Raw genomic sequence first — 56996 nt, forward strand, 5'->3', positions numbered from 1 at the left:
CCTCGAGGCGAATCGAGGAGACGTCCTTGCTGGCGTACTTGGCCAGGTAGCCGGCCACCTGTCCCGGCGTGAGAGCTGAATCGGGATCGTCGGTGCGGTCACCATCGCGGACGACCCGGATGTCCACCTGGCTACCCCAGGAAAGGACCCGAGTGACGCCGGTGTGGTCGACCGGGGGCGCTTCAAATGTGACCTTGACGATGGTCTCGGCCAGGAGGCCGGCGAGGTCGATCCCATCCAGGGGTGCCGGTGAGCCGGGGCCGTCGTTGCCGTCGAGACGCAGCAGAGCATGGAAGTGGACAAGGCCCCGGGTCTGGTATTCGGCGACCTTGACGAACTGGACGGATGCGACTTTGCCGAGCCGTGACTCCGGGACGTCGAGCTTCTTGGCCAGGGCGCGTTTGAGCTCGATGGTCGTACGCCGCCACAGCTCCGGTGCCCACCACTGCCACACGATCGCGGTAGTCCAGTCGTGACACTCGGGGCAGAACGGTGCGCCAACGATCGCGGCGTCTGCGTCATGGATCTTGTGGCACGAGGTCGGCCGGCCGTGCGGGCAGCGAGCGCCTTTGTCACGGGCGCGGGGGCGGCAGCGTTTGCCGGTCTTGTCGTGGCGGTGGACATGTGTCCCGAACGATGGTGCGGTCAGGGTGGCGAAGAGCAGCGGGTTGTCTGCCACGGTGGCGGAGACGGTCTTGCCACCGGAGAGGCCGGCGTCGATCATCGCGAACGTGTCCCGGGCATAGGTGCGGGAGCAGGACGGGCACACGTCGGCTCGGCGGTTGCCGCAGGGCCGGTAGAGCACACCCAGGGGTGCCTCGTCGGAGGAGAACGACCCCACCGGCTCCCCCAGAGCAACCTCGGCGGGGCCGTAGTTCTTGTAGAGCGCGGCGCGCAGCTCGGAGACCTGGGAGCGCTCGAAGGTGCGGGATCGGCCGGTGAGGCGGACGGGGTGGGCGCAGTTCTTCACCGCGGCTGCGGTCTCGGCGAAGGCGTCGAAGGTCTTGTCGCGGAGTCGGGTGGTGACGGCTTGGAAGCCGGTGGGGGTGAGTCCGGACAGATCCAGCGGCGCATCCTCCCCGAACCCAGGGAACGAGCCCGAGGTCGAGGACGATGCGTCACTGTGGATGCCCGGCGCATCCATGGTCGAACCGGTCGTGATGGTCACGCGGCACGCTCCAGGCTGATCTGGTCGAGCAGCTGGGCCCCGAGGAACTCGGTGTAGGCCGGTGGGATGGACTGGGCCAGCCCGTGCAGGGTCATCCAGTCCGCACCGATCAGAGTCTCGGCAACCGGCTTGGCAGGGGTGTAGCCGCCGTGGCGTACGTGCTTGGCGTGCTGGAGATCAGCAGAGCCACCGGAGTAGACCCCGCCGACCTGGATCCGGCGGTCGTGGCGGCACGGCAGGCCGGGGGCGAGGAGGAACGAGCTGGACTCGAAGAGCCTGTGTCGCTGCAACCGAAGGGGCCGGCCGTCGACGTCGGCGGCGGTGAGGTTGAACATCGAGCCGCACAGCAGCAGCGGGTCGACCAGGGGCGCGCCGGGGACGTTCTCAATGACGTAGGGAACGCCGGAGGCGGTCAGGGCTGCGCGGACGTCGGCGACGAGGTCGGGGTGCTCCACGGTGTGGGTGTGGCGGGTGATCGAGTAGGCCTGGCACGGCGGGGAGGCGTGGACCGCGTCGAAGCCTTTCAGGAACCCGGGTTGGGTGATGACGTCGAGGACGTCGGCGTGGATCGACTCGAAGGGGTAGCGGCGCAGCGCGCGGGGGTCGTTGTCGACGCCGACGACCTCGAACCCGGCACGGTGGTAGCCCATCGCCGCCCCGCCCTCGCCGCAGAAGAGATCGAGGATCCGCGGGGCGCTCATGCTGCACCCCCGAAGACCTCATCGATCGCATCCGCGAGGACGAGCGGGAGCTCGAGCTGTTCTGCGAGCACGACCCGCGACCCGGCAGAGGACCCAGCAATCACGCTCAGGGCACGGTCACGGTCGGTGCCGGCCCACATGCCACCAGAAACCCGCTCTTCGAGGGCGTACGAGTTGCAGGCGGAACGGACGGCGCAGCCGTCGCATGTGGCCCTCATGACATCGACCACGACCGGCGGGAGGTCGACGGTGTCGGTGGTCCAGGGCATGTCCCGGTTCTCCGGGGTCGCACAGGCCGCGTCGCGCATCCATGCCGGCGTACTCATCGCACACCGCCGTCGGCCAGGGAGAGCGGCATCCCGGGAAGTTGGCCGGGGGCAGCGTCCGAGATCGTGACCAGGTCCGGGGTCGCCGGATAGAGCGAGGCCAACTGGCGAATGAGTTCATCGGGCCAGTAGTCGGCCCGTACCCGGTCGGTGGAGCCGTCCTCGTCGATGATCCAGGCGGTGCCCTGGGCAGCCTTGAGGATGCGGTGTGCCGAGGCCTGGGCAGCCATGCCGTCACCGAGGACCATGTTGGTCTCCATCGCCGAGCGGACCCGCAGCGCGATGGTCTGGGTGAACAGCCCGCGCATGTCGATGACCTCCTTACGGGGGTCCTGCACGAACGCGACCACCACGACACCGACAGCACGGCCGATGGACAGAAGCCGCTTGAGAAGCCGCTCAGCCTCTTTCCTGATCTCGGGGTCGGCGTAAGCCGTGAGCGAGGCCAACTCATCGATCAGGAGCAAGTAGAGCGGGTCACCCGGACCGGGCTTGTGGTTGCGCGAGACGCCGCGCAGTTCCTCCGTGCGAGCGTCAGCGATCGCTACGAACTCCTGCAGCATCTCGACGGCCTGCTCACCCTTGACGGCGATCTTGGTGAACAGCGGGGCACCCATGGTCAACTCCATGCCGCCTTTGAGGTCGATGCCGTAGGCCCGCACTGCGTCGACCGCGATAGCCGGGGACAGCGAGCCGACGATGCCCCACAGAAACGAGCCCTTACCGGCACCGGAGGCACCGACAACCAAGGTGTGACGCTGCTCGATCTGCAGGTGGAACGGCTTGCCGCTCTGACGACGCCCCAGCAGCACCGATGAGGTTTGCATCCGAGGCTCCGGCATCGAGGCCGTAGCGGGCTTGGTGATCAGGTCCCGCATCACCAGCTCGAACATCACCGTCGACCCCGCGCGACGCTTGGCGGGATAGACCCGGTAGGAGTCAGCGCTGTAGGTCGCGGCCAACTTGGGGGCGAAGGCTTCGAGGTCGGCCAGGGCTTGCCCGCGCCGGGTGCGGACCTTGAGCGTGACCGAGTGTGACGAGGTGATCACCCTCTTGAGGCGAGGGTCGCGCCATTTCTCGATGGACTCTTCCCCGACGCCCATTCGCTTGACGCGCTTGGTGCGGCGCTTCGAGAGTCCGGATTCACGGGCGAGGCCCTTCCAGGTGATCCGGAAGCGCAGCCACCACCAGGCACGGCGGACCAGCATGCAGGCCCACACCAGGGCGGCCAGGGTGGGTTTGCGGGTGGCGGGGAGCGCGACCAGGACCGCGACCAGGAGCGCGACGAGACCGCCGACACTGTAGACGAGTGTTTCGTTCATGACGTGCTGCCTTTCCAGAGAGTGCTGGGGGTGGAGTCCCGCCAGCCGCCACGCGCTTCCCTTCACGCGACGGCCAGCGGGAGCCTTCGGGGTGCCACGCCGTGCCCTGAGTCGTGCTCAGTCGAAGAGCACGCGGGCCAGCAGGTAGAGCAGGCCGAGGACCATCACGGTGCCGAGCGCGGTGCCCATCAGGCCTTCACCTCGGTGGTCTCGTCGGTGGTCTGGTCGGTGGGCTCGTAGGCGACGACGCTCACGTCGATGGGACGGCCGGTGGTGTTGTCGACCAGGCCGACCCAGTCGTGCATGACCTGGCCGTCGATGACCGGGCCGCGGTAGTGCCCCGTCAGGCCGAGGGCGTCAGCCAGGGTCTGAGCCTCGGTGATGGTGCGCATGGTCACCCGCACATCAGCGAGCAGTCGACGACCGTCGAAGGTGCTGCCGTCCTCGAGGATCTCCAGCGAGACCAGCCCCGGGGACCGGACATCGATCTGCGGCAGGCACTCCATCACACTGCCCAGGAACTCCAGTTCGGCCCACATCACGCAGCCGCCTTCGACCCAGCAGCACCCGCAGCGGGCTTACGCGCAGAGGGAGCGTCCATCCCGGTAGCGGTCAGGGACCACTGCAGCTTGGGGCGGTTGCCGGAGTCGTCGATCCACGGAACACCGACCAGGCCGGTGAACTCGACCGGGACGAACGGCAGACCCGTGTCGTTGGCCGGGGGTACCGGCTGGTGCTTAGCAACGATCTTGACGTTGACCGTCTTCTCGTTCTTCCCCGCCTCCGGGTCCGCATCGAGGACCGGAACCGTCCAGGTCGGCAGACCGGTCTCCTTGTCGATCTTCTGCGGCCGGGTCCCATCCGGGAGCGCCGCCTGGTCCCAGTCCTGAACCGGCTCGACCGCGCCCACGATGAACGCGCCTGCCGGGAAGACCTGCTCGATGGTGAGGTTCATCCTCCGCTGAATCGCCATTGCTCTTGCTCCTTGGTTGCGTGTCCGGACCTCTTCCGGATTGCATCCATTGACCCGCGAAACCAGGGGACACATTCACCCCAATCACTGGACATTTGGGGACATTTGCCCCACCATGGAGGCATGGCAGCAAACCAGCGCATCCGCTCAGCACTCACGTCATCCGGCATGACCGCTTCCGCACTCGCCGGGGCGGTTGGTGTGGATCCGAAGAGCGTCGAGCGGTGGATCAGCCAGGGGCGCGTACCTCACCCGGGCACCCGCGCGCGTGTTGCCGAGGCACTCGGACACGACGAGACCTACCTCTGGCCGCAGCTGCTCCTGGACTCCCGCGCGGCATCCTCGGCTCAGTCCGAGTTGGTCCAGCTGTGGCCGACCCGTGAGAGCGTGCCCGGCGACGTGTGGCGCTCTCTGCTGACTCGCACGACCGAGCGCCTGGACGTGCTCGCCTACGCCGGCGGATTCCTCGTCGAGGCCTACGGCCTGGCCAGCGAGATCGAGCGCATCTCGGCCGCAGGCGGACAGGTTCGCGTGCTCCTCGGAGACCCGGAGAGCGAAGCCGTACGCCTTCGCGGCCTCAACGAGGGACTACCCGCACTCCCCGAGCGCGCACGCTCAACGCTGGAGTACCTGGCACACGTCAAGGGCCTGCCTGGTGTCGACGTACGCCAGCATGACGCACCGCTCTACGCCTCGATCTACCGCTTCGACGACGAGGTTCTCGCGAACCCTCACACCCATGGCGCACCTGCCAAGGACTCCCCCGTGTTCCACTACCAGCGTGCCGCAGAGGCCTATCTCTTCAATTACTACGCCGCCGCCTTTGACCGGGTGTGGAAGGACGCCACGCCCGCCTGAGCCGTAGCCTGTTGGCATGGGCCGCAGGATCGATTGGTACGACGACCCGGCAGCGCCGGACGTCAACAGCATCAAGCCGAGCGCTGGCGCGTTCGTACGCGACGACGCGGGGCGCATCCTGCTTATCCGTCGCGATGACAACGGCAACTGGTCCATGCCTGGGGGCGCGATGGACCCCGGCGAATCGCTCACAGACTGCGCTATCCGCGAGACGCTCGAAGAGACCGGCATCGAAGTTGCAGTGACCGATCTCGTCGGAATCTGGACCGACCCACTGCACCGCATCGAGTACACGTCGGATGGCGAGGTCCGCCAGGAGTTCACGATCATCTACGCCGCGCGTTATGTCGCTGGCGAACCGACACCGAGCAAGGAGAGTCTCAGCGTCGAGTGGGTCGATCCCGACAAGGTGTCAGGGCTCCAGATGGACCGCAGCCAGCGGGTTCGGATCGATTGGGCGCTCAGCGGACGGTGGCCGCACATCGACCAGACCTCAGCGGCGAGTTAGTCAGGCCGTCCGAGCTGCGCCCGACCGCCTGCCCTCCACCCGCGAAACAGCGGCGAGAATCTGAGGCCGCGCACGGCGAATAAATCGCGTCACGAGGTGATCCGGGCCGTATCGAAACTCGATCTCGTCGAGACGATCAGGGGCGGCGATGTCAGCCCCGACCGGACCGGTCGTCATGTCACAGAAGCACACCGCATCCTCGTACTCCGCTGGGGGCCGCTCGAACTCGGCCAGCTCCGCGCTGAGGCCCCGCTCTTCGGCCTCCAGCACAGCGCAGGAGTGGTGGGCGACCATCGAGACGATGCGCTCATCCCAACCGGTACGGCGCAGGTATCGCGCCCCATCGATGGCGTGCATCCCCGTCTCGACCAGCTCGGGCGCGTACCCGATGTCATGCAGCCAACACGCCGCTCCAAGACGTTCCGCATCTAGTCCCAGTTCAACACCGAGCACCTCCGCCTTCTTTCCGACAGCAGCTAGATGCTGCCACCGTCGTCCCAACGGCTCGACCAACTGGCGAGCTTCCTGTTGTGCTGCTTTCAACGCTCCAGACACCTTCCCAACGCTAGCGCTCTCCCGGTTGGTCCGCGTATCCCCCATCCACTGACGCGAACGTGGCCTCGGAACCAAGCACGGCACTCGGGCACCTGCAGCCTCCAGAGCGTTCCTACCCAAAAATGGTTACGGCAGGCCGGCTCAACGCCCGCGCATCCCGAGCGTTCTCAGATGATCTGAGCCTCGCGCCGGCTTTACGCGGCTACAGTGAGTCAACTGCATGCCACCCGAAGGAGACCCGATGGCATCCCCGCTCAGATGGGGCAGCAAGGCGGCACGAACATATCGGCGCTTCGATCCCGTTTCTTGGACCGTTGAGAACTTCAAGGCCATGGAGCACGCGACTCTTCCGCTCCACCGCCTGGTGACCCTCACGGGAGCTAACAGTTCCGGTAAGTCTAGCCTTATTCAAAGCCTTCTGCTGCTCGCTCAAAGCACCGACGACGAAATCATCCTTAATGGACCGCTTGTGCGGCTTGGCGACGCTGCCGACGTGATCCGATCTGGATGCGATGACTTGTCCATCGGCTATTCAGCCTGGGGCCCACCGCGGGACAATTCGCGGGAAGAGTGGTCCTTCGAGTTAGCCCTGGCGGCGGCCGACCAGTGGACTCTTCGTGCCAAAGAGTTCTTTGCTGCCGTCGATGGTGAACCACTCCTATCGGCCAGCAGTTCTCGCGTCACAGCGGAGACTGCGGCTAGCATCAACTCCGGGAATCGATTTGGCGACACCATACTTCGCGTCCGGGAAATCGGAGGAAAAAAGGCGCCGCCGCGAACATACATCAGCTTTAAGGGTCTTTACCCTCAAGCATTTATATTTCGTCGCGACCCTGACAAGGTCCTAAAGCAACTACGCAGACGCTTCGGCGTGAAGCAACTACGAGCGAACCCGGAAATCTCTTTCGAGTTGTTCGAAATTCTGCAGGAATGGCGGCAAACAAGCGCCGAACGTAGTCCAAGTAAAATCGACGAATTGATCGATTCACTGATTCACGGGTCCGCTACGCGAATCATGTTCGAGATGACCCAGCATGAGCTTGATGAGATATTTTCACGGGTCGCACATGAGATGGGATCAGAAGAATGGGTTGCGGCTCCCATTCCTAGTTACAATTCTTTGCTACACCGGCGGCGCGCCTGGAGAACAACAACCCTCGGTCTGGACGACCGTGCCGGAACTGCTGCCCTTGCGCTCGCAGCAGCGATCGATTCACTCTCCGCGATCCGAAACTCAGTCCGGTACTTGGGCCCTCTGCGAGAAGAACCACAAGTCGTTTCTGGAACCGGCGGCAGAAACCGAACCTCCCCAGCCGGATCGAAGGGCGAATACACCGCGGATCTCCTAGCCCGGGGTGCAGGCCATGAAGTGCAGTTCTTCGACTCGTTCAAGAAGCGTCGCCGGCTACCTCTTCCCCGGGCCGTGAGCATTTGGACGACCTACCTCGGCGTGGGCGAGTCCGTCGCGGTGGAAGATCAAGGGAAACTCGGTCGGGGCTTGCGCCTGGAGTTGAACGGCGTAGAGCGAGACCTCACTACGATTGGCGTCGGCGCAAGCCAGGTCCTCCCGGTCTTAGCAATGGTTCTGGCAGCAGATCAAGATGCCATCGTCTGTCTTGAGCAACCCGAACTGCACCTCCATCCCGCCGTTCAATCCAGGCTCGCAGACTTCTTTTTGTATGCCCGGCCAGATATCAAACTGGTGGTCGAAACGCACAGCGAGTACCTGATCACTCGAATTCGGCGACGGGTAGCCGAAGACCTTACGAGAGCTAGCGACGCGACTATCCTTTTCGCAGAGCAGGATCACGGCGTGTCAACCGTGCGAAGCTTGAAACTGGACGCAACAGGTGATCTTTCGGACTGGCCAGCGGGATTCTTTGACACTCAAGAGAGTGACGCACGGGCGCTTGTGAGCGCGGTTTCTGAACGAACTCGCACTTGGGGGAAGTGATTTGTCTCTCCTAATTGACCCACGTCTTCTCTGTCCGCCAGGATACCCGGGCGCACCCCTTAGCGCGGCTCCCGAGTTTTGGAACCAAGTTATCAGTTGGGCAAGTGACGCGAGGGCCAAACTTGGCCCCGAGAGTTACAAGCTGGTATGCGAGTGGTACGCCGAACATGGTTATCCAGACCAAAACCTCGAACTCGACGTGCCAACCCTGCGACACGAGTATCAAGCCGCACTTTCCCGAATTCTATCCCGGGTTCATCTGGCTACGAACCCGGTCGAATCGAAGTGCTTCAACCCGTCCTACACTGGGACGGAACTGGAAGAGATATCCATCCAAATGGATGTTTCCTGTACCGCAGATCTTGCCATCGCCGGCATCGCAACAGCGCCAGATCACTGGAACTCCACTGATGCAACGGAAATCGAGGTGGAACCACCGCCTCCAGCTTCGCTCCACCTTTGCTCAACACCAGGCGCAGAGTTGCCATCCGAAGAGTGCGAGCGAATTCACAAGTTCTATAAGGACAAGCGCCTTCATATCGTCGGCGGGCGCGAAGAGCGCCGAATCATTGATTCTCTCGTTACCACGTTGGGCCTGAAGGCGGCCGATATAACGTGGCACCCGTGCGAGAAGGCCAAGCCGCCCCGAAACTTGGATAACCGATGGCGGTACCTCGAACCTGGCCGAGATATCACGGTCTGCATCACCGGACGAGCCGGGCATGCCACGTCGGAGAAGGCGAAAGCGGCCGCCGAGCGCGCTGGCGTTACCTACCTATTCGTCGAGTATCCGTCAGGACTCGAAGCCGAGCTCGTACGACTTGTACGCGTGCTGTGAGAACTTTCTCTACTGACTCAAGGCGGCCTCCGGCCGCGTGCGCGGCCTCCGGGGGCGTGCGGCCTGGCGGCCGGTCCCCCTACGTGCCGCGCAAATGAAGAAGAGCGCCCAGTCCGTAGACCAAGCGCTCACTCTCCAGGCGTCGACCAACCCGGCTCATCCACCTCGACCGGCAACACCGGCATCCCGAACGGCAGCTCGACCACGTTCCCGTACGCCTCCTGCCGCGCCTCCCACTCCAGATCGCTGCGAGCCGTCATCCGATCCACCCGCTCCGGCAACGGCAGCGACGGATCGTCCAGCAGCTCCGGCGGATACTCGACCACAGGCTTCCTCATACCTGCCTTCTACCCCGACCCGACCGGTTCTAAACCGAACGCCGCAACAGTTCTCGCGACGCACAGCCCCGAGCCCGACCATCGACGCCGGCGAGGTCCAGGCGGTCGGGGATCCAGGGAGAGGGCTGATGACGAGGGGGAGGTGGGCGCGGCTGCCGGCAGGGACACTCCCCGCGCCGCTTCTCTGGCGGGTGGTGTTGGGCAGCGTGGGGGCAAGCCCCCAGACCCCCGCCAAGGGGGCCAGGTGCCGGATTGGGTGACGCTCCGCCCCCGCGATACAGGCCAACGCTTCGGCACCGGACTGAGTGACAAAGTGAGTGACAACAGTCCAGCGCCCGAGGCGCACGACCATGGACACAACGAGACTGAGCACCGCTCGATGTAGGCGACGTTTCCCCTGGTCAGACGTGTGTTTCTGCCTTGACACGGAAGAGGTCACTGGTTCAAACCCAGTATCGTCCACCATCTTGAATTCGGCTCCCAACCTGGAGAACAGGTCGGGAGCCGGAGTCGTTTTCGAGAGTCCGCAGCCGTTCTGTAGCCAATAGATCTAACTCGGATCGGCTACGCGCTCTCCTCAGGCGGTCGGTGCATACCTGCGGACATCATCACTTTCGAGGACCGAACCCGGATCGCCGCGACCGCCAGCGGACTCCGACTCTACGTCTGGCACGTCGGCGGTGCCGCCGACGAGACCGACTGATGGTGCCGATCAGGCGATCACACCTTCGGTGCATGACAACCCTCGACGTGTTCCTCACTCGTGTCCACCCCGACATCGGAGCCGTCGCTGGCGATGCTGGCCTCGACCGCATTGTCGGCGCACTGCTGACGTACGGGCTGCTCATATCGGTGCTCATGCTCATCGCTTGTGTTGCGGCCGGGGCAATTGCGTCTGCCCACGGCAGTTGGCACAGCGCCGAGAAGGCAAAGACCGGCCTGTACGTTTCGCTGGCTGGCGCGGTCCTCACCGGCGGCGCACTCGCGTGGGCGAACTGGCTCATCAACATCGGCACCCAGATCCGGTGAACGAACCGCATCTGGGCTGGCGTGTCGGCAACCTCCCCGAACTTGCCCGATTCAGCGCATAGATTTTCTCCCAAGCATTCCCGCCGGTCACGGTCATGATCGCTGACATGGACGATGGCACCCTCAGTGATCCTGCGGGAGCTGACTGCTTGGACAGGTGGATCTCCGACGGCTGGACGGCCTCCGCGCCCGCGCGAGCAGCCCTTGCGTACAAGCGAGAGGCCGGATGGGACTTCTCGATCGATCCGGCTGGCGTATGGGTCATCGCCGCCAGTCCGTACGCCCAGAACTTCGAGACCTTTGTTGGCAATCTTGTTGGCTTCGCCGTCTTCCATGACCGCGACGACGACGGAGAGTACCAATCCCTGGCCCACATCTGGACCGCAGCCGCCTGGCGCCGCAGGGGCATCGGCGGACAATTGATTCGCGCCGCTCGAGACCTGATGCTCATCACCAGCGTCGAAGAGCCGATCACCAGCAGCGGCCAGGCACTCCTTGGATCTGTTGCTCGCGATCTTCTGCAGACCAACTGATCGCCGCGCACCAAGCACGTACGATGTCCTCATGCAGGAACGACTCAGCAGCCCCGGGCTCCTAACCTGGCGGTAGCGACCTCCCCGCAACCCCGCGGGATGGATGCTGCCGCAGTAGCCCGGGAGCCATCCATGTCTCGCACTGAGAAGACCCAGCCGTTCCGTGTACGCCTCTGGGACGGGACCCTGCGTCGCGTCGCCGTCCACGACCACCGCAACGGCGTCTGCGACCTTCCTGCCAACCTCGCCGAGGACATCGCCCAGATCGACGGCGCAGGCCGGTACCCCGCCGGCGGCTGCCGCTGGGAGTTCGCTTGGTCCGGCACCGCTTCGTGCTGAGCGGCGCGCCGACCGCCATGCCGTGCGCCGCGAGCTCCGCGATCTGATCAAGGAGGTTGGGAGCGGCTGGACCGAGATCGAGTAGCTGGGTTCCGGCTCCAGCACGGCTGACCAGCGACCTTCCCAACGCAGCCGTCGCCCGGGGACACGGGCCTGGGCCGACCTCGTCCTTCGGAAACGTTACGGCCTCTACGCGGTCAAGTGCGTCACTGCTGTCGGTGCACATCGCTAGGCTCAGCGCACTGCAAAGGAGCACAGGATGATCATCGAGGACTTCGAAACTTGGCGACCACTGATCGACTCCGTCGATCTCCGTGGTAAGACACGATTCAGTGGCCACGTGGAGGCTGCTGGCGGACACGGGCTCCGTGGCGCCACGCTGCCCGAGCCGCCACCTCTACAGCCCGGCAAGGCCAGGCAGGTCGAGGACTACCGTGAGGTGTGGGCACCACTTGAGGTCATCCGCGATGCTTTGAAGGCAGACGACGTTCAAGGTGTCGAATTTGATGTCGACGTCGCTGACGCGCCAGCTGCCACAGTACGCATCGTGGTGTTGCAGAAACCCTCGTACGAATCCGACAAGCTGACCGTCGTCGAGGACTCACTGCCCGAGCCATATCGACGCCGCGCCGTGCCGCCGGCCCCTGACCATCCGCGAGGCTGGTCCGATCTGGATGCTCTCGAGGCAGCGCTCCGCGAGATCTGGCCCAACTCCACGGGCATGAGCGATGCGGAACTCGACGCGTACGAGAAGCAGGTCGGTCGTCCGCTCCCTCCCGAGGCACGAGTGCTCTATTCGGTCATCCGAGAACACAGCGTTGACTACTCCACGATCCCACCAGCCGATCCGATCGGATTCGACATCTGGCCGCTTGATTCCGCGCAGCGGCAGGCGCGGCGCACGGACTACAACGACTGGTGGTTTCTAGCCCGCACAGCCGCGGACGATGCTTCCGCCAAGCCGGTCCAAGCGCTGTCGCAACCACCGGAGTGGTTTGTGATCGGAGGCGATGTAGCGATCTACGCGATCGACATGGCGCCGGGCCCTACCGGGAAGGTCGGCCAAGTCATCGTATGGAACGACGAAGATCGCTGGGACCAACCATTCGGTGCCCAACTCGTGTCCGACTCCTTGTTGGACTTCTTCCAGGGCCGCAATCACACTACGTGGACCGGCTCCACGTGGACTGAGGACCTGCCGGCGTACGGCGAGGTCACCACAGCCAACGGTCGATCGATTTCCGAGGTTGCCTCCGATGAGTTGGAGATTCTCTACGTCGTTCGTGGCTCGGAGCCTCTCAGCTTGGCACCCATCGCCGGACTCCCCCGCTTGCGCACCGTGGAGGCAACGGCAGGATCGGTCACTGACGTGCTCGCCTTGGGCACTCTCAGCAACCTGGAATACCTCGAGATCGGGGTGGGCGAGTGGAACGTTCTTCTGGACGCCGGGCAGGTTCCACCCAGTCTCAAGGCTTGCGGGGTCGACAGTGGTCTCCACAACCGTCACACCACACATGAAGTTGCTGCCGTCCTCGATCGCATCCGCGACGTATTCGACATACCAAACGCGGGCCAGATGCTCACCGTCCGCGGTCGTCTCCCTACCTCTTCCAAGGTGTGACCACACCTCCGCGAATGCGCGCGAGAGAACTTCAAACCCAGTATCGTCCACAGCAAACTAACCCCTGAACTGCGGAAACGCGATTCAGGGGTTAGTTCGGTGTTCGCCTTCGGAGATGCGCCGCGCATCTAGCGATCTGCACAGAACCTGCACATCGTCTCCCCACGTCCCGACCACGCCGAGCCCTAGCGTCGAACCATGATCAGCGTGCAAGGACTGACGAAGACGTACGGCTCGCTGCGGGCCGTCGACGACCTGACGTTCGAGGTCGAACAGGGAATGGTGACCGGCTTTCTCGGGCCGAACGGTGCGGGCAAGTCGACCACGATGCGGGTGGTGATGGGGCTGGACCGGCCGACCACCGGGACGGCGACGATCAACGGCAAGAAGTATGCGGAGATGACGCGGCCGCTCCGGGAGGTCGGGGCGCTGCTCGATGCCGGGGCGATGCACCCGGGGCGTACGGGGCGGGCGCACCTGCGGGTCGCCGCACTCAGCAACGGCATCCCGGCGACACGGGTGGACGAGGTGATCGAGCAGGTCGGGTTGGGCAGGGCCGGCCGGAGGCGGATCAAGAGCTACTCGCTCGGGATGCGGCAACGGCTCGGGATCGCGGCCGCCCTCCTCGGCGACCCGCCGGTGCTGCTCTTCGACGAGCCGGTCAACGGTCTCGACCTCGACGGGGTGCGCTGGATCCGGTCGCTGTTCCGCGGGTTCGCCGACGAGGGCCGCACCGTCCTGGTCTCCAGCCATCTGATGAGCGAGATGCAGATGGTCGCTGACCGGGTGGTGGTGATCGGGCGCGGACGGCTGATCGCCGATGCCGGCATCGGAGACGTGCTCCAGGGCTTGGGTGGGAGCAGGGTGAGGGTGCGTACGCCGCGGGCGGACGTGCTGGTCGCCGCCCTCGGCGGGGCAACCGTCGAGCGGATCGACGAACGAGAGATCGAGGTGATCGGGCTCGTCGCCAAGGAGATCGGCGAGATCGCCCACCGGGCCGGAGCGCCGATCCATCATCTCGCCGAGGTCGAGCAGTCCTTGGAGCAGGCCTACCTCTCGCTGACCGGCGAGAGCGTGGAGTACCAGACGAGCGGAGGCACCCGATGAGCACGCTGATCGGTAGGACGGCTCAAGCCGAGTGGGCCCGGATCTGGAGCGTACGCTCCTCCTGGATCTTCGCGTTCGCGACCGCAGCCGCGGTGCTGGGCATCGGCACCATGATCGGCCTCGATGCCTCCTCCGGGCCGCCGCCGGACGGCACGGCTTGGGACGGCGCGCTGCCGACCGGGTTCTTCGCGCTCTTCGGGATCCTCGCCTGGGCAACCGTGTGCAGCACCGCCGACCACACCAGTGGCGGGATCATCCCGACGCTGCAGTGGACACCGCGCCGCGGCGTACTTCTCGTTGCTCGGGCCACCGTCATCGCTGCCACCACCGCGGTCGTCGGGCTGCTGCTCGTGACGGCGGCAGGGCTGGTGATCTGGGCGATCGTCCCCGCCGTCGGCGCCCCTGCGGGCGAGGCCGCTGGCCTGATCGGGAGACTCGCCTTCGTGCTGACCAGCGGCGCGCTGCTCGCCGTCGGGATAGGCCTGCTCACCCGCAGCACAGCCGGCGCTCTCGTGACCGTACTGGCGCTGATGCTCATCCTGCCGTTCGTGCTCGCACAGCTCTCGCTCGTCTACACCTGGTTGGAGTCGATCGCGGCGGGGATGCCTGGATCGAGCGCGCTCTACCTGGTCTTCGGGGAGGGCCCGTACGAGGAGATGACCACCACCTCGGCCCGGATCACCCTCGTTGCCTGGGTGGTCGGAGCGCTCTTCCTCGGCGGGCTGCGACTGATCCGCGGCGACGCTGATCGCTGAGGTCGGGTCAGGTCGGAAGCCAGCCGCGGGCGGTGGCGCGCCAGACGAGCTGGACCCGGCTGTCGGTGCCGGTGAGGTCCATGAGCTGGCGCAGCCGTCGATGGAGCGTACGACGGCTGATGCCGAGCTGCCGAGCGATGGCGTCGTCGCTCAGGCCCGCGACGAGGTATTCCAGCAGGCGTCGATCGTCGGCAGAGACGTCATCCGACACCGTCTCTTCGACTCCACCGGTCAAGGGCACGGCCCGCCGCCACAGCTCCTCGAAGAGTGCGACGAGGTTGTCGGCCAGGGGTGAGTGCAGGATCGCGGCGCTGGGCGGGGCGTCGACCTCGCCGAGCTCCACCGGGAGCAGGGCGGTCCGGCCGTCGATGATCAAGAGCTTGCTGGGCAGACGGTCGATCACGCGAGCCTCCTCCCCCGCCTCGGCGCAGCGCCTGATCGTCTCCGGCGCACCAGGAGCGTCGAAGACGGCCCGCTCGTAGATCGCTCGCGTCCGCACACCCCGCGAGAGCATCTCCAGGGTCAGGTCGATGTTGGCGGGGCCAGCGAGATAGACCGGGGCCGCGACGAACCCCATGAACTCCGTCTCGACCTGCCGTGCAAGCGACTCGACGCGTCGGGTGAGCGAGTCGACGCCCGAGACCAGCTCGACCAGGTCGTCCACCGCCGCCTCGTGGTGCTTCAGCTTCCACTCGGAGGCGAGCGTGGAGGCGGCTATCCGGGCCCGCTGCAGGCGCTGCTCCACCTCCATCGCGAGGACCGAGACCGCGTGTGCCGGCGGGGTGGGACGCATCCGGGGATCCGGGCCGGCGGTCCGGCTGATCAACCCTTTGTCCTCCAGTCCCGCGAAGATCCGGGCAGCGTCGTCCTCGGGGAGACCGAGCACCTCCGCGGCAGAACGGAGCGTCTCCGATCCGCGGCGAACCAGCTCCAGGTAGGCCCGCTCCTCGGCCGTCGAGAGGCCGAGGACGTCGAACGAGGACGTGGACGATGAGGCGAGCGGGGATTGGCGTAGTTCTGCCATGGCAACATGATGTCATATCTGCGGTCCTATAGTGGCTCGAAATCTCCGCGAACCCCCGCGTGGAGAGAAGGAGAGAGCCTGATGACAGTCAACCTCCGCCGGCGAGCAGGTCGCGCCGCCACGGCCGCGCTCGGCGCCGCGCTCGCGATCGGCATGATCCCCGGACTGGCCGCAGGATCCGCCTCCGCGGCCGGCAGCGTCACAGCCCCGGGTGCTCTGAGCGGCACGATTACGGACGGCTCCGGCCACGACTGGCCGCTCTACGCCAAGGTCGAGGCCGGCGGGAAGAGCACCTTCACCGACCCGGTCACCGGCGCCTACACCCTGCCGATCATCGAACCGGGCAGCTATGACGTCACCGTCACCGCGCAGGCGACTGGCTACCGTTCAGCCAGCCGGTCCGTCCAGGTCGGTGCCGACGGCGCCACCCACGACGTCGCGCTCACAGTCGACACCACCAGCTGCTCCGCCGCCGGGTACTCCCTCTTGACCGAGACGTTCGACACCGGCCAGACGCCGCAGGGATGGTCGGTCGTCGACCATCAGGGCGGTGGCCACAGGTGGGAGTTCGCCGACAGACATGAGCGCGGCAACAAGACCGGCGGTGACGGCGGCTTCGCCATCTTCGACAGCTGGGGCTGGGGCCGAGGCGACCAGGACACCTCGTTGGTCTCCCCCAGCTTCTCCCTGGTCGGCGTGGCCAACCCGGTCGTCACGTTCAAGACCGACCTGTGGCACAGCGTCGGCAGCGAGGCCACCGAGGTGGACGTCTCAATCGACGGCGGGAAAACCTGGATCAGCGCCTGGCGCAACTGGTTCTCCAGCTTCCGCGGCCCGCGCACCATGTCGGTCAGTCTCGCCAAGGCCGCCGGTCAGGCCGACGTCAAGGTCCGCTGGCACTACTACCGCGGTAGCAGCGCCTGGTGGTGGCAGGTCGACGACATCGCCGTCCGCAGCGCAGCCTGCACGCCCGTCGACGGCTCGCTGCTGGTCGGCCAGGTCGACGACGCGGTGACCGGCAAGGGTCTCGCCGGAGCCCGGGTCAGCCTCGAAGGTGGTCTGCAGCGCCGCCTCACGGCACAGCCCACCCCGGCAGACGAGGGTCTCGACGACGGCTACTTCAGTGCCTTCGTTCCTGGGGCCGCTGCGGTCACCGCCACCGCGACCAAGGACGAGTACGTCGCCGACACCGTTCAGATCGACCCGACGCCCGGACAAGTGACCCCCGTGGAGCTCGCCCTGGACGCGGGTCGCCTGGAAGTGACCTCCTCCGGTCTGGCGCCCAAGGTCGACATGGGGGCAACCGGTAAGGGCGTCCTCCGGGTCGCCAACACCGGCACCGCCCCAGCAACGATCTCGCTGGCCGCACGCGACGCCGGCAGCGGAGTCCTCGCCCCGGACAACAACACCTCGACGCGTACGCCGACGCCTTCCCCGCTCGCGCCGGCCAGCACGCCTCAGGCGGCGTGGACCGCGGTGCCCGACTACCCGACCCGGATCAAGGACAACGCGGCCGGGATGTATGAGGGCAGGATCTACTCCTTCGGCGGTTTCGACACCTACGGCACCACTGCCGCGTCATTCCGCTACGACCCGCAGGCACGGGCTTGGGAGCCGATCGCAGCCATGCCCGGAGAACGGCAGAACATGGCCGGCGCCTTCCTCGACGGCAAGTTCCATGTCGTCGGCGGCTGGTCGGACAACACCAAGACGATGGAGCCCTCGACCCTGGTCTACGACCCGGAGACAGACACCTGGGACCGTGGACCGGAGGTCCCGGTGACGCGCGCCGCGGCAGGCACCGCCGTGATGGCCGGCAAGATCTACCTCGTCGGCGGCTGCGACACCGAATCATGCGGTCACACCGAGGTGTTCAGCTACGACCCCGTCTTCGAGGAGTTCGAGCGGTTGGCGGACTATCCGGAGCCGACCAGCTATCTCGCTTGCGGCGGTTTCCGCGGCACCGTGGTCTGCGCCGGTGGCAAGAACGCGGCGGGCGAGGCCAGCCGCAGCGTCTACTCCTATGACCCGATCCACGACGAGTGGACACCCATGGCGCAGCTGCCCCGTCACATCTGGGGCGCCAACGCGACGTCCGCGAACGGCTCGCTGCTGATCAGCGGCGGCTTCAGCAACGGACCGATCACGCGGGACGGGTGGCGCTATGACCCGACTGAGGACGAGTGGTACTCCCTTCCGGCCGCCGGCGCACCCCGTGCCCAAGGTGGGGCGGCGTGCGGGATGTACCGGATCGGCGGCACCAGCGGCTACGACCATCCGTCGAGCCAGGTCGAGGTCCTGGAGGGGTACGACGACTGTGTCGACACCTCCCCTGCGCTCAGCTGGCTGGACCTCGAGCAGGAGACGGCGACGATCGCGCCGGGTGAGTCGGTCTCTGTCGGGGTGTCACTCGGCAGCTCCGGAGTCGACCAGCCCGGCCGCTATCTCGCCCGCGTCGGGATCAAGGAGGACACGCCGTACGACCTCTCCCCCTTGGCCGTCAGCATGGACGTGCCCGCGCCGCGGTCCTGGGCTGCCATCAGTGGCACCGTCAGGGGCCAGTCGTGCGACGGCACCGTCGCACCGCTGGACCGGGTGACAGTCTCGGTCAAGACCGCCTCGGGCCGATGGACCACCGTGACCCGGCGCGACGGCGAGTACCTGCGCTGGCTCAGCCGGGACGAGGGTCCGTTCCAGGTGGTCGTCGGCCGCAACGGCTACACCCCGCAGGTGCGCGACATCAAGCTCCAGAAGCGCTCCACGGTCGAGGACGTCACCCTCGTCGCGACCGGCTGCTGAACGTCCCCGAGCCAGTACCGCACCGAGGAGTGCCCATGACCGATCCCGCTGTTCATCACCCGACCCCAGGAGGGCACCGATGAGCCACCTCCCCCATCGGCGATCCGGCCGACACCGTCACTCCGCGACCCTGTTGGCCGGCGCTCTCGCCGCGGCGGTCGCTGTCGGTATGACGGGCACCGCCGCCGTCGCTGCCGCACCCGCCCCGACAGCAGCCAAGAGCGTGCCGGCGAGCTCGCCGACCACGCCGAAGGCCAGCACCGAGATCGCTCCCGAGAAGAAGGTCAAACCGGACCTGCGCCACCAGCTGGAGGACCGCGACACGGCCGACTTCTGGGTGGACTTCGACGACCGGGCCGACCTCTCATCGGCCGCCGCCATCGACGACTGGGACGAGCGTGGAGCCGCGGTCGCCGAGGCGTTGAAGTCGACCGCCGACCGCAGCCAGCGCGGGGTACGTGCCCGGTTGAAGGCCGCCGGAGTCGAGTTCGAGAGCTTCTGGGCGACCAACGCCATCAAGGTGAACGACGGCACCAGCGCCCTGGCCCACTCCATCGCCGCGGACACGTCGGTGAACGCCCTGTGGCCGAGCTTCGCCGTCGTCCCTCCGAAGACGACCACCAGCCAGCAGGCGCGTGCGACAGCGGCCACGGTGGAGTGGGGTGTCGCCAACGTCAAGGCCGACCAGGTCTGGACACAGGAGCAGCGCAAGGGCGAAGGCGTGGTCATCGCCAACATCGACTCGGGCGTGCAGTACGACCACCCGGCGCTGGTGAAGCAGTACCGCGGCAACAACGGCGACGGGACCTTCACCCACGACTACAGCTGGTTCGACGCCCAAGGGGTCTGCGACGGTGCGCCCTGTGACAACGACGGCCACGGCACCCACACCATGGGCACCATGGTCGGAGACGACGGCGCCGGGAACCAGATCGGTGTCGCGCCGGGCGCACGCTGGATCGCTGCCAACGGCTGCTGCGCCAGCGACACCACCCTGGTCTCCTCCGGCCAGTGGATGCTCCAGCCCACGGACCTGAGCGGACAGAAGCCCGACGCGAGCAAGCGACCGCAGGTCATCAACAATTCCTGGGGCACCAACGCGCCCTCGAACTCACCGTTCATGGCCGACATCTCCGCGGCCTGGACCGCCTCCGGCATCTTCGCGAGCTGGTCCAACGGCAACCTCGGACCCCAGTGCGCCACTTCCGGCTCCCCGGGCAGCCTGGCGATCAACTACTCGGTCGGCGCCTATGACGCGCTGAACAAGATCGCCTCGTTCTCCAGCCGCGGCGCGGGAGCCAACGGCCTGGTGAAGCCGAACATCTCGGCCCCCGGCGTCAACGTCCGATCCAGTCTGCCGGGCGACACGTACGGCTCCTACAACGGCACCTCGATGGCCGCTCCGCACGTGGCCGGCGCGGTCGCACTGCTCTGGTCGGCGAGGCCGACCCTGGTCGGCGACACCGGCTACACCGGCGAGCTGTTGGACGGATCCGCGGTGGACACCTCCGACCTGCAGTGCGGCGGCACCGCCGAGGACAACAACGTGTACGGCGAGGGCCGGCTCGACGCGCTCGCCCTGATCGAGCAGGTGCCGGCCGGCCCCGCGGGGACGGCCACGGGAACCGCCACCGATGCGGCCACCGACGAGCCGCTCAGCGGCGTCGACGTCCGTTTCGACGGCCCGATCGAGCGTACGGTGACCACTCAGGCCGACGGCGCCGTCGACGTGGACCTGCCGGTCGGCAGCTACGCGGTCACCGCGACCGCCTTCGGGTACGAGACTCTCGATCTGGGCACCGTCCAGGTCACCGAGGACGCCGGAACCGAGCTGGATCTGTCCCTCACCGCGCTCCCCTCGGCCACCGTCAGCGGTACCGTCACCGACGGCTCCGGACACGGCTGGCCGCTCTACGCCCGGGTCCGCGCGAACGGAACACCGGTGAGCACCTACACCGACCCCGCCACCGGCAGGTACTCCGTCCGGCTGCCCATCGGGGAGACCTATGACCTGAGCATCTCGGCGAACTACCCGGGCTACGCCCCCGGTCAGCGGCAGGTGACCCTGACCGACGGAAACGCCTCCGGCGACGTGTCCTTGAGAGTCGAGAGCTGCACGAAGGCTCCCGGGTACGCCGCGGACTGCTCCCCGATCCCTGGCGGACTGGTCGTCGGGGCCGTGACCGACGCGGTCACAGACAAGCCCGTGATCGACGCCGACGTCACGCGGGTCGCCGCCCCGGCCGAGTCCGGCCGCAGCGTACGCACCCCGGAGGACGACGCTCTCGACGACGGCTTCTACTGGCTGTTCTCCTCTGCCACCGGGCCGGTGGAGCTGCGGGCGACCAAGGGCGGCGAGTACACCCCCGGCAGCCAGCAGGCCACCATCGCCGGTGACGACGTCACCGAGGTCGACTTCACGCTCGGCGCGGGCCGGCTCGAGGTCACCCCCGGCGAGGTCACCGGCACGGTCACGCTCGGCGAGGCCGAGAACCAGGAACTCCAGGTGACCAACACCGGCAATGCCCCGGCGTCCTTCCGGGTCGTCGACCGGGACCGCGGCTTCGAGATCGCCACCGCCGACGGCGGCCGGCTGACGCCCGGCAGCTCCACCCGGGGTGCGCCGCTACGTCGCATCGAGACCCCGGTATCGCCGCTGCGACCCGACGGCGCGAGCGGCTCCGTCCTCAGCGGGATGGCGCCCGGATCCGAGGCGTGGGTGCCGATCGCCGATCACCCGACGAAGGTGATGGACAACGTCGCCGGCAGCTACCAGGGCAGGCTGTACTCCTTCAGCGGAACCGCAGACGGTGTGTACGGCACTCGTGCCTCCTATGTCTACGATCCGCAGACCCTGCAGTGGAACGAGATCGCGCCGATGCCGCAGGCCCGGCTGAAGCCGGCAGGCGCCTTCTACGACGGGAAGTTCTACGTCACCGGCGGCTGGGGCGGCGAGCCCGGCACGATGGTCAACACCACCTCGATCTACGACCCCGAGACCGACAGCTGGGCTGAGGGCGCGGAGAACCCGCTCCCGCGAGCCGCGGCCGGCACCGCCGTACTCGACGGCACGATGTACGCCGTCGGCGGCTGCGCCGCCGAGTGCGGCTCGGTCGCGGTGGTCACCTACGACATCGACACCGACACCTTCTCCCGGGTGGCCGACTACCCCGAGCCGACCGCGTGGCTGTCCTGTGGTGCTCTGGAGGACAAGATCTACTGCGCCGGCGGAGTGGGTTCCGGCACGCAGAGCAAGCACGCGTTCGTCTACGACCCGGACCGCGACGAGTGGCGGATGATCGCGTCGCTCCCTCGGACCGTCTGGGGAGCCGGCTACACCGCAGCGAACGGGAAGCTCTTGGTCTCCGGCGGCGTCGTCGACAGCGCGGTGAGCAACGCGGGCTGGGCCTACGACCCTGCCTCGGACACGTGGAGCGCGCTGCCCAACAGCACCCAGCTCACCTACCGCGGAGCATCGGCATGCGGCTTCGCCAGGGTCGGCGGCACCGCGGGCCAGTTCAACCCGGTGGCCACTGCCGAGACCCTGCCCGGGTTCGACGGCTGTGGCGATGACTCGACCGAGGCAGCCTGGCTCAGCAACGACACCGGATCGGTGACGTTGGCCCCGGGTGAGTCGACGACGGTGTCGATCGGCATGGACTCCGGTTCCCTGACGCAGCCAGGCATCTACCGAGGTGCCCTCCACCTGGTCGAGGACACCCCGTTCGAGGTCGAGAACGTTCCGGTGACCCTCGAGGTGGCGGCGCCGGGGACCTGGGGCAGGGTCGGGGGCACGATCGCGGGCACCACGTGCGGCGGCACCACGGGGCCGCTCTCCGGTGCCACCGTCGGGATCAACGGGTCGTCCTCGACCTGGACCCTGTCGTCGAGGGAGGACGGTTCCTATGCCCGTTGGGTCGACCGGGGCGAGAACCCGCTCGACGTCGTCGCCCACGCCGACGGCTGGGTCCCGGACTCGACCCGGGTACGACTCGGCAAGCGGCCGGTCACCGCCGACCTCACCCTCGACCGGTTGAGCTGTTGATCTGCTGATCTGCGGAAAAGCGACGAATCCGCCGAGTCGGTCGAGCTCTCGACCGACTCGGCGGACTTCGTCGAACCGGGCCTACCGAGCGGCAGCCTGGAGCGGCGAGTCGGCCCGCTTATCGGTTCGTCCGGCGCCGATCAGGACCTGGAGGCAGGCAAGCAGGACGAGCACAAGAGCCAGCGACCACCACACCCGGCCGGTCGTGACCTGGTTCCCCCACAGCAGCACGACAACACCCAGCGCGACCACGGCGACCCGAAGCCAGCAGGCGTTCGCGTCGACCCAGCGTCCCGCGGCATTCGCCTGACTCAGCGGGATGCTGGACCCGGCGTTCACCAGCGTGCCCGCGATGGCGCCGCGTGCCGCGGAGCCATACCGGTTTGCGCCGGCGAACAGGCCTGCCACGACGATGATGAGGCCCAGCAGCAGCACGGCATCCTGACCACGCTCCAGATAGACGAGGAGAGTCTGGTAGAAGACCTTGCTCGCCGGCCCGAACGTCGTGCCCGCGAGTTGATTCACGAACAGCTGCTCCCCGACCGAGAGCACCCAGCCCAGCAGCAGAGCGTTCGCGGCGAGAACTGCACCGACCCACACGGTCATTCGCGCGCGGCGGCGAGCCAGCAGCACGGCTCCCAGAAAGAGGATGCCCACGACCGGCAGGAGCCACTGAGCCAACGGGTTGCTGAACGCATAGATCGTGCGGGCCTGCCGCAGCTGCGGCGCATCCATCAGAACGATCTGCCGCTCTGTCTGCGGGATCGGAACCTTCTCGACGACAGTGAGTCCGCGCTCGACCAGCCGGTCCTTGGCCAGGGTGATGACCTCGTCGAGGTCGAGCACGACCTGGTCGCCCTGGAGCGAGACGGCACCGGAGTTGTCGCCGGTCAGGATCCGATGCAGGGCTTGCTGGGCGCGGGTGTTGATCCGAACCCACAGGTCGGCGAACTCGTCGGAGGCGACGAACCTGCGCACCTCTCGCTCGATGAGGCTGTTGACCGCTCCGGACATCGGACCGATCAGCAGCTCCACGCGAGGGGCATCGGTCTTGATGCCGGCGAAAGCCGTGGTGAGCAACGCTTCGATGTCGACCTGTTGCTGGATCGCCTCCGTGACCTTGGTCGCGATGGCGTCCTGGACCTCTGGCGACTCCACCAGCGGTCCCACGGTCTCGAGGTAGCGCGCCTCATCGTTCAGCGTGCGCTGACCCCAGTAGGCCACCGCGGCCGGCGTCACCAGCAACGCCGCCAGCACCAGGCAGACAACTGCTGCCACAGATCGGCCGACGGAGCGCCGTCGCGGTGGCGCCGGGTCGCTCTCCGGGATACGCGGCGACGGCGACTCCGGCGCGGTTTCTGTGTGAGACATGCGGCTCCTCGTTCCGGTCCGGCCGATCCTTCGACACTCAGCGTCGGTGCAGGTGAGCCCTGGGTCGTCACCCGGACCAGGTGAACTGCGAGTGATCTTCGGTCCAGCGCACCCATCGGCGGTAGGAACGCATCATCGACGCGCACGGCGGTGCGGGGGCGGTCGGCGCCACCTGTGGACCTCACCCGAGTCAGGTGAGGCAACCGCGCGCGATCGGCGCTGCGATGGTTCGGTGAGCACCCCGACGTACGCCATCGACCCCCGGCGCGACGGCTGATGCTGACCTGGCTTCGCGACCGGATCACGCTGCCTGGACACCTGTTCGAGCGGCGTACGGCCCGACGCGACGCCGCCGCCGGCGTCGTCCTCGGCATCGAGTCCGTGCCGGACGGGCTGGCCAGCGGTCTCCTCGCTGGAGTGAACCCGGTCGCCGGGCTCTACGGCTATCTGTTCGGGCTGGCCGGCGGGGCGCTGTTCACCGGGAGCGCCGCCATGGCGATCCAGGGCACCGGGGCGATGGCGATCATCGTCGCCGATGCCGGCCTCGACACGTACGAAGACCCGGTGCGAGCCCTCGCCACGCTGTCGATCCTCACCGGCGTGGTGATGATCGTCGCCGGGGTGCTCAGGCTGGGTCGGCTGCTGCGGTTCGTGTCCAAGTCGGTGATGACAGGGTTCATCTCCGCGGTCGGTATCAGCATCGTGCTGGGGCAGCTCGACAACTTCACCGGCTACGACTCCCAGGGGAGCAACCGCGTCTCGGCGGCGTTCGATCTGCTCCTGCACCTTCGTGGGGTGGATCTCGCATCACTGCTGGTGGGGCTGACCACGGTCGCCGGCATCCTCGTCCTGCAGCGCACCCGCCTGGGCGCCACCGGGCTCGTGGTGGCCGTTGCCGCAGGCTCGGCTCTGGCTGCGTTGCTCAACGCGATGGGCAACGACACCGTCGCGCTCGTCGCTGACGTCGCCGACGTACCGAACTCCTTGCCTCTCCCGGTGTTCCCCGACCTCTCCGCGACGATCGACCTCCTCCTCCCTGCGGCATCGCTGGCCTTCGTCGGGCTGGTCCAGGGGGCCGGCGTCTCCGCCGGGTTCCCGAACCCGGACGGGCCTGCCCGCCCTTCGCGTGACTTCATCGGCCAGGGCGCGGGCAACATCGCCTCAGGACTGTTCCGCGGCGTACCTGTGGGTGGATCGATGTCGGCGACGTCGCTGGTCGTGAGCGCCGGGGCGCAGAACCGGTTCGCGCTCCTGGTCGCGGCCGGGGTCATGGCCGTGGTGATCGTGCTTTTCGGGAGCGTGGTCGAGCTGGTCGCGATGCCGGCCCTCGCCGGGCTGCTGATCGTGGTCGGGGTCGGCACGATCAAGCCGGCCAAACTGCTCGCGGTCGCCCGGACCGGGCCCGTGCCGCTGACGGTGATGCTGACAACGTTCGTCCTCACCCTGCTGATGCCGTTGCAGTACGCCGTGCTGGTCGGTGTCGCCCTGTCGGTGCTGCTGTTCGTGATCGGCCAGTCCTCGCGCCTGGTGACCCGTCGGGTCGTGCTCGGCGATGACCATCGGATCATCGAGACCAACCCCCCAGGCCGCCTCGGCGAACGCGAGGTCGTGGTGCTCCAGCCGTACGGTCCGATCTTCTTCGCTACCGCGACCTCGCTGCGTTCGCAGATGCCGGAGGTGACCGCCGGCTCGCGCAGGTCGGTGGTGATCCTGCGGCTGCGAGGCGCGGACGAGGCGGGCGCCACGCTGCTCGAGGTGCTGGCGACGTACGCTGCGGCGCTCGGCGACCGCGGCAGCAGGCTGGTCATCGTCACCGACAACGAGCGGCTCGTACGTCAGCTGCAGACCGGTGGCACGCTCGGCGCGGCAGGCTCGGTCTACCAGGGCAGTGCCGTGATCTGGGAGGCCACCAGGAACGCCTACGACGACGCCGTCGCGTGGGTCGCCCAGGACTATGACGAGGTCGAGGACCAGAGACAGGACCAGAGACAGGACCGGGACCAGGACCAAACGCGGCTCGGCAGCGCGAAAGCCCGTCGTGACCCGCACGAGGGCGACCTTCCGCCCGACCAGATGGCCCTCTAGAGCCGTTCCGTTCACCCCTTTCCGGCGATCACGAACACCCCCGGGCGTACGCAGACTGAGCTCGTGACGAGCTCGGTGACCCCTGACGATTCCCGTACGGACTGGCGCGAGCTGATCGCGATCCTGCTGCTCTCCGTGACGGCGATCCTGACCGCCTGGACCGGCTTCCAGGCGAGCAAGTGGAGCGGCGCCATGTCGATCTCCTTCTCGCAGGCCTCGACGAACCGGATCGAGGCTGCTCGGATGGAGGCCACCGCCAGCCGCAAGCTGTCGGTCCAGGTCTCCTTGTTCACCCAGTGGCTCGAGGCCTACCAAGCCGATGACGCCGAACTGGCAGAGTTCCTCCAGGCACGGTTCCCCGAGCCTCTGGCCACTGTCTTCCCGGCGTGGCTCGACTCCCGGCCGTTGAAGGACCCCGACGCTCCGTCCACGCCCTTCGAGATGAAGCAGTACGTCATCCCGGAGTCCGTCGAGGCGCGCGCCGCGGACGCGACCGCCGATGGTAAGTTCCGCGAGGCGCTCCGCAACAACCAGCGCGGCGACAACTACACCGTCCTGACCATCGGTTTCGCCGCCGTGCTCTTCTTCGCGGCACTCTCCGAGCGCATGCGCCGCCGCGGCGCCCAGTGGGCGCTGCTCTGCATCGGCGGCACCGGATTCGTGATCTTGGCCGTGGTTTTGATGACCTTTCCGAAGATGCTCTGAGACAGTTCACCTGAATTAGGTGATTCTTTCGCCGATTTTTGCCATTTACCCTGAGTATCATCGCGAGTGAGACGGACTGCTACGTCTGGCTCGCCTACGGCATGGTGCGCTCAGCACACTCCCCCCGACACGAGCGCACCGGCACCGCCGTGGCATCAGAGCTCTGATGAGGGGAGGGGTTGTGCAGCGCAGCAAGTCGGCGCCCGCCGCAGACTCGAGAGAAGAAGGTGCACCCGTGCCACGCCGAGAGGCGTCAGCGGTGTTGACCACGCAGCCGAAGACCAGCGAGAGCGCCGCCCCGTGGCCGCGCCTGCCGAAGGTCTACCTGCCACGGCATTCGCTGTGGGCCGACCTCGATCGGTCCGCCGACGCCGCGATCACGCTGGTGATCGCGCCCGCGGGGGCGGGCAAGACCCTGGGAGTCGCCGGGTGGCTGCGCCAGCAGAACGCCGACGGGGCTCCGCGCCCCCAGCGTTGGGTCGACGCCGACGACACTCTCGATCCCGAGCAGCTCTCCAGCCTGCTCGACGAGACGACCGACGGAGCTCCGCCGCGCATCGTCATCGACGATGCCCACCTGCTTCCGGCCGCCACGCACAGGATGCTGAACGACCGCCTCAACGACGACCCCGACTCCATGCGCCTGGTGATGATCAGCCGGTGGGACCTGCCTTTCACCAGGCTGGTTCCGGAGCTGCTCGGCAACTTCTCGATCGTACGAGGCAACGTGCTGCAGCTGAGCGACACCGAGGCCGAGACGCTCATCGTCGAGCACGCCCGCACGCGTTCCAGGCAGGTCATCGACGGCATCACCCACCAGGCCCGCGGCTGGTGCGCAGCGGTCGTTCTCGCGGCGCGGTCGGTCCATGCGAGTCCGCCGGCCTGGGCAGGCGAGACCGTCTTCGACGAAGGCACCATCGGCCTCGGCGACCGGGTGGCGAGCGAGGTCTTCGCATCGCTGTCCGCCCGGGCGCGGCACCTGCTGCTCTGCATCTCTGCCGAGAGCACCGTGACCGCCCGGACCGCCGCTCATCTCACCCAGGACCCGACCGCCGGTGAGACCCTGGCGGATCTGGAGAGCACCGGTCTGCTGGTCACCCGTGCGGTCCCGCTGGTCCACGATGCCGACACCGAAGACGCCTACCGGATCCACCCGCTGCTCGCGGAGGTCGTCCGCCGGAGGCTGGTGGCCGGCGGGGTCGACGTGATGCGGGCGCGTTCGACGGTCGTACGCGCGGTTCGGATCGACCGGACGCGCGGCGAGGCGCAGGGTGCGCTGCGCAGGCTCGAGGCAGTCGGTGCCCACGAGGAGATGGCGGTCGTCCTCGCCGAAGACGGCGTCCGGACAGTGATGCACGGGGTCGGGGATCGCCTGAGCCCCTTCGCCCGCAATCTTCTCGAGCATGTCGAGACCACTCCGAGGACCTGGTTCGCGCTCGCGGTCGAGCACTGGCTCGACGGCGAGGTTCCCGAGGCCGAGCACTGGCTCGACAAGTGCCTGGCCGACCCGACGGAGATGTCTGTCGAGGAGCTCGCCTGCATCGGCCTGATGCGGGCCAGGCTCGGCATGGAGCCGTTGCGCTCGGCGGCCGACACGGCCGCCGCGGTGGTTCGTGGCATCCACAGTGCGGGCCGCGAGTCCGCCATCCTGCCGCAGCTGCTGATCGAGCTCGGCATCACCCAGTGCTGGCTCGGTGAGCTCGCGCAGGCCGAGCAGAGCCTCACCGCCGCGATCGGGCTCGCCCGCACCTGGGGCATGCCGTTGGTCGGGGCCGACGCATCCAGCCACCTGGCGATGACCGAATACATGCTCGGGCGCGAGGCGGCCTGCGGCGAGATCGCCGAGGAGGCCACGGCCCTGCTCGCTCGGGCCACGCCGAGCCGCTCGCACTCTCCTCGTCGTGCGTACATCCGGACCCGGATGGAGCTCGGCGCGGCCGTGGCCCGCACGGCACGGCGCCCGTGGATCGAGCTGGCACCCATCAAGGATGCGGCTCTCCACCCCGCCGACCTGTGCACCCGGTTCTGGATGAGGATCCGAGGAGCGCACGCCACCATGTCCGGCCACACGGTCGTCCGGGCTCGCCAGATTCTCGACGAGCCGTTGGACCTTCCTGGGGCGTTTCGGATGCCGGATCATCTGCAGGTCTCTCTGCTGATCAACCAGGCGGAGCTGGCGGCGCTCGCAACCGACCGACGGTCGTTGGACGCCGCAGAGGCCGCGCTCGTCGAGCGCGGGATGACCGGCGAGGCTGCCCTGGTCAAGGGGCTGCACGCCGACCTGGACGGAAACCGGCGCCTCGCCGCCGAGCTCTTCGAGACGGCGGCCGTGCAGGCCGTCTGGAGCCAGCCGATGGTCCGCGCGATCGCACTCGTGGCGCGTGCCGAGCTGCTCCACGAGATGGGCGATGTCGACGCCGCGTTCGAGCTCCTCCAACAGGCCGCGGTCGAGACCGAGGTCCGCCAGAACGCGATCCCCTTCCTCGGCTGGACGCGGCAGGGAACGCCCGTGCAGACCATGCTCGGTCGCTTCCCTGCGCTCAAGGCACAACCCTGGATCGGGCGGATCGCGTCGAGCATGGAGGGCATGCCCAGCCTGGCGACGTACTTCGATCAGGGGACGCCTCGGCCCTCCGAGACGATCGACGAGTCGGCCGGTCCCGTTCCCGGGCTCAGCGCCCGGGAACGGGACGTGCTCCGTGAGCTTGCTCGCGGGTCGACCTATGCCGATATCAGCGCCGCGCTCTTCGTCTCCGAGAACACGGTGAAGACCCACGTCAGCAGCCTGTACGCGAAGCTCGGCGCCTCACGTCGCAGTCAGGCGCTGGCGGTGGCCCGGTCCCTGAGTCTCATCTGACCCGACCCCGACAGGGCTGCGGGATCCCCCACGAGGCCACCTCAGCCCTTGTTCTCGGCGCGCAGACGGAAGGACATCACGACCGCGGCGATCCCGATGACGATCAACCAGACGCAGCTGATCACGACGAGGGCACCCAGCGAGACCTCGGGGTTGATGAGAAGCACGAGACCGGCGAGGACGGTGATCGCCCCGGCGAAGATGTCCCAGCCACGTCGGCCCGACGAGGGACGAAGGACTGCGCCGAGGATGTCCACGACGCCTCCCACGACCCACCAGATCCCCAGAAGGATCGTGACCAGGAGCACCGTCTGCACCGGGTCACGCAGGAACAGCAGGCCGACGATGATCGCCAGCGCCCCCGAGAAGCCGACGACCGCGCGCAGCCCGCCTTCCATGGCCTTGCCACCGATCGCCGAGATCAGGCGGAACACTCCCGAGACGATGATCTGGATCGCGATGATCACCGCACACACGCCGAGCGTCTGCTTCGGCCACACCGCCAAGGTGATGCCGAGTGCGGTGGTGGTCAGACCATAGGCCAGGACCAGACCCCAGTAGTCTCCCAGGCCGTCGAGCATGCCGCCGGACCCGGCGGACCGCGGCGCAGAGGCCACGTTCACGCTCGGGTCCGGTTCATGCACGTCGGCGTTCGGGGTGTCGGAACTCGACATGTCAGAGCTCGGCACGGCTCGAGATCAGCTGCGACAGCGACCAGATGACGAAGATGTACAGCGCCAGCATCGCGAGCGACCAGTAGGGGTAGTAGGGCATGAACGCGAACGCGGCGACCGATCCGACGATCGAGATCACGATGCCGGCGACCCGGGCCCACGTCTGCCCGAGCAGCATGCAGATGCCGACGACGAACGCGATCACCCCGAGGACCAGATGGATCCAGCCCCAGGTGGTGATGTCGAACTGGTAGACGTATTCGATGCCTTCGACGTAGACCTTGTCCTCGGCGATGGCTGCGATGCCGGCGAGGATCTGGAAGATGCCGACCATCGTGAGGAGAGTGCTGGCGAAGATGGCGCCGGAGAACGCGAAGGCGGTCTTGACCGGAGAGTCGTAGCCTCCGCCTCGTGTGGTGCTGCTCATGGGTGCTCCCTGTCGTCGTGAGCGATTCGGTCGACCGCTTCGTGGTCGGCCAGAAGTTAGATGGCCTCGGTCGCGGTTCGATCACCCACAACGGGCGAATCTTCTGGACCGAAGATGTCCCGGCGATACTCCGGGCCCCTGCGGCCGACCGCTCAGCCGAGCAGTCGTTGTTTGGCGGCTGCGAACTCTGCGTCGCTGAGGATCCCTTGAGTGTGCAGCTCGCCCAGCTTGGTCAGCTGTGCCGTCAGGTCGTCCTCCGCGGGCGCCGCCGGAGCCGCTGGCGGGGGCGCCGACGGAGGAGCCGGCGGCGGTGGCGGGGCCGCAGCGTACTGCTGTTGCGAGTACTGCTGCTGCTCGTACGCCTGGGCCTCGGCCTGTTGCTGGGCCCTGGCTGCGCCCCGGCGGTTGATGGCGTTCGATGTGGCGGTGGCAGTGCCGGCGATGACGGCCGTACGTGCGGCGGCACCGATCAGGCCGGGCCGGCCGATACGTCGTCGAAGCATGGGTGACTCCTCTCTAGCTGGCAGCGGATGCGAAGGCGAGGTCGACGTCCTCGGGTGGAACCCGCAGGAACAGCTCGACTTCCGCACCGGTGCTTCGGATTCGGCTGACGGTCTCCCGCGCCCAGACCTGCTCGTAGACGACCGCAAGGCCGGCTCGACCCGGTGCGAGCGAGGCAGCGAAGAGGTCGATGTCGGCGTCGCTCAGCAGGTCGTTGGCGTCGATCTGGAGCCCGGCGAGCTCTGCGGGCAGGCCCTCCGCCTCCTCGATGTCGACAGCACGGAGGCTGCCGTCGGCGTCCCTCGACATCAGCACGCAGTCGATGATGCGGATCACTCCGCTCTCGACGGGCGGGCGTAACACTGCCGCGAGGTCGTTGAGACCGACCTCCTCCGACATGGACAGGAACAGGATCTCGACCGGGCCGCGTTCCATGGTGCCTCCGAATAGATCACGCGCCTGCCGGGCGGCAGGTCATTCTGGACGCTAGGACTCCCCGAGGTCGCGTCGCTCACCCGCATCGGGTGAGCTTCGGACGCTCACCCCAGCTCGTCGGTGGGTGGTCGCTGCGCAGCGACCACCGCGGCGTGGGTGGACTCCCCCAGGATCATCGTCGCCGGCTCGATGTGGACCCCGCTGAGCCGCTCGAGCGTGCCATCGGCCGACCAGCGCTCCACCAGGTCCGGGTCGACACCGGACAGGTACAGCCGAGCGCCGGCTTCCGCCAGGTCCCGGGCATAGTCCCCCATGACCTTCAAGAAGGTCGCGCCCAAGGTTGTCTTCCCCCGCAGACGCAGCACTACCGCGGTCGCGGCCTCCGGCGACGCGCTCTGGCTCGGATCGGCCGGTTCGGGCGGGAGAGGAAGCCGACGCTGCAGCGTCCTCGTCCCGGCATAGAAGAGCGATCCGTACGCCTCGAGCACGACCGTCTCCCCGCGCGCCAGCACCTGCGGCACCGGACTCTCGATCAGACGTCCCTCGTCGTCCCGTTCGATCCGGATGAGTCGCAGATCCAGCGAGTCCTGCCGCAGCTGCAGCAGGAGGGAGGCGACCACGCCGATGCCTACCGCCTGTGCGACCGGCAGCAGGATCACGGCGACGAAGGTCGCCGTCATCGCCACCGCGGGAATCACGCCGGTCCGGGCGACCGACACAACCTCGCGTGGATGGATGGAGGTGGCGCCGGCGTAGATGAGCACCGCTGCGAGGGTCGGCATCGCCACCTCGCCGACGACGCCCGAGAGCAGGACGAGGATCACCGCCATCCAGATCCCCGCCCAGATCGCACCCCAGCGGGAGGCCGCACCTGCCGTGGCGTTGAGCGCCGTCTGCCCCACTGAGCCGCCCACCGGCTGGCCACCGAAGAATCCCGAGGCGATGTTCGCGAAGCCCTGTGACGTGAAGTCTCGGCGCATCGAGGACCTGCTGCCGTCAGGGTTCGGGACGGCCTCGGCCACCCCGGCACCCTGGATGAGGACGAGCGCGGCGATGGCGAACCCACCCGCGACCATGTCCATGTCGAGCAGACTCAGGTCGGGCAGCTGCGGGACCGGGAGCCCTTGGGGGATCTTGCCGGCGTCCTTGACCCTGATCACATCTGCCCCCGCGATCAGAACTGCGACGGTCGGGACGACGAGAGCGACCAACGACGACGCCACTGCCAGCCGGGTCGGAGCCAGCGCAAGCAGCAGGAACAGGGCGCCCAGACCGGTTGCGACGGTAGGCAGACTGCTCTCGTCGAGCCGAGTGAGGAGATCCCACGCCTTCGCCGCGGGGAACGGTCCCTCGGCATCGACCCCGGCGATGTCGGGAAGCTGGCCGAGGACGATGTTGACCGACACGCCGGTGAGGAAGCCGAGCATCACCGAGTAGGAGACGAATCGGATGTAGCGGCTCAACCTGAGCAACGCGGCCAGGAGCATCAACGCGCCCGCGACGAGGGTCAGGACGAGCATCGCATCCGAACGGTCGGCGGCATCATGGCCGGCGAGGACCGAGCCCGCCGCCAGCGCAGCAGCGCTGGTGGTGGTGACGACCATCATCTTGGTCGAGGAGGTCAGACCACCCGTGATCGGGCCGGCGACGGAGGCGTAGAGGCCGTGGGTCGGGTTGACCCCGGCGAGCACGCTCGAGGCCATCCCGTCCGGAACGCTGGCGATCGCACCCGGCAGCCCGGCGACCAGGTCGCGGCGCCAATGGCGCTTCTTCGGTGTGATCTCTTCGACCTCGCGCCGCAGGATCCGTTGCGCACGGGTCTGGGTGCGACGCAAGGTGCCCGCGTACAGCCTTCGCAGCGACGTACGGCCGGCTGGGTCGGGTTCGGTGTTGCCCTTGGCCACCAGCGCTCCTATCCAGGTGGGAGAAAGGCCTACGCACGTCGGGCCCACGTGGTCACGACATGCTGCGCCCGGCTCCGACCCGTACGCCTCCCCCGGGACGGGTGACCCGATGCTCACCCCTTCCGGGCGATCCCCACACGCGACGGGCGTAGCAGTCTGACCGATCGTGGCCAGAATCATCGCTCCGTCGTTCAGCGACTACTCACCCTCCTGGATCAGGCCCGACATCCTTGCCGGGCTCACCGTGTGGGCCGTGCTCGTGCCCGAGTCGCTCGCGTACGCCACCATCGCCGGCGTACCACCGGTCGTCGGCCTCTACGCCGCCGTGCCCGCCTTGGTGCTCTACAGCCTGCTCGGCTCCTCACGGCACCTGATCGTCGCCCCGATGTCGGCGACCGCGGCACTGTCGGCCGGGGTGGTGGGCTCGTTCGCGGCCGGTGGCGGCGACGTCGTCGCACTCACCACCGGGTTGGCCATCGCAACCGGCATCGTCGCGTTGATCGCCGGCCTGCTGCGGCTGGGTTTCCTGGCGGCCTTCATCAGCGAGCCCGTCCTGCGCGGCTTCATCATCGGTCTCGCCCTGACGATCATCATCGGCCAGCTGCCGCCGTTGGTGGGCGTGGAAAAGGGCTCCGGAAACTTCTTCGAGAAGGCCTGGGACCTGCTGCGCCACCTGGGCGACGTCGATGCCCTGACCATCCTCGTCGGGGTCAGCAGCCTCGTCGTGCTGCTCGTCCTCCGGCGCGTGGTGCCGCTTCTTCCCGGGTCGCTGGCGGTGGCGCTGGTCTGCATCGGGCTCACCGCCCTGCTCGACCTGGACAGCCACGGGCTCGCGATCGTGGGCCACATCGACGCGGGTCTGCCGACCATCGGGTTCCCGGACGTCACCGCTCCGGAGTTCCGCAACCTCATCGCCGCCGCCGTCGGCGTCATGCTCGTCGGGTTCGCCGAAGGGCTCGGCGCCGCGAAGACGTACGCCGCCAAGAGCGGTTACGACATCGACCCGAACCGTGAGCTGCTCGGGCTGGGCATCTCGAACCTGGGGTCCGGCCTGGCCAGCGGAATGGTGGTCAACGGCTCGCTGTCCAAGACCGCTGTCAACGGCTCAGCCGGGGCGAAGTCGCAGATCTCCGCGATGACCGCGGCGGTGCTCACCCTGCTGACGCTGCTGTTCATGACCCGGCTCTTCTCGGACCTCCCGGAGGCCACGCTCGCCGCGATCGTCATCGCCGCGGTGATCGAGCTCGTCGACATCTCCGCGCTGCGCCGGCTCTGGCGCGCCCGCAGCGGACAGGTCACCAAGGTCTACCAGCTCACCGCCCGCGCCGACTTCGTCGGCGCGGTCGCCGCCCTGATCGGCGTGCTCGTATTCGACACGCTGCCTGGCCTGGTGATCGGGATCGCCGTCTCGGTCGTCCTGCTCATCGCCCGCACCTCGCGGCCCCACATCGCGTCGCTGGCGCCGGTCGAGCGCGGCTCCCGCGACGGATCCGACACCCACCGAGGGCTGTGGGTCGACCAGACTCGCAACCCGGAGTACGCCGGGATCCCAGGCATCTTGGTCGTCAGGGTCGAGGCCTCGCTGCTGTTCGCCAACGCGGACTACGTCCGCGAGCACATCCGCGAGCTCGCCGCAGACGTGCCGGACCTTCGACTGGTCGTGATCGATGGCCGGGCGACCCCCTCCGTCGACGTCACCGCCACCGCCATGCTGACCCAGCTGCGTGGCGATCTTCGGCGAAGCGGCGCCGACCTGGCGCTCGCCGGCGACGTGGGCCAGGTACGCGATGTGCTCACCACGGCAGCAGAAGGGGATGCGCCGGTGATCTACCCGACCGTCGACGCAGCCATCGCTGCGGCTACTGAAGAGCCGCCGTCAGGCGCATGACGTTGTCGACGTAACGCTCTCCGTACCCGCGCCGCGACCACTCCTCGGCATCGAGCTCGCGCGACTTCTCCCGGTAGACGTCCAGCACGCTCTGCAGATCGTCGACCACCTGCTCGCTCTCGAGCAGCACGATGACCTCGTAGTTGAGCGCGAAGGAACGGTAGTCCATGTTCGAGGAGCCAACGACGGCGATCGTGTCGTCGACGGTGAAGAACTTGGTGTGGAGGACGTACGGCGCCGGGTACAGCCGGATTCGGACGCCGGCCTCGAGGAGGTCGGCGTAGTAGGAGCGCTGCGCGTGGAACACCATGAACTGATCGGCTCCCTCGTTCACGAACAGCTCGACCTCGACGCCTCTCTGGGCGGCGGTGGTGACGGCGTAGAGGAGCGAGTCGTCCGGCACGAAGTAGGGGCTGACCAGGCAGACCCGTGACTGCGCGCCGTAGATCAGGGTGTTGAACAGGCGCAGGTTGTTCTCGGTCACGAACCCGGGACCGCTCGGCACGACCTGGCACGCCACTCCTTCGGCGGCTCGTTCGGGCCGCTCCCCCTCCAGGGGCGCGCGCTGGGCGAGCTGGTCGCGGATGTTCTCGCCGGTCTCGGCATACCAGTCCGTCGCGAAGACGATGGCGAGGTCCCGCACCACCGGCCCCTCGACCCGGACCATCAGGTCGACCCACTTGCGTCCGGCCTTGTGGTTCTTGGGCTTGTTGTAACCGGGCTCGATGAGGTTCTGCGAGCCCGCGAACGCGACCGCACCGTCGACGACGAGGATCTTGCGGTGGTTGCGCAGATCCGGCCGGCGGAGCTCGCCGCGAAGCGGCCGGATCGGCAGCATCGGCGCCCACTTGATGCCGGTCCCCTCGAGCCGCGAGAGCAGATCCTTGTAGCCAGGGAAGCCCCGCGAGCCCAGGTGGTCGAAGAGGAACCGGACCTCCACCCCTCGCCCGGCCGCCTCGACGAGGGCGTCGAAGAAGTCACCGGTGAGCTCGTCCCAGGCCGAGATGTAGAACTCGACGTGGACGAACCAGCGCGCCCGGCGTACGTCCTCGGTCATAGCGGCGACCGTGTCGGCGTACTCGGGGTGCACCTCGACCCGGTTGTCGCCCGTCAGCGGCAGGGAGCCCAGTCGCTCGTTCAGCCGGACCGCTCCCCGGGAAGGGCCCTCGGGCGCCGTCAGGGTCGCCGGGTCGAGCTTCACCTGGGAGCTGACCAGCTCGTTGACCTCCCGCTGCCAGGCGCGGCGCTTGCGCCCGACGTTGTTGCTGCCGAAGAGCAGGAACGCGAGCAGCCCGAACGCCGGCAGCGCCAGGATGAGGAAGAGCCAGGCCAAGCCCGTCGACGGCCTCCGTCGGCCGGGGATCACCCCCAGCGCCACCACGCACACCGCGATGTGGGCGACGACGAGACCGCCGCTGATCAGTGTGGCGAGCCACGTCGAACCGTCCATCAGAATGACCCCATTCCGTCGCCGACCATCTTGACTCCGAGCACCACGAGAAGAATCGTCATGATGACCGCGTTGTTGGCGATCATCCAGGCCTTGATGCCCTCCAGCAGTGTCGCCGCGCGCTCACCGGTCACCAGGTAGATGCCGAACGGCACGAGCACACCCAGGCTGGCGATGAACGTGAAGACGGCCATCGCGCCGAGCTGCTGGCCCGTCTCTGACGTCGCGGTGGCGATCGTCGTGCCGGCGGAGACCACGAGAAGCAGATTCTTGGGATTGACCGCCCCCAGCAGTACGCCGGTGCCGAACGCCTTGAACACGTTGAACTCGTCGAGCGCCGCCATCCACTTCGGCACCGGAGCCGTCTCTCCCGCACCAGGTCGGCCGCGCCAGCTGCGTACAGCGAGCAGGAGTAGCAGAGCTCCCAGGACGATCTTCAGCACGGCTGCCCAGACCGGAGGATCCTCTCCCCCGGACCCTGCGCCATCGGCGAGCAGCGCGACGCCCGAGCCGAGCACGAAGATGCCGACCAGCCAACCGGCTACGAAGCCGGTCCCGTTCGAGGCGGCACGCTGGCTGACCAGCATCAGGACGAGCGCGACGATCGGCATGGGGCTGACGAGCACGCCCACCGCGATCGGGAGGGACTGGCCGATTGCTTCACCCATGGCCTGACTTCAGCGCAGGCCACGGCCACCGGCCTCACCTGCTCCGGGTGAGAAACGTACGCCCCTGACTCACCGTGCGGGCGATGACCGGATCCTCGATGAGCAGCCGGCCGAGCAGCGCGCCCCCGACGACGATGCCGGCGAAGCCGATCAACCAGGTCGACAGCGAGAGGATCACCCCCAGCATTCCGAACTGTTCGGCGTTCGACTCGACGTAAGGCGGCATCACCCAGGCCGACCCCGCGCCGTAGATGACCTGAACGATCCCGGTCAGCACCGCCCCCAGCAACAGTCGCCGCCACTCGACACGTCCGAACAGCAGCACCCAGCTGCTCCCCCACCAGATGGCGATCGCTCCCAGGGTCTGCAGCACCGGCCGGATGGGGTTGCCGGGATCGGTGAGCAGGCCGACGACGGCATTGAGCGCCCCGAGACAGGTCAACCAGAGGACCACCCAGAACAGGCAGCGCCGGGCTCCTCGAAGGCCTCCGACGTGCTCCTGCTCCCAGACCCGCTCGAACACCCGCTGGACGGCACGGCCGAAGGATGTCGCCGAGACGATCGTGATCGTCAGTCCGATCGCCCCGGTCTCGGAGCGCACCTGGTCGAGGTCGACCTCACCCGTCACCTGGCGGACGGCCTCGTCGCCTACTCCTGTGACCTCCGAGATCTGTTGCAGGGCGCTTGCGGTGAGGTGGGGAAGGAACGCCGCGATGACGACCAGCATCGGCACCATGGCCAGGAGAGCCTGGGCGGCGATGAGCATGCACCGGTCGAGGAACTCGATACGGAGCACCTCTCTGATGAGTCTCTGCAGCAGAGGGACGTGACCGATCAAGGCATCGACCCTGGCCCGAAGGGCACTCACGTTCACGTGAGCAGTGTTCCCCCTGACACGGCCACCCACCATCGCCCGTTTCCGGTGACCACATCGGCCGTCGGGCAACTTAGGTTGGTCAGAACATCGTCCAGGTCAGTCGCTGGAGCCAATCGTGAAAAACCACATCATCGGGGAGGTGCGCTCATGACACGGATCCTCATTCGCGTGGACTCGGCGGTTTCCGACGACGCCCTCGAGACCTTCCCGCATCTGACGCTGTCCACCCAGCGGGCGACGACGACCCTGATCGGCGATCTCGCCGACGACGAGCTCCAGGGCGTGCTGGACCTACTCAGCTCTCTTGGGGTCGACGTCATCGAGATCGTCACCATCCCCGAGTAGCTCGGCCGGCGCGCTTCCCGCGATCAGCGGCATCAGCCAGCTCTTCGCCGGGTCTGCCTCCACGAAGATCGCTCGCACGAACAAGGTGAACGGCACCGCCATCACGGCGCCGATCGGCCCCATGATCCACGACCAGAAGATCAAGGACAGGAACGTCAGCGTCACCGAGAGGCCCACCGCCTCCCCGACGACCTTCGGCTGGATCACCGACTGGATGACCACGTTCAGCAGGGAGTACACGGCGATGACGGCGAGCATCAGCTTGAAGTCCCCGTCGAGCAGCGCGAGGATCGCCGGCGGCACCAGCCCGATGATGAAGCCGATGTTCGGGATGTAGTTGGTCAGGAACGCGAGCAGGCCCCACACCAGCGGCGCCGGCACGCCCAGCAGGTAGAGGGCTACCGTGTCGAGTGTGGCCACGATCAGTCCGAACACCGTCGAGACCAGCAGATAGCGACGTGTCCCGACCGCGAACGAGCTCAGGGCCCGTACGAGAGCGGGACGGCGGTGGCCGATCGAGACCAGTTGGCGCGGTAGGGCGGTCGCGTCGATGGCCATGAACAGGCACATCGCCAGGATGAACACCATGGAGGAGACCAGGCCGAACATGCCGTTGAGAGCACCTGAGACCAGGCTCAGCAGGTTCGACAGGTCGAACGACCTGGCGATCGCGAGGACCTCGTCAGAGCCGACCCCGATCTTGGTGAGCCACGCGGTCAGGTCGTCGACCTTCTCCTTGGCGACACCGCTGTAGGTGCCCAGAAGAGTGGCGAATCGGGCCACCGCGAGGATCACGCACAATCCGAGACCGACGACTCCGACGACGACGGTGACGATGGACAGGGCGGTGGCGACGCCGGACGGGAGGTGCCGAGCCAACCAGTTCCGTGCCGGGTGTACGACGATGGTGAGCACCATCGCGAGGAAGATCGGCCCGAGGATGCCGTGGGCCGCCTGCAGCCCCGCCACCAGGACCACCACCGCGGCCGATCCCAGCAGGACCGCGAGGACCCTGAACGGTGGCGGCCAGCTCGTGACCGTTGTCTCCGGACCCTGCGCACCTGGTATCACGAGTCCATGTTCGAGCCCCGGCCGAACGAGCCGTATCGCCCGATACGGGTGATCGGGCGATACGTGGGATTTCGCTCGGGTCGATCCGACGACCCCTCAGGGGCGTGGCGGACCTACGTCACCCCGCGGCTCGGGCCGGATCATGGGCTCGGGCCGGATCGCGCTCTGCGCCACGGCCGAGACCAGCGAGCCGATGGCGATCCCGATCACCAGGTTGAGCAGCATGGTGACGATCTTGGCGTCCAGGTCCGCGCCGGACGTGAACGGCCACAGCGCGGCGATGACCGTGGCCAGACCGATGATCCAGCCGAAGAACGTCCGCGGCTGCGGCGTCGTCAGGAGGAGCACGTGGGCGACGGCCGTGGCCAGCAGTCCGGCGACGGCTGCCCACACGGCGTACCACACCGTCGAGGCGCCTCCCCAGACCCCGTCGCCCTTGGGTGCGAGGACAGGTATGTCGAAGATGCCGCGGGCGATCACGATTCCGGCGATGGCGATCAGGGCGGCCACGACCGCTGCTGCGGCGCCACCTGCCCAGAGCCGACCGGCATTGACTGCGGGCTGCTGTCGTCGGGCGGGCGGTTGGTTCATCACCATGGTCAGTCTCCGTCGTCAGTCGGTTCTGTGGTCTCGGTGTGGAGGAGCTCGCGGAGCTCCTCCGCGATGTCGTCGTCCAGCTCGGCGTACACGAGGGTCGGGTTTCCGTGCTGCACGGCTGCGGCGATCGCTTCCGGGTCGCCATCACTGCTGAGCACCAGGAGCGCGGACCTCCCGGGCGCGAGGTGCTCGACTACCCGCTCGAGCACGTCGTCGCCGATGCCCGCCTGCCTGAGTCGTTGGACCGCGGCCGCGGACGCTGCCCCCACAGCAGCGCCCGCGACCGGATTGAACACGAGGATCCCGAGGAGACCACCGAGCAGCGAGCCCTTGGCTGCGGCGCTCGTCGTACGGTGGCGGAGGTGGCCGATCTGAGGCTCCTCCGCTCCCGGGAACCAGGTGAGCGTGATCGCATCGTGCACAGTCAGCGCATCACGCTCCTGCAGGTCCCTGAGCCAGACCTCGGCATCCGAGGCGCCCATGATCCGGTCATAGAGCCATGCAGTCAGACTGGTCATGAGGTCACTCGGCGAAGACCTCGCGCAGCGCCGCCTCCTGCTCACTGCTGAGGTTGGTGAAGATCAGCTCACCCTCGTGGCCGCGCATCGCCTCGCGCACCTTGTCGATGACCGCGTCGGAGGTCATCAGGAACAGAGCCGACGTGCCGGGCGTCACCTGGTCGCGAACCTTGTTGATGAAGGCGTCGTCGATGCCGACATCGGTCAGCGATCCGGACAGCGCGCCGGCAGCGGCGCCGACCGCTGCGCCCAGGAGGGGAACGAAGAAGATGAGGCCGAAGAGCATGCCCCAGAACGTTCCGCTCATCGCCCCCAGGCCCTTGGTGCTGGTCAGCTGCTGGGTCTTCGGCTTCTTCTTGCCGACCTCCCAGCGCACGGTCGCGGCATCCTCGAGCACGATGAGATCCTGCTGGACGAGCTCCTCGAGGTTCTTCACAGCCTCTTCTGCGCCGTCGGTCGTGTCGTACTTCCATACCGTCAGGGTCGCCATCACTTGTCCTTGCTGTCGTTGACTACGTTCCTCATCGACCATCCCGGCGCAGGTGGCCCAGGGCCTCACCCGAATTCGGTGAACCACCCTTGTCGGGGTGGTCCGTAGCGTGCGGGTCGTGAACAGTCGAGGTGTGTCGTGACGAGGGTGCTGATCAGGGTGAACGGCGAGCTCTCCAAGGAGCTTCAGAGAGCGTTCCCCCAGCTGGCTGCCCAAGCCCATCATGAGCAGTCGACCCTCACCGGCGAGGTCCCTGACCAGGAGGCGCTGCAGGGCATCCTGCACGCGCTGGGCGCCCTCGACATCAATGTCATCGAGGTCGTCACGATCCCCGACTGAGGCGTCAGGACGTCATCTGGCGTGCCGGACAAACCCGTCCTGCTCGGCCGCGGCGAACCATGTCGACCGGCGGAGGACCGTCAGCACCTCGGCCGGTACGTCGAGCAGCACCATCTCGGTTCCGTCGCAGGCGAGGTCGTCCCGCAGCGAGCGCAGCGTCTGCAGCAGCGGGATGGTGACCCGGTTCAGTGCAGCGAGGTCGAGGACGACCGTCCGAGGCTCGGGTTCGGCGGCCTGCGCCAGCCGGAGCGCTGTGTCATGGGTCACCTGGGCGTTGCCGGTGTAGAGGTCGCCGGTGAGCAGCAGCAGGAGCTCGTCCGGGCCGACAAGGTCCGGGCGGTCGACAAGACGGACCTTCGGCCGGTTCACCGCGCGGATGACCAGCACGAGGGTGAGACCGACCCCGACCCCCACCCCCAGCAGCATCCCGCCGGTCAGGCCGACCAGGGCCACGATCACCGCGACGCCGAGCTCCGTCTTGTCGATCGCGGCGTAGGTCGCGAGCTCGCGCGGGTCGAGCAGCCCGGCCACGGCGATCAGCACCATCGCGGCCAGGATCGTGCTGGGCAGATCCGCGAGCAGCGGCGCCAGGGCGAGGGCGACGAGCAGCGCCAGGCACGCTGTCACCAGTCCGGAGAGCTGGGTGCGGGCGCCCGCACGAAGATTCACCGCGGACTGCGAGAAACCTCCGGCCGGAGGCAGCGACTGGGTGAGCCCGCCGGCCATGGCGGCGATACCGGTGGCGACCAGCTCGCGATCGACGTCGATCGGCGGCTCACGGCGGCGCCGGTTGGTCCGCGCCACCAGCACCGTCTCGAGGAACGACATCAGCGCGATGGCGACCGCGCCGGGGAGCAGGTCGACGACGTCGCCGGCGACCGGCAGGCTCAGGGCCGGCAGCCCGGTCGGGACCGGATCGATGAGGGCGAGACCGCGGTCCTCGACGCCGCTGAACGCAACCAGCGCGATGCCTGCCGCGACGACGACGAGCGGGCCCGGTATGGCCGGGGCCAGGCGCCGCAGCAGGACGAGCACCGCTATCGCGCCGAGACCGACCAGCGCGGTCACGACCGAGAGGTCGGTGAGCCCGCGGGCGACCGCGACCAGCTCCTCGACGAAACCGTCCGCTTCCGGGTCCGCCGACAGTCCGAGCAGGGCCGGCAGCTGGCTGACGAGGACAGTGAGGCCCACGCCGATCCGGATGCCCGTCATGGTCGCCGGGGAGATGCTCTCGACCAGCGCCCCGAGCCGGGCCAGCCGCATCACGAGGAGGCAGAGACCCACCATGAACGTGAGCGTGAACGCGGCCCCCAGGAGCTCCCCCGGATCACGACCGGGCAGACCGGCCAGCGAGCTGGCCACCAGAACGGCGATGGTCGACGTCGTCGACACGCTCAGCGCTCGAGCGCCGCCGAGCAGTGCGTACGCCGCCATGGGCAGCAGACAGGTGTAGAGACCCACGCTGGGCGGCATCCCCGCGATCGTGGCGTACGCCATCGCCTGAGGGATGACGACCGTGCCCGTCGCCAGCCCGGCGAGCACGTCCCCGCGCAGCCACGAACGCTGATAGCCGTGCATGGTCGGGATCAGCCAGGTCTTCACATCCCTACTCCATCGTGTCCAGGTGGTCCAGCAGGTCACCCGAGTCGGGGGAGGTATCGAGCCTGATGCCCTGCGAGCCTCCAAGCACTACCCGAGGAGGTTTCATGTCCGACAAGCCCAACATCCTGGTCATCTGGGGCGATGACATCGGCATCAGCAACTTGAGCTGCTACAGCGACGGGCTGATGGGCTACCGAACGCCCAACATCGACCGGATCGCCGCCGAAGGCATCCGATTCACCGACTCCTACGGTGAGCAGAGCTGCACGGCTGGGCGCGCGGCGTTCATCACCGGCCAGAACCCCTACCGCACGGGCCTCACCAAGGTCGGCATGCCCGGCGCGGACCTCGGTCTGCGCGCGGAGGACCCGACGATCGCGACGGCGCTGAAGTCGTTGGGGTACGCGACCGGACAGTTCGGCAAGAACCACTTCGGCGACCGCGACGAGTTCCTACCGACCGCGCACGGGTTCGACGAGTTCTTCGGCAACCTCTACCACCTCAACGCCGAGGAGGAGCCGGAGCAGTACGACTACCCGCGCGAGGATGAGTTCCCGAACTTCAAGAAGAGGTTCGGCCCTCGCGGGGTCATCCACTCCTGGGCCAACGGCGACGGCACCCAGCGAATCGAGGACACCGGCCCGCTCACCAAGGAGCGGATGAAGACGATCGACGACGAGATCGTCCCCGAGGCGCTGCGGTTCATGAGCGATGCCAGCGCGAGCGACACCCCGTTCTTCGTGTGGCTCAACACGACCCACATGCACTTCCGGACCCACATCAAGGACGGCAGCCGCGGCAAGGCCGGCCGCTGGCAGTCGGAGTACCACGACACGATGGTCGACCACGACGAGCTGGTCGGATCGGTGCTCGACTACCTCGACGAGAACGGTCTGGCCGAGAACACCATCGTGATGTACTCCACCGACAACGGTCCGCACATGAACAGCTGGCCCGACGCCGGGATGACCCCGTTCCGCAACGAGAAGAACTCGAACTGGGAGGGCGCCTACCGGGTCCCGGCGATGGTCCGTTGGCCCGGTCACATCCCCGCCGGGGAGGTACGCAACGGGATCGTCAGCCACAACGACTGGTTCGTCACCCTGCTTGCTGCAGCCGGGGACACCGACGTCGCGGACCGGCTCAAGGTAGGGACCGAGCTGGCCGGAACGTCCTACAAGGTCCACCTGGACGGTCACAACCAGCTCGACTACTTCACCGGTGCGGCGGACGAGAGCCCACGCAAGCACTTCTTCTACGTCACCGACGACGGAGACCTCGCAGCCATGCGGTTCGACAACTGGAAGTTCATCTTCCTCGAGCAGCGCACCACCGGCACGCTGGCCATCTGGCTGGACCCCTACGTGGAGCTGCGGGCACCCAAGATCTACAACCTGCGCCTGGACCCGTACGAGAAGGCGGAAGGCACGTCCAACACCTACTTCGACTGGATGCTCGACCACGTCTGGCTGCTCATCCCGGCCCAGACCTACGTCGCGCAGATGCTGGAGTCGCTGATCGAGTTCCCGCCCAGGCAGACGCCGGCGACGTTCAGCGTCGACCAGGTCATGGCGAAGCTCAAGGCGGGCGTCCCGAGCAGCTGATGCCCAGCCCCACCTACGTCGACCTGCCCGGCGGCACGTTCACCATGGGCTCCGACGACCACTATCCGGAGGAGGCCCCGACCCACCGCGTGCGGGTCGGGGCGTTCTCCATCGACGCCCACCAGGTCACGAACGCGCAGTTCGCGAAGTTCGTACGCAAGACGCGTTACGTGACGGTCGCCGAGCGGCCGGTCGACCCGGCCGACTTCCCCGACGCGCCCCCGGAGAACCTCCAACCCGGCTCGCTCGTCTTCACGCCCACACCCGGCCCGGTCGATCTTCGACACGTGAGCCAGTGGTGGACCTGGACGCCGGGGGCGTGCTGGTCGGCGCCGGAGGGGCCGGGCAGCTCGGTCAAGCGCCGGCCGGACCATCCGGTCGTCCATGTGGCCTACGAGGACGCGGTCGCGTACGCCACCTGGGCCGGTGCCGAGCTACCCACCGAAGCGGAGTGGGAGTACGCCGCCCGCGGCGGCCTCGAGGGCACGGCCTTCACCTGGGGCGACGAGCCGCGCCCCGGCGGCCAGATCATGGCCAACACCTGGGACGGCCCCGACTTCCCATGGCACCACACCCGCGAGAGCGGCTTCTCTCGCACCGCCCCGGTCGGAAGCTTCCCGGCCAACGGCTTCGGACTCTTCGACATGGCCGGCAACGTGTGGGAGTGGACAAGCGACTGGTGGACCGACCGACATCCGGACGAGGTCGCGAAGCCGTGTTGTGTGCCCGAGAACCCGCGCGGTGGTGACCTGGAGCAGAGCCTCGACCCGGCGCAACCCCAGTTCCAGATCGGCCGCAAGGTCGTCAAGGGCGGCTCACACCTGTGCGCGGACAGCTACTGCCTGCGCTACCGGCCCGCCGCACGCCGCCCGCAGATGGTCGACACCGGCACCAGCCACATGGGGTTCCGTTGCATCCGACGCCCCGAAACCCAGCAACACGAGGAGACACCGTGACCGAGCAGCTGCTGCCATCGTGGCGCCCAGGCGCCACCCGAGACGCCGTCGTCGCCTTCCTCGACGCCGCGGAGTCGGTGCCCGTGGCCGACCGCGTTGCGTGCTTCGACAACGACGGCACCTTGTGGTGCGAACGTCCGACGTACGTTCAGTTCGACTTCTTCGTCGACGCGCTGCGCGCTCGAGCAGCGGCCGACCAGTCGGTGAGCGAGCGGGCGGAGTTCGCTGCCGTGCTCTCGGGTGACCCGCAAGCGATCGGCGACATCGGGCTGGAGCGGGTCGCCATGGCTCTCACCGGTCTCTTCGAGGGCCTGACCCCTCAGGAGTTCACCGCACAGACCCGCGAGTTCATGGCGCGCGGCGAGCACCCGACCCTGGGGCGTCCGCACCGCACGTGCACCTACGTGCCGATGCTCGAGCTCATCGCCGAGCTCCGCCGCCGGGACTTCGCGGTGACGTTGGTGACCGGCGGCGGCACCGAGTTCGTGCGCGCCGTCAGCCAGGACCTGTACGGCGTACCGCCCGAGGCTGTGGTCGGCACCCTGATCGAGTACGACTACGTCGCCGACCCGCCGCGGTTGCACCGGTCGACGCGACTCGTCGGTGCTGCCAACGAGGGTGCGGCCAAGGTGTCGAACATCCAGACCCAGCTGGGTCGCCGCCCGATCCTCGCCGTCGGCAACTCCGGCGGCGACCGGGAGATGCTCGAGTGGGCCGCAGCCGGCGAGGGACCCACGCTCGCGCTGCTCGTCGACCACGACGACGCGGAGCGCGAGTTCTCCTACGTCAGCACGGCTCAGACCTTCACCGAGCCCGAGCCGATCACCGATGTCGGTGCCCGGCTGGGCTGGACCGTGATCAGCATGGCCCGGGACTGGGAGACCGTCTTCGCCTGACCGCGCGCAGAGCGCGATGCCGGCCTGGACGTGTCAGTCGATCAGGCCGGCTTCGCGCGCCACCCGGACGGCATGGACCCGGTTGTTGGCGTTGAGCTTGCGGGTGGCGCTCTTGAGGTAGGACTTCACCGTGCTCTCCACGATCCCCAGCGCCTCGGCGGCCTCCCGGTTGCTGTTCCCGAGCGCCACCTGACGCAGGACGTCGACCTCGCGAGCGGCCAGCCGTACGGCCGGAGCCGATGACGTCGCCTTCCTCTCCCCCGGCCTGGCGGTGAGGCGCAGAACCATCGCCTCCAGCCGGCTGCGGACCTCGGGGTCGACGACCTGACCGGCCAAGGCGGTGAGCTCGGCCGCCATCTCCCGGCGCTCGGCGAGATCGCGCCTCGCGACGGTCTCGACCGGGCTCGGAGTCGGCGACGGCGCAGGCGCGAGCCGGGAGAGCCGGTTGCGGACCTCGTCGTCGACCAGGATCTCGCGCTCGAGGGTGCGGATCAGCGGCCGCAGCGAGTCGAACCAGACACCGCCGAGCCCGAGCCGCGAGCGGGAGGCGAGGTAGATGAGCATCCGCGGGGCGCGGTCGACCAGGATCGGCAGAGCGGCGACGGTCTGGATCTGCTCCTGAGCGACGGCGGTGTCGTAGAGGTGGGTGATCCCGCGCGCGGTGTAGTAGTGGTCGACGGAGCCGGGCTGACGGGTCTGCAGGGTCTTTCCGCCCAGGCCTTCTCCGTTGACGACCCGCAGGCCGCGCAGCGAGGCGCCCTTCGCGCCGCACGTCGCGGTGATGTCGATGGCCGTGCCGTCGCCACGCACCGGGCCCCCGAAGGCGAGATCCAGCCCCGACGCGTTCCGGAAGGAGGCCAGCGTCTGGGCGATCCGGGACCCGTCGTACGGCGCCTCTGGGGCGATGGCGGTGGTGCTCATGACGTCGAGCGTAAGTGACGACCATCACAAGCAACAAGAGGCACACCCCCTCTTTCGAGGGCACTCTTCCGGGGGTATCGGGCAGGTGGTGGCAGTCCCACACTCGGTTCACCAATCCGAAACAGGAGGCACGATCATGGCCCAAATCGCGGCTGACCGAGCCGAGGTCGACGGGCGCACCATGCGCCGCGTCGCGACGGCGTCACTGACCGGCACCACCATCGAGTTCTATGACTTCCTCATCTACGGGCTCGCGGCAGCCCTCGTCTTCAACGCCGTCTTCTTCCCGTCCATGGGCGGCCCGGAGGGCACTATGGCCTCGATCGCGACCTTCGGTGTCGCGTTCGTCTTCCGACCGCTGGGAGCGATCCTCTTCGGCCACTACGGCGACCGGATCGGCCGCAAGGCCACGCTGATCACCACCTTGATGATCATGGGCACCTCGACCTTCGCGATCGGCCTGCTCCCGAGCGTGGAGTCGATCGGCAAGGGCGCCGTGGTGATCCTCGTTCTGCTGCGGGCGCTGCAGGGGATCGCACTCGGCGGCGAGTGGGCGGGCGCCGCTCTCCTCACCACCGAGTACGCCGCCCGCGGCCAGCGGGGGCGCTACAGCATGTTCCCGCAGCTCGGCCCCAGCCTGGGGCTGATCCTCGCCGCGGCAGCCATGCTCACGACCTTCCGCCTGATGGAGCCCGCCGCGTTCGCGGCCTGGGGCTGGCGGATCCCGTTCCTCGCCAGTGCCGTGCTCATCGCGGTCGGGCTCTGGGTCCGGCTGAAGATCGCCGAGACGCCGTCGTTCAAGAAGGTCCAGTCGGCAGGCACCCGCAGCGCGCTGCCGTTCGTCGGCTGCATCCGTGACCAATGGCGCCAGGTGCTGCTCAGCGGCGGCATCATGGCGGTCGTCTTCGGCGCCTTCTACACCGGCGCCAGCTTCATGGTCGCCCACGCGGTCGGCACCCTCGGCCTGAGCATGAGCCAGGCCCTGCTCGGCGTCATCGTCGCGGCATTCGCCATGAGCCTGACGGTCATCGCCTCCGCGTGGCTCTCCGACGTGCTCGGCCGCCGCGTGGTTCTGCTCATCGGTGCCGCCTTCGGCCTCGTCGCGGGGCCGCTGTCGTTCGCCGTCATGGAGCCTGGCAGCTTCGCGAGCTTCGCTCTCGGCAACAGCCTGATGCTGTGCGTACTCGGTCTCAACTACGGCCCGATCGCGGCGTTCCTGCCCGAGATGTTCCAGGCGAAGTACCGCTACACGGGAGCCGGGCTGGGTTACAACATCGCGGGCATCCTCGGCGGCGCCGTCCCGCTCGTCATCGCCGAGGACCTGCTGGCCAGGTGGGGCACGGACGGGATCGCGTACTTCCTCAGCGCCCTGGCCGTGCTGAGCATCGGCTGCCTGCTGATGGCCAAGGAGACCAGCGGCGTGGAGCTCGACGCGGAGCCCGCACTCGCCTGATCCGGCACCGCTCACCCTCTTTCGGGGGTGGGGCTGCCACCACGGTCTCGGTCATGCTCGCGGCATGACCGAGACCTCATCCATCACCGCATCGTCGGCCCGTGGCGACATCGGCGTTCCGCTGCTCGAGGAGACGATCGGAGCGAACTTCGAGCGCACCGTCGCCCGCCACGGAGACCGTGAGGCGCTCGTCGAGATCGCCACTGGACGACGCTGGACCTACGCCGAGCTCGACGCCGATGTCGACGCGCTCGCGGTCGGCCTCCGGAAGGTCGGCATCGGCAAGGGCGACCGAGTCGGGATCTGGGCTCCGAACTGCGCCGAGTGGACGATGGTCCAGTTCGCCACGGCCAAGATCGGCGCGATCCTGGTCAACATCAACCCCGCCTACCGGACCCATGAGCTCGCCTACGCGCTCAACCAGTCCGGGGTGCGGCTGCTGATCAGCGCGACGGAGTTCAAGACCAGCGACTACGTCTCGCTCGTCGGTGAGGTCGAGGGCGACTGCGGCGCGCTCGAGCAGACGATCTTCCTCGGTACGCCGCAGTGGGACGCGCTGCTGGCCGCCGGCCGAGACGAGCGGCTGGCCGACCACGTCGACTACCCGCTCGACCCGAACGACGCGATCAATATCCAGTACACCTCCGGGACCACGGGCTTCCCGAAGGGCGCGACGCTGTCGCACCGCAACATCTTGAACAACGGCTTCTTCGTCACCGAGGCGATCCACTTCACCGAGCAGGACCGGCTCTGCATCCCGGTGCCCTTCTACCACTGCTTCGGCATGGTGATGGCGAACCTCGGCTGCACCACCCACGGCGCGACGATGGTCATCCCCGGGCCCGGCTTCGACCCGGCCACGACACTGCAGACGGTCCAGGACGAGCGGTGCACGGCGCTGTACGGGGTGCCGACGATGTTCATCGCGATGCAGGGCGATCCCGACTTCGCCTCCTACGACCTCTCCACGCTGCGTACCGGGATCATGGCCGGCGCGCTCTGCCCGGTCGAGGTCATGAAGCGGTGCGTCAGCGAGATGCACATGAGCGAGGTCGCGATCGCGTCCGGCATGACCGAGACCTCCCCGGTCTCCTGCCAGACCCGCACCGACGACGACCTGGAGCGGCGCACCGAGACGATCGGCCAGGCGGCCCCGCACGTCGAGGTCAAGATCGTCGACCCGGCCACCGGCGAGGTGGTCCCCCGAGGCACGGCGGGCGAGTTCTGCACCCGCGGCTACTCGGTGATGCTGGGCTATTGGGACGACGATGCGAAGACAGCCGAGGCGATCGACGCCGACGGCTGGATGCACACCGGCGACCTGGCGGTCATGCGCGAGGACGGCTACTGCGTGGTCGTGGGAAGGATCAAGGACATGGTCATCCGCGGCGGCGAGAACATCTACCCCCGCGAGATCGAGGAGTTCCTCTACACCCACCCCGACATCGCCGAGGCTCAGGTCGTGGGCGTTCCCGACGAGAGGTACGGCGAGGAGCTCTGCGCCTGGATCCGGATGCGCCCCGGCGCCGACCCGTTGGACGCGGATGCCGTCCGCGCCTTCGCCAGCGGCAAGCTCGCCCACTACAAGACCCCGCGCTACGTGCTGCTGGTCGAGGAGTTCCCGATGACCGTCACCGGCAAGGTCCGCAAGATCGACATGCGAGAGCAGAGCGTCGCTCTGCTCGGTCTCTGAGCCGCGATGGACTGCTACTGGCAGCGGACCGGTCCACGCACCTTCGCCCCGACTCGGCACGTCGGTGGAGCCTGGGACCTGGACACCCAGCACATCGCCACGCTGCTCGGCGTGCTCGCGCACGAGGTCGAGCGGGACCGCGACGCCCGCCGCGACGACGGGCTCCAGATCACCCGGATCAGCTACGACATCCTCGGCACCGTCCCGCTCGAGCCGGTCGACCTCGAGGTCACCGTTCTCCGCGCCGGCCGCACGATCGAGCTCGTCGAGGCCCGCGCCTGCCACGGTGGTCGACCCGTCGTGCTCCTCCGTGCCTGGCTGACCGCCGGCTATCCGACTGCGGAGCTCGCCGGCACTCGTCACGAGCCGATGCCTGCGCCGGACGAGGTGCCCGCCTGGGACATGACGACACTGTGGGACGGGGGTTTCATCGCCTCGGTCGAGGTACGCCGCCACGACCTCGGCCCGGGGCGGGCACAGTCCTGGGTGCGCACGACGCACCCCCTCGTGGCCGATGAGGAGGTGAGCCGGCTGGCGCAGGTCGCCGGGCTGCTCGACATCACCAACGGCGTCGCCGTCCGGGTCGCTCCGAAGGACGTCAGCTTCCCCAACCTCGACCTGACAGCGCACCTGTTCCGTGCTCCGGCTCCCGGCTGGTTGGGCCTCGACACGACCGTCTCGTTCGGCCCGGAGGGCGCCGGCGTGACCACATCCGTGCTGCATGACGAGCACGGCACGTTCGGCGTCAGTACGCAGTGCCTGACCGTCCGTCCGTGACGGACGATCAGGCGCTCCGGTGACTCAGCTGCGGGGAAAGAAGTCCTCGTAGCGGTGCTCCCCCGGCGGCCGCTGGTCGACCACCTCCTGCTCGCGGGTCCGGAGCTCGACGCGCCGGATCTTGCCCGAGATCGTCTTGGGCAGGTCGAAGAACTCCAGGCGGCGCACCCGCAGGTAGGGCGGCAGGTGGTCGCGGGCGAACTCGAGGATCGCGCGGGCGGTCTCGGCGGTCGGCTCGTGGCCGGCAGTGAGGGAGACGTACGCCTTGGGGACGGCCAGTCGCACCGGGTCCGGAGCCGGCACGACCGCCGCCTCGGCCACCGCGGGGTGCTCGATCAGGACCGACTCGAGCTCGAAGGGCGAGACCTTGTAGTCGGAGGCCTTGAAGACGTCGTCCGTGCGGCCGACGTAGGTGATGTAACCGTCCTCGTCGCGGCTGGCGACGTCACCGGTGTGGAAGAAACCACCGCGCATCGCGTCGGCGGTCCGCTTCTCGTCATCGCGGTATTCGGTCATCAGCGTGGCGGGTCGCTCGGCCTGGTCGAGGCCCAGGTCAAGACACAGCTCGCCCTCACCTGGACCCTCGATCACGGTCCCCTCGACCGGGTCGACCAGTACCACCGGGACGCCCGGCAGCGGTCGTCCCATCGAACCTGACCGGACCGGCTGCCCCGGGGTGTTGGCGATCGTTGCCGTCATCTCGGTCTGTCCGAAGCCATCGCGGATGGTCAGGCCCCAGGCCTGCCGGATCTGGCTGATCACCTCGGGGTTGAGCGGCTCACCGGCGCTGATCGCCTCGCGCAGCGAGCCGCAGCCGCCGCTGAGGTCGGCCTGGATGAGCATCCGCCACACGGTCGGCGGAGCGCACATGCTGGTCACGTGCTCCTCGCGGATCCGCTGCAGCAGGGTGGCCGCCTCGAAGCGCGTGTAGTTGAGGACGAAGACGGTCGCGCCGGCCAGCCAGGGAGCGAAGAAGTTCGACCAGGCGTGCTTGGCCCAGCCGGGGCTGGAGATGTTCATGTGCACGTCGCCGGGGCGGAGCCCGAGCCAGTACATCGTCGACAGGTGGCCGACCGGGTAGGTGTAGTGGGTGTGCTCGACCAGCTTCGGGCGGCTCGTGGTGCCGCTGGTGAAGTAGAGGAGCAGCGCGTCGTCGGTGGCATTGCCGGGGTGATCGAGAGGTTCCTGGCTCTCGGCCGCTGCCGTGGCGTACCCGTTCCAGCCTTCCTGCTCCCCCACGCTGATCCGCACATAGTCACCGGCAACGCCGTCGAACTTGCCCGTGTCCTCGGCGTTGCAGACCACCGCCCGCGCCCGACCACGGGCGAGCCGGTCGATCAGCTCGGTGGTGCCGACAGCCGTCGTCGTCGGCATCAGGACGGCGCCGACCTTCATCGCCGCGAGCATCGTCTCCCACAGCTCGACCTGGTTGCCGAGCATCACGATCACGCTGTCGCCGCGGCCGACTCCGAGGCTCCCCAGGTAGCGGGCGACGGCGTCCGAGCGCCGGGCCAGCTCGTCGAAGGAGTACGCCGCCCGCGACCCGTCAGCCTCGGAGATCACCAGCGCCGGAGCATCGTTGCCCCGGGCCATCGGGTCGAACCAGTCGTGGGCGAAGTTGAAGCTCGACCCGACGTCGGGCCAGCGGAAGGTGTCGAGCGCCTCTGCGTAATCAGTGCGCTGGGCGATCAGCGTGTCCCGGGCGGTGAGCAGGGCGTCGGTCGAGGTCGATCGAGTCATGGCGGTCATCATCGTCGCCGCCCCGACCCTCGACATACCCCCGGAAGAGGGGGCCTATCGCGACAGCCCTCCGACGATGACCGTGGGCTCGATGTCGACCGGGAAGCTCACGCTGTTCGCGATGAAGCAGTCCAGATGGGCCTGGTGGTGCGCGGAGGTCGCGGCCTCGATCATGGTGGCGTCGGCGACGGTGATGACCGGGTGCAGCACCGCCCGGGTGAACCGACCGCCGGTCCCCTGGGTCTCCATGGTGGCAGTGGCGGTGTCGCGATAGTCGAGCACGACCACGCCGACCTTCACGGCCTGGTGCAGATAGGACAGCATGTGGCACTGCGCCAGTGAGGTCAGCAGCAGCTGCTCCGGATTGTGCCGGGTGGCGTCCCCGCGGAAGGTCGGGTCGGCGGAGCCGAGGATGTCGGGCAGGCCCTCGATGCGTACGACATGGTCTCGGGCGTAGTCGCGGTAACCGCTCGTCCCGGTGCCACGGTTGCCCGTCCACTCCACCGAGACCGCGTAGTCATGGGTCAGCGCCATGGGCACACGCTAGCGCGGGTGTATGCGCGGCGTCGGGCACGGTTACCGCTGCTGGGACCACAGTCGGATCAGTAGGAGGAAAACAGCATGACGCCGAACCTCACCGAACCCGCTGGGCGCACCGGGCCGTGCTGGTGGCGATCCGCCGTCGTCTACCAGGTCTACCCGCGCAGCTTCGCCGACGGGAACGGTGACGGCGTGGGTGATCTTCGCGGGATCAGGGAGCGCCTCGACCACCTCGAGTGGCTCGGGGTCGACGTGCTGTGGATCTCGCCGGTCTACCCCTCGCCGATGGCGGACAACGGCTACGACGTCAGCGACTATCACGACGTCGACCCGACGTACGGCACGCTCGCGGAGCTCGACGCGCTGATCGCCGACCTCCACGAGCGAGGGATGAAGCTGGTGATGGATCTGGTCGCGAACCACACCTCGGACGAGCATCCCTGGTTCGTGGAGTCCAGCTCGAGCCCCGAGAGCCCCAAGCGCGACTGGTACTGGTGGCGCGACGAGCCCAACAACTGGGGGTCGTTCTTCTCCGGGCCGGCCTGGACCTACAGCGAGGGTAGGGCGGCCTACTACATGCATCTGTTCACCAAGAAGCAGCCGGATCTGAACTGGGAGAACCCGGAGGTGCGGCAGGCGGTGTACGAGGTGCTGCGCTGGTGGCTCGACCGCGGCGTCGACGGCTTCCGGATGGACGTGGTGAACCTGATCTCCAAGGACCCGGAGCTTCCGGAGGCACCGGTCATGCCGGGTCAGCGCTACGGCAACATGCGGCAGTCGGTGATCGACGGGCCGCGCGTCCACGAGTTCCTCGCCGAGATGCACCGGGAGGTCTTCGACCGCTACGACCGCGACCTGCTGCTGGTCGGCGAGACCGGCGAGACGACCGTCGAGCAGGGTCGGCTCTACACCGATCCGGCACGTCGCGAGCTCGACATGGTCCTGCACTACGAGCACGTCGAGATCGATCACGGCACCTTCAAGTGGGACGTACGCCCCTTCGACCTCGGTCGGCTGCGTGATCGGCTCGCGGCCTGGCAGGAAGGCCTGGCGGACGTGGGCTGGAACAGCCTCTACTGGGACAACCACGACCAGCCGAGGATCGTGTCGCGATACGGCGACGACGACCGCTGGCGGACAGAGTCGGCCAAGCTGCTCGCCACCGTGCTGCACCTGCAGCGGGGCACGCCGTTCGTCTATCAGGGCGACGAGATCGGCATGACGAACTTTCCGTTCACCTCCATCGACCAGGTCGACGATGTGGAGGCGGTGAACTACTACCACGAGGCAGTTGCCCTGGGCGAGGATCCCGACGACGTGATGGCGTCGTTGCGGGCGATGTGCCGCGACAACGGCCGTACGCCGATGCAGTGGGACGACTCCCCCGGGGCCGGCTTCACGACCGGCACGCCGTGGCTCGCGGTCAACCCGAACCACACCGAGATCAACGTCGCCGCCCAGATCGACGACCCGGACTCGGTGCTCGCGCACTACCGCCGGCTGATCCGGCTGCGACACGAGGACCCGATCGTGGCCGACGGCGACTTCACCCTGCTGAGCGACAGCCATCCGCAGCTCTTCGCGTTCCGCCGTCGCCATGAGAGCGGTCAGCTGGTCGTGCTCGCTAACTTCAGCAGCAAGGAGGCGAACCTGGGCGAGCTCGCCGAGGAGTGCCACGGCGAGCTCCTGCTCGGGAGCGGCGGTGGCCCGGTGCTCTCACCGTGGCAGGCGCGGGTCTACCGCCGCTGAGCCCCGCGCGCTCAGTCGTCGCCGAGCAACCAGACCGCAGTGTCCGGCGGAAGCTCGGAGGCGACCGGGTCGCCGCTGCAGATCACGACATCGCCACGAGGCAACGGAGCGGGCACGCCACCGCAGTTGAGGACGGCGGTCAGCCGACCGCGACGAAAGGCGATGACGTCGTCGGGCATGTCGAGGAACGTCACCTCGTCCTCGCAGCCGTGGGCGAGGCGACGACGGGCCGCGAGCGCCGACCGGTAGAACTCCAGGGTCGAGCCCGATCGGCCGGTCTGCGCCTCCACGGTCAGGTCAGCCCACTGGACCGGCTGCGGCAGCCAGGGCTGCCCGTCGCCGGGCCCGAAACCGAAGGGCGGAGCGTCACCGCTCCAGGGCAACGGCACCCGGCAGCCGTCGCGGCCGTTCCCACCCTCCGCCCAGGGGTCCTGCTGCTGCTCCGGGGGTAGCTGCACATGGGGCAGCCCGAGCTCCTCGCCCTGGTAGAGGTACGCCGCTCCGGGAAGCGCCAACATCGTCAGGGTCGCTGCCCGGGCGCGGGCGAGCGCCTGGGCCCCGTCGCCGTAGCGCGTCCAATGGCGTACCGCGTCGTGGTTGGAGAGGACCCACGTCGGCCAGGCTTGGGAGGGACGCAGCGCCTCCAGCGTGGACACGATCGCGTCCCGGAACGCGACCGCCGACCAGGGCGACTGCAGCCACTGGAAGTTGAACGCCTGCTCGACCTCGTCGGCACGCAGGTAGCCGCGCAGGTCGGCCGGGCCATGGGTCCACGCCTCCGCGACCAGCATCCGCTCGCCGGGATAGGACGTGATGAGGTCGTGCCAGTCCCGGTAGATCTCGTGGACGTCGGGTTGGTCCCACATCGGATCGTCCTCGACGCCGAGGTCATACATCACCGCGGGGTCGGAGTTGGGTGACTCCCCGGGCGGGACATGCTGGTCGCGCAGAGCCTTGACCAGGCCGTGGGCGACGTCGACGCGGAATCCGTCGACGCCCCGGTCCAGCCACCACCTCAACACGGAGCGGAACTCCTCGGCCACCTCGGGGTTGCGCCAGTTCAGGTCCGG

Annotated in this window: 52 protein-coding genes (2 of these 52 running past the window's edge); 25 read left to right on the top strand and 27 right to left on the bottom strand. The window is 67.9% G+C overall.

Annotation, left to right across the window (positions count from 1 at the left end; all coding sequences use genetic code 11):
* From IEY84_RS18195 to IEY84_RS18220, 6 genes are all read right to left on the bottom strand, one after another.
* A protein-coding gene (locus IEY84_RS18195) for a replication initiator (RefSeq protein ID WP_183548865.1) crosses the window boundary here: on the bottom strand, window positions 1-1168 show its 5' portion. The gene continues 446 nt to the left of window position 1, outside the view; only the first 1168 of its 1614 coding nucleotides appear in the window; it begins with the start codon at window positions 1166-1168; its stop codon lies beyond the left edge, outside the window.
* Window positions 1165-1869: a DNA cytosine methyltransferase gene (locus tag IEY84_RS18200; protein ID WP_183548863.1), complete on the bottom strand. Its 705-nt coding sequence runs from the start codon at window positions 1867-1869 to the stop codon at window positions 1165-1167. Before IEY84_RS18200 ends, IEY84_RS18195 begins: the two co-directional genes overlap by 4 nt.
* Window positions 1866-2195: a WhiB family transcriptional regulator gene (locus IEY84_RS18205; protein WP_183548860.1), complete on the bottom strand. Its 330-nt coding sequence runs from the start codon at window positions 2193-2195 to the stop codon at window positions 1866-1868. Before IEY84_RS18205 ends, IEY84_RS18200 begins: the two co-directional genes overlap by 4 nt.
* The gene (locus tag IEY84_RS18210; protein WP_183548858.1) at window positions 2192-3517 is read right to left on the bottom strand and encodes an FtsK/SpoIIIE domain-containing protein; all 1326 of its coding nucleotides are present in this window, start codon (window positions 3515-3517) and stop codon (window positions 2192-2194) included. The genes IEY84_RS18205 and IEY84_RS18210 overlap by 4 nt, the downstream gene beginning before the upstream one ends.
* A 188-nt stretch (window positions 3518-3705) precedes the next feature.
* Window positions 3706-4056, bottom strand: a complete 351-nt coding sequence (locus IEY84_RS18215) for a hypothetical protein (RefSeq protein ID WP_183548856.1) — start codon at window positions 4054-4056, stop codon at window positions 3706-3708.
* Window positions 4056-4490: a plasmid replication, integration and excision activator gene (locus IEY84_RS18220; RefSeq protein ID WP_183548853.1), complete on the bottom strand. Its 435-nt coding sequence runs from the start codon at window positions 4488-4490 to the stop codon at window positions 4056-4058. The genes IEY84_RS18215 and IEY84_RS18220 overlap by 1 nt, the downstream gene beginning before the upstream one ends.
* Window positions 4491-4613: 123 nt before the next feature.
* Between IEY84_RS18220 and IEY84_RS18225 the strand changes: the two genes are divergently transcribed.
* Both IEY84_RS18225 and IEY84_RS18230 read left to right on the top strand, forming a co-directional pair.
* Complete coding sequence (locus IEY84_RS18225) at window positions 4614-5348, top strand: helix-turn-helix domain-containing protein (protein WP_183548851.1); 735 nt, start codon at window positions 4614-4616, stop codon at window positions 5346-5348.
* A 16-nt stretch (window positions 5349-5364) separates the two neighbouring features.
* Window positions 5365-5856: an NUDIX hydrolase gene (locus tag IEY84_RS18230; RefSeq protein ID WP_183548849.1), complete on the top strand. Its 492-nt coding sequence runs from the start codon at window positions 5365-5367 to the stop codon at window positions 5854-5856.
* Here the strand turns inward: IEY84_RS18230 and IEY84_RS18235 are convergent, their stop codons facing one another.
* A complete protein-coding gene (locus tag IEY84_RS18235; protein ID WP_229788810.1) occupies window positions 5857-6411 on the bottom strand; it encodes an HD domain-containing protein in 555 nt (184 codons plus the stop codon).
* Between the two features lie 241 nt (window positions 6412-6652).
* Between IEY84_RS18235 and IEY84_RS18240 the strand changes: the two genes are divergently transcribed.
* Both IEY84_RS18240 and IEY84_RS18245 read left to right on the top strand, forming a co-directional pair.
* Entirely contained in the window at window positions 6653-8365 is a 1713-nt protein-coding gene (locus IEY84_RS18240; protein WP_183548845.1) for an AAA family ATPase, read from the top strand.
* Between the two features lie 199 nt (window positions 8366-8564).
* Window positions 8565-9203 (top strand): hypothetical protein, encoded by a 639-nt coding sequence (locus IEY84_RS18245; protein WP_183548844.1) that lies wholly within the window; start codon window positions 8565-8567, stop codon window positions 9201-9203.
* A gap of 128 nt (window positions 9204-9331) precedes the next feature.
* Here IEY84_RS18245 and IEY84_RS18250 read toward each other — a convergent pair whose 3' ends face one another.
* The gene (locus IEY84_RS18250) at window positions 9332-9541 is read right to left on the bottom strand and encodes a hypothetical protein (protein ID WP_183548842.1); all 210 of its coding nucleotides are present in this window, start codon (window positions 9539-9541) and stop codon (window positions 9332-9334) included.
* 735 nt (window positions 9542-10276) lie between these two features.
* Between IEY84_RS18250 and IEY84_RS18255 the strand changes: the two genes are divergently transcribed.
* From IEY84_RS18255 to IEY84_RS18280, 6 genes are all read left to right on the top strand, one after another.
* On the top strand, window positions 10277-10570 hold the full coding sequence (locus IEY84_RS18255) for a DUF6112 family protein (RefSeq protein WP_229788812.1): 294 nt from the start codon (window positions 10277-10279) through the stop codon (window positions 10568-10570).
* Between the two features lie 107 nt (window positions 10571-10677).
* Window positions 10678-11103, top strand: a complete 426-nt coding sequence (locus IEY84_RS18260) for a GNAT family N-acetyltransferase (RefSeq protein WP_183548840.1) — start codon at window positions 10678-10680, stop codon at window positions 11101-11103.
* Between the two features lie 132 nt (window positions 11104-11235).
* On the top strand, window positions 11236-11442 hold the full coding sequence (locus tag IEY84_RS18265) for a hypothetical protein (RefSeq protein WP_183548838.1): 207 nt from the start codon (window positions 11236-11238) through the stop codon (window positions 11440-11442).
* A 259-nt stretch (window positions 11443-11701) separates the two neighbouring features.
* Window positions 11702-13063 carry an SMI1/KNR4 family protein gene (locus IEY84_RS18270; protein ID WP_183548836.1) on the top strand — a complete coding sequence of 454 codons (1362 nt, stop codon included), beginning with the start codon at window positions 11702-11704 and terminating at the stop codon, window positions 13061-13063.
* A 198-nt stretch (window positions 13064-13261) separates the two neighbouring features.
* Window positions 13262-14170 carry an ATP-binding cassette domain-containing protein gene (locus IEY84_RS18275; RefSeq protein WP_183548834.1) on the top strand — a complete coding sequence of 303 codons (909 nt, stop codon included), beginning with the start codon at window positions 13262-13264 and terminating at the stop codon, window positions 14168-14170.
* Entirely contained in the window at window positions 14167-14925 is a 759-nt protein-coding gene (locus IEY84_RS18280; RefSeq protein WP_183548826.1) for a hypothetical protein, read from the top strand. The genes IEY84_RS18275 and IEY84_RS18280 overlap by 4 nt, the downstream gene beginning before the upstream one ends.
* Window positions 14926-14932: 7 nt before the next feature.
* Here IEY84_RS18280 and IEY84_RS18285 read toward each other — a convergent pair whose 3' ends face one another.
* Window positions 14933-15949, bottom strand: coding sequence for a helix-turn-helix domain-containing protein (locus tag IEY84_RS18285; RefSeq protein ID WP_183548824.1), 1017 nt, complete (start codon window positions 15947-15949; stop codon window positions 14933-14935).
* Window positions 15950-16030: 81 nt separating this feature from the next.
* Here IEY84_RS18285 and IEY84_RS18290 point away from each other — a divergent pair, with 81 nt between their 5' ends.
* Together IEY84_RS18290 and IEY84_RS18295 are read left to right on the top strand one after the other, a co-directional pair.
* Window positions 16031-18748: a kelch repeat-containing protein gene (locus tag IEY84_RS18290; protein ID WP_183548822.1), complete on the top strand. Its 2718-nt coding sequence runs from the start codon at window positions 16031-16033 to the stop codon at window positions 18746-18748.
* 79 nt (window positions 18749-18827) lie between these two features.
* Window positions 18828-22793 carry a S8 family serine peptidase gene (locus tag IEY84_RS18295; RefSeq protein WP_183548820.1) on the top strand — a complete coding sequence of 1322 codons (3966 nt, stop codon included), beginning with the start codon at window positions 18828-18830 and terminating at the stop codon, window positions 22791-22793.
* An 81-nt stretch (window positions 22794-22874) separates the two neighbouring features.
* On the opposite strand, the gene IEY84_RS18300 is transcribed toward IEY84_RS18295, so the two are convergent.
* Window positions 22875-24164 (bottom strand): hypothetical protein, encoded by a 1290-nt coding sequence (locus IEY84_RS18300; protein ID WP_183548818.1) that lies wholly within the window; start codon window positions 24162-24164, stop codon window positions 22875-22877.
* 276 nt (window positions 24165-24440) lie between these two features.
* Between IEY84_RS18300 and IEY84_RS18305 the strand changes: the two genes are divergently transcribed.
* The 3 genes from IEY84_RS18305 to IEY84_RS18315 all read left to right on the top strand — a co-directional run bounded on the left by IEY84_RS18305 (window position 24441) and on the right by IEY84_RS18315 (window position 29811).
* A complete protein-coding gene (locus IEY84_RS18305; protein WP_183548816.1) occupies window positions 24441-26249 on the top strand; it encodes a SulP family inorganic anion transporter in 1809 nt (602 codons plus the stop codon).
* Window positions 26250-26312: 63 nt separating this feature from the next.
* The gene (locus IEY84_RS18310) at window positions 26313-26954 is read left to right on the top strand and encodes a hypothetical protein (protein ID WP_183548814.1); all 642 of its coding nucleotides are present in this window, start codon (window positions 26313-26315) and stop codon (window positions 26952-26954) included.
* 259 nt (window positions 26955-27213) lie between these two features.
* The gene (locus IEY84_RS18315; protein ID WP_183548812.1) at window positions 27214-29811 is read left to right on the top strand and encodes a LuxR C-terminal-related transcriptional regulator; all 2598 of its coding nucleotides are present in this window, start codon (window positions 27214-27216) and stop codon (window positions 29809-29811) included.
* Between the two features lie 41 nt (window positions 29812-29852).
* Here IEY84_RS18315 and IEY84_RS18320 read toward each other — a convergent pair whose 3' ends face one another.
* From IEY84_RS18320 to IEY84_RS18340, 5 genes are all read right to left on the bottom strand, one after another.
* Window positions 29853-30485 (bottom strand): HdeD family acid-resistance protein, encoded by a 633-nt coding sequence (locus tag IEY84_RS18320; RefSeq protein WP_183548810.1) that lies wholly within the window; start codon window positions 30483-30485, stop codon window positions 29853-29855.
* A gap of 1 nt (window position 30486) precedes the next feature.
* Window positions 30487-30912: a DUF7144 family membrane protein gene (locus IEY84_RS18325; RefSeq protein WP_183548808.1), complete on the bottom strand. Its 426-nt coding sequence runs from the start codon at window positions 30910-30912 to the stop codon at window positions 30487-30489.
* 152 nt (window positions 30913-31064) lie between these two features.
* Window positions 31065-31415: an SHOCT domain-containing protein gene (locus IEY84_RS18330; RefSeq protein ID WP_183548806.1), complete on the bottom strand. Its 351-nt coding sequence runs from the start codon at window positions 31413-31415 to the stop codon at window positions 31065-31067.
* A gap of 13 nt (window positions 31416-31428) precedes the next feature.
* Window positions 31429-31848, bottom strand: coding sequence for a DUF6325 family protein (locus IEY84_RS18335; protein WP_183548804.1), 420 nt, complete (start codon window positions 31846-31848; stop codon window positions 31429-31431).
* Window positions 31849-31952: 104 nt separating this feature from the next.
* A complete protein-coding gene (locus tag IEY84_RS18340; protein ID WP_229788814.1) occupies window positions 31953-33752 on the bottom strand; it encodes a SulP family inorganic anion transporter in 1800 nt (599 codons plus the stop codon).
* Between the two features lie 166 nt (window positions 33753-33918).
* On the opposite strand from IEY84_RS18340, the gene IEY84_RS18345 reads away from it, so the two are divergent.
* Entirely contained in the window at window positions 33919-35640 is a 1722-nt protein-coding gene (locus IEY84_RS18345) for a SulP family inorganic anion transporter (RefSeq protein WP_183548800.1), read from the top strand.
* On the opposite strand, the gene cls is transcribed toward IEY84_RS18345, so the two are convergent.
* Genes cls through IEY84_RS18360 form a run of 3 tightly spaced genes read right to left on the bottom strand, consistent with a single transcriptional unit; the run spans window position 35612 to window position 38632 of the window.
* A complete protein-coding gene (cls, locus tag IEY84_RS18350) occupies window positions 35612-37090 on the bottom strand; it encodes a cardiolipin synthase (RefSeq protein ID WP_183548798.1) in 1479 nt (492 codons plus the stop codon). The genes IEY84_RS18345 and cls overlap by 29 nt on opposite strands.
* A complete protein-coding gene (locus tag IEY84_RS18355; RefSeq protein ID WP_183548796.1) occupies window positions 37090-37758 on the bottom strand; it encodes a GAP family protein in 669 nt (222 codons plus the stop codon). The genes cls and IEY84_RS18355 overlap by 1 nt, the downstream gene beginning before the upstream one ends.
* A 34-nt stretch (window positions 37759-37792) precedes the next feature.
* Window positions 37793-38632, bottom strand: a complete 840-nt coding sequence (locus IEY84_RS18360; RefSeq protein WP_183548794.1) for a YhjD/YihY/BrkB family envelope integrity protein — start codon at window positions 38630-38632, stop codon at window positions 37793-37795.
* Between the two features lie 150 nt (window positions 38633-38782).
* Between IEY84_RS18360 and IEY84_RS18365 the strand changes: the two genes are divergently transcribed.
* Complete coding sequence (locus IEY84_RS18365) at window positions 38783-38980, top strand: DUF8691 family protein (RefSeq protein ID WP_183548792.1); 198 nt, start codon at window positions 38783-38785, stop codon at window positions 38978-38980.
* On the opposite strand, the gene IEY84_RS18370 is transcribed toward IEY84_RS18365, so the two are convergent.
* The 4 genes from IEY84_RS18370 to IEY84_RS18385 form a co-directional block, all read right to left on the bottom strand.
* Window positions 38927-40051, bottom strand: a complete 1125-nt coding sequence (locus IEY84_RS18370; RefSeq protein WP_221209113.1) for an AI-2E family transporter — start codon at window positions 40049-40051, stop codon at window positions 38927-38929. The genes IEY84_RS18365 and IEY84_RS18370 overlap by 54 nt on opposite strands.
* A 96-nt stretch (window positions 40052-40147) precedes the next feature.
* Window positions 40148-40648, bottom strand: coding sequence for a DUF6069 family protein (locus IEY84_RS18375; RefSeq protein ID WP_221209112.1), 501 nt, complete (start codon window positions 40646-40648; stop codon window positions 40148-40150).
* A gap of 2 nt (window positions 40649-40650) precedes the next feature.
* A complete protein-coding gene (locus IEY84_RS18380; RefSeq protein ID WP_183548790.1) occupies window positions 40651-41166 on the bottom strand; it encodes a DUF1269 domain-containing protein in 516 nt (171 codons plus the stop codon).
* Between the two features lie 4 nt (window positions 41167-41170).
* Complete coding sequence (locus IEY84_RS18385) at window positions 41171-41656, bottom strand: DUF1269 domain-containing protein (RefSeq protein WP_183548788.1); 486 nt, start codon at window positions 41654-41656, stop codon at window positions 41171-41173.
* 138 nt (window positions 41657-41794) lie between these two features.
* Between IEY84_RS18385 and IEY84_RS18390 the strand changes: the two genes are divergently transcribed.
* Entirely contained in the window at window positions 41795-41995 is a 201-nt protein-coding gene (locus IEY84_RS18390; RefSeq protein ID WP_183548786.1) for a DUF8691 family protein, read from the top strand.
* A 12-nt stretch (window positions 41996-42007) separates the two neighbouring features.
* Here the strand turns inward: IEY84_RS18390 and IEY84_RS18395 are convergent, their stop codons facing one another.
* Window positions 42008-43597, bottom strand: coding sequence for a SulP family inorganic anion transporter (locus tag IEY84_RS18395; RefSeq protein ID WP_183548784.1), 1590 nt, complete (start codon window positions 43595-43597; stop codon window positions 42008-42010).
* Window positions 43598-43701: 104 nt separating this feature from the next.
* Between IEY84_RS18395 and IEY84_RS18400 the strand changes: the two genes are divergently transcribed.
* Genes IEY84_RS18400 through IEY84_RS18410 form a run of 3 tightly spaced genes read left to right on the top strand, consistent with a single transcriptional unit; the run spans window position 43702 to window position 47053 of the window.
* Window positions 43702-45201: an arylsulfatase gene (locus IEY84_RS18400; RefSeq protein ID WP_183548782.1), complete on the top strand. Its 1500-nt coding sequence runs from the start codon at window positions 43702-43704 to the stop codon at window positions 45199-45201.
* Window positions 45201-46157: a formylglycine-generating enzyme family protein gene (locus tag IEY84_RS18405; protein WP_183548780.1), complete on the top strand. Its 957-nt coding sequence runs from the start codon at window positions 45201-45203 to the stop codon at window positions 46155-46157. Before IEY84_RS18400 ends, IEY84_RS18405 begins: the two co-directional genes overlap by 1 nt.
* Window positions 46154-47053, top strand: coding sequence for an HAD family hydrolase (locus tag IEY84_RS18410; RefSeq protein WP_183548779.1), 900 nt, complete (start codon window positions 46154-46156; stop codon window positions 47051-47053). Before IEY84_RS18405 ends, IEY84_RS18410 begins: the two co-directional genes overlap by 4 nt.
* A gap of 33 nt (window positions 47054-47086) precedes the next feature.
* Here the strand turns inward: IEY84_RS18410 and IEY84_RS18415 are convergent, their stop codons facing one another.
* Complete coding sequence (locus IEY84_RS18415) at window positions 47087-47974, bottom strand: helix-turn-helix transcriptional regulator (protein ID WP_183548778.1); 888 nt, start codon at window positions 47972-47974, stop codon at window positions 47087-47089.
* A 136-nt stretch (window positions 47975-48110) separates the two neighbouring features.
* Between IEY84_RS18415 and IEY84_RS18420 the strand changes: the two genes are divergently transcribed.
* The 3 genes from IEY84_RS18420 (at window position 48111) to IEY84_RS18430 (ending at window position 51897) form a co-directional block, all read left to right on the top strand.
* Entirely contained in the window at window positions 48111-49427 is a 1317-nt protein-coding gene (locus IEY84_RS18420; protein WP_183548777.1) for an MFS transporter, read from the top strand.
* Between the two features lie 64 nt (window positions 49428-49491).
* Entirely contained in the window at window positions 49492-51120 is a 1629-nt protein-coding gene (locus tag IEY84_RS18425; RefSeq protein ID WP_189129313.1) for an AMP-binding protein, read from the top strand.
* A 6-nt stretch (window positions 51121-51126) separates the two neighbouring features.
* Complete coding sequence (locus tag IEY84_RS18430; RefSeq protein WP_183548775.1) at window positions 51127-51897, top strand: thioesterase family protein; 771 nt, start codon at window positions 51127-51129, stop codon at window positions 51895-51897.
* A 24-nt stretch (window positions 51898-51921) separates the two neighbouring features.
* Here the strand turns inward: IEY84_RS18430 and IEY84_RS18435 are convergent, their stop codons facing one another.
* Window positions 51922-53637, bottom strand: a complete 1716-nt coding sequence (locus IEY84_RS18435) for an AMP-binding protein (protein ID WP_183548774.1) — start codon at window positions 53635-53637, stop codon at window positions 51922-51924.
* Window positions 53638-53691: 54 nt separating this feature from the next.
* Window positions 53692-54171, bottom strand: a complete 480-nt coding sequence (locus tag IEY84_RS18440) for an OsmC family protein (protein ID WP_183548772.1) — start codon at window positions 54169-54171, stop codon at window positions 53692-53694.
* Between the two features lie 87 nt (window positions 54172-54258).
* On the opposite strand from IEY84_RS18440, the gene IEY84_RS18445 reads away from it, so the two are divergent.
* Window positions 54259-55926 carry an alpha-glucosidase gene (locus IEY84_RS18445; protein ID WP_183548770.1) on the top strand — a complete coding sequence of 556 codons (1668 nt, stop codon included), beginning with the start codon at window positions 54259-54261 and terminating at the stop codon, window positions 55924-55926.
* A gap of 11 nt (window positions 55927-55937) precedes the next feature.
* On the opposite strand, the gene IEY84_RS18450 is transcribed toward IEY84_RS18445, so the two are convergent.
* Window positions 55938-56996 carry the 3' portion of a glycoside hydrolase family 13 protein gene (locus IEY84_RS18450; protein ID WP_229788815.1) on the bottom strand. Its footprint extends 483 nt past the window's final position, so 1059 of the gene's 1542 nt are visible here — the last part of the coding sequence; its start codon lies beyond the right edge, outside the window; the stop codon is at window positions 55938-55940.

The organism is Nocardioides albus (assembly GCF_014648255.1).
Lineage (GTDB): Bacteria > Actinomycetota > Actinomycetes > Propionibacteriales > Nocardioidaceae > Nocardioides > Nocardioides albus.

Excerpts from the sequence above, each read along its gene's own strand:
- IEY84_RS18225 (WP_183548851.1), top strand. The coding sequence starts at position 4,614 with ATGGCAGCAAACCAGCGCATCCGCTCAGCACTCACGTCATCCGGCATG.
- IEY84_RS18320 (WP_183548810.1), bottom strand. The coding sequence starts at position 30,485 with ATGTCGAGTTCCGACACCCCGAACGCCGACGTGCATGAACCGGACCCG.
- IEY84_RS18220 (WP_183548853.1), bottom strand. The coding sequence starts at position 4,490 with ATGGCGATTCAGCGGAGGATGAACCTCACCATCGAGCAGGTCTTCCCG.
- IEY84_RS18335 (WP_183548804.1), bottom strand. The coding sequence starts at position 31,848 with ATGGAACGCGGCCCGGTCGAGATCCTGTTCCTGTCCATGTCGGAGGAG.
- IEY84_RS18435 (WP_183548774.1), bottom strand. The coding sequence starts at position 53,637 with ATGACTCGATCGACCTCGACCGACGCCCTGCTCACCGCCCGGGACACG.
- IEY84_RS18330 (WP_183548806.1), bottom strand. The coding sequence starts at position 31,415 with ATGCTTCGACGACGTATCGGCCGGCCCGGCCTGATCGGTGCCGCCGCA.
- IEY84_RS18230 (WP_183548849.1), top strand. The coding sequence starts at position 5,365 with ATGGGCCGCAGGATCGATTGGTACGACGACCCGGCAGCGCCGGACGTC.
- IEY84_RS18440 (WP_183548772.1), bottom strand. The coding sequence starts at position 54,171 with ATGGCGCTGACCCATGACTACGCGGTCTCGGTGGAGTGGACGGGCAAC.
- IEY84_RS18445 (WP_183548770.1), top strand. The coding sequence starts at position 54,259 with ATGACGCCGAACCTCACCGAACCCGCTGGGCGCACCGGGCCGTGCTGG.
- IEY84_RS18385 (WP_183548788.1), bottom strand. The coding sequence starts at position 41,656 with ATGGCGACCCTGACGGTATGGAAGTACGACACGACCGACGGCGCAGAA.
- IEY84_RS18200 (WP_183548863.1), bottom strand. The coding sequence starts at position 1,869 with ATGAGCGCCCCGCGGATCCTCGATCTCTTCTGCGGCGAGGGCGGGGCG.
- IEY84_RS18305 (WP_183548816.1), top strand. The coding sequence starts at position 24,441 with ATGCTGACCTGGCTTCGCGACCGGATCACGCTGCCTGGACACCTGTTC.
- IEY84_RS18280 (WP_183548826.1), top strand. The coding sequence starts at position 14,167 with ATGAGCACGCTGATCGGTAGGACGGCTCAAGCCGAGTGGGCCCGGATC.
- IEY84_RS18240 (WP_183548845.1), top strand. The coding sequence starts at position 6,653 with ATGGCATCCCCGCTCAGATGGGGCAGCAAGGCGGCACGAACATATCGG.
- IEY84_RS18270 (WP_183548836.1), top strand. The coding sequence starts at position 11,702 with ATGATCATCGAGGACTTCGAAACTTGGCGACCACTGATCGACTCCGTC.
- IEY84_RS18365 (WP_183548792.1), top strand. The coding sequence starts at position 38,783 with ATGACACGGATCCTCATTCGCGTGGACTCGGCGGTTTCCGACGACGCC.
- cls (WP_183548798.1), bottom strand. The coding sequence starts at position 37,090 with ATGGACGGTTCGACGTGGCTCGCCACACTGATCAGCGGCGGTCTCGTC.
- IEY84_RS18215 (WP_183548856.1), bottom strand. The coding sequence starts at position 4,056 with ATGTGGGCCGAACTGGAGTTCCTGGGCAGTGTGATGGAGTGCCTGCCG.
- IEY84_RS18420 (WP_183548777.1), top strand. The coding sequence starts at position 48,111 with ATGGCCCAAATCGCGGCTGACCGAGCCGAGGTCGACGGGCGCACCATG.
- IEY84_RS18275 (WP_183548834.1), top strand. The coding sequence starts at position 13,262 with ATGATCAGCGTGCAAGGACTGACGAAGACGTACGGCTCGCTGCGGGCC.
- IEY84_RS18250 (WP_183548842.1), bottom strand. The coding sequence starts at position 9,541 with ATGAGGAAGCCTGTGGTCGAGTATCCGCCGGAGCTGCTGGACGATCCG.
- IEY84_RS18205 (WP_183548860.1), bottom strand. The coding sequence starts at position 2,195 with ATGAGTACGCCGGCATGGATGCGCGACGCGGCCTGTGCGACCCCGGAG.
- IEY84_RS18325 (WP_183548808.1), bottom strand. The coding sequence starts at position 30,912 with ATGAGCAGCACCACACGAGGCGGAGGCTACGACTCTCCGGTCAAGACC.
- IEY84_RS18430 (WP_183548775.1), top strand. The coding sequence starts at position 51,127 with ATGGACTGCTACTGGCAGCGGACCGGTCCACGCACCTTCGCCCCGACT.
- IEY84_RS18425 (WP_189129313.1), top strand. The coding sequence starts at position 49,492 with ATGACCGAGACCTCATCCATCACCGCATCGTCGGCCCGTGGCGACATC.
- IEY84_RS18300 (WP_183548818.1), bottom strand. The coding sequence starts at position 24,164 with ATGTCTCACACAGAAACCGCGCCGGAGTCGCCGTCGCCGCGTATCCCG.
- IEY84_RS18260 (WP_183548840.1), top strand. The coding sequence starts at position 10,678 with ATGGACGATGGCACCCTCAGTGATCCTGCGGGAGCTGACTGCTTGGAC.
- IEY84_RS18210 (WP_183548858.1), bottom strand. The coding sequence starts at position 3,517 with ATGAACGAAACACTCGTCTACAGTGTCGGCGGTCTCGTCGCGCTCCTG.
- IEY84_RS18415 (WP_183548778.1), bottom strand. The coding sequence starts at position 47,974 with ATGAGCACCACCGCCATCGCCCCAGAGGCGCCGTACGACGGGTCCCGG.
- IEY84_RS18400 (WP_183548782.1), top strand. The coding sequence starts at position 43,702 with ATGTCCGACAAGCCCAACATCCTGGTCATCTGGGGCGATGACATCGGC.
- IEY84_RS18265 (WP_183548838.1), top strand. The coding sequence starts at position 11,236 with ATGTCTCGCACTGAGAAGACCCAGCCGTTCCGTGTACGCCTCTGGGAC.
- IEY84_RS18290 (WP_183548822.1), top strand. The coding sequence starts at position 16,031 with ATGACAGTCAACCTCCGCCGGCGAGCAGGTCGCGCCGCCACGGCCGCG.
- IEY84_RS18355 (WP_183548796.1), bottom strand. The coding sequence starts at position 37,758 with ATGGGTGAAGCAATCGGCCAGTCCCTCCCGATCGCGGTGGGCGTGCTC.
- IEY84_RS18255 (WP_229788812.1), top strand. The coding sequence starts at position 10,277 with ATGACAACCCTCGACGTGTTCCTCACTCGTGTCCACCCCGACATCGGA.
- IEY84_RS18405 (WP_183548780.1), top strand. The coding sequence starts at position 45,201 with ATGCCCAGCCCCACCTACGTCGACCTGCCCGGCGGCACGTTCACCATG.
- IEY84_RS18375 (WP_221209112.1), bottom strand. The coding sequence starts at position 40,648 with ATGGTGATGAACCAACCGCCCGCCCGACGACAGCAGCCCGCAGTCAAT.
- IEY84_RS18285 (WP_183548824.1), bottom strand. The coding sequence starts at position 15,949 with ATGGCAGAACTACGCCAATCCCCGCTCGCCTCATCGTCCACGTCCTCG.
- IEY84_RS18380 (WP_183548790.1), bottom strand. The coding sequence starts at position 41,166 with ATGACCAGTCTGACTGCATGGCTCTATGACCGGATCATGGGCGCCTCG.
- IEY84_RS18295 (WP_183548820.1), top strand. The coding sequence starts at position 18,828 with ATGAGCCACCTCCCCCATCGGCGATCCGGCCGACACCGTCACTCCGCG.